This window comes from Aeromonas sp. 601039 (genome assembly GCF_049174415.1).
Lineage (GTDB): Bacteria > Pseudomonadota > Gammaproteobacteria > Enterobacterales > Aeromonadaceae > Aeromonas > Aeromonas veronii_A.
The window spans coordinates 1-57,671 of sequence record NZ_JAAKTL010000019.1 but is presented as its reverse complement, the minus strand read 5'-3'; the positions used below and the strand labels follow the sequence as shown (position 1 = coordinate 57,671).

At 58.3% G+C, this 57,671-nt stretch carries 52 protein-coding genes, 5 tRNA genes and 1 riboswitch (1 of these 58 running past the window's edge); of the genes, 40 read left to right on the top strand and 17 right to left on the bottom strand.

What is annotated here, in order from left to right; genetic code table 11:
• From ribBA to G5195_RS15455, 9 genes are all read left to right on the top strand, one after another.
• Positions 1-254, top strand: the 3' portion of a protein-coding gene (ribBA, locus tag G5195_RS15495) for a bifunctional 3,4-dihydroxy-2-butanone-4-phosphate synthase/GTP cyclohydrolase II (RefSeq protein WP_042054172.1). 856 nt of this gene lie to the left of the window's left edge; 254 of the gene's 1,110 nt are visible here — the last part of the coding sequence; the start codon falls outside the window, past its left edge; the stop codon is at positions 252-254.
• Positions 255-530: 276 nt separating this feature from the next.
• Positions 531-1,001, top strand: coding sequence for a 6,7-dimethyl-8-ribityllumazine synthase (gene ribE, locus G5195_RS15490; protein ID WP_005338866.1), 471 nt, complete (start codon positions 531-533; stop codon positions 999-1,001).
• 14 nt (positions 1,002-1,015) lie between these two features.
• A complete protein-coding gene (nusB, locus tag G5195_RS15485) occupies positions 1,016-1,429 on the top strand; it encodes a transcription antitermination factor NusB (protein ID WP_005343514.1) in 414 nt (137 codons plus the stop codon).
• 57 nt (positions 1,430-1,486) lie between these two features.
• On the top strand, positions 1,487-2,446 hold the full coding sequence (gene thiL / locus G5195_RS15480; protein ID WP_026034998.1) for a thiamine-phosphate kinase: 960 nt from the start codon (positions 1,487-1,489) through the stop codon (positions 2,444-2,446).
• Entirely contained in the window at positions 2,443-2,937 is a 495-nt protein-coding gene (locus G5195_RS15475; protein WP_005349509.1) for a phosphatidylglycerophosphatase A, read from the top strand. Before thiL ends, G5195_RS15475 begins: the two co-directional genes overlap by 4 nt.
• Before the next feature lie 487 nt (positions 2,938-3,424).
• Entirely contained in the window at positions 3,425-5,149 is a 1,725-nt protein-coding gene (locus G5195_RS15470) for a dipeptide ABC transporter ATP-binding protein (protein WP_100654430.1), read from the top strand.
• Positions 5,150-5,218: 69 nt separating this feature from the next.
• A complete protein-coding gene (locus G5195_RS15465; RefSeq protein WP_139472032.1) occupies positions 5,219-6,775 on the top strand; it encodes an ABC transporter substrate-binding protein in 1,557 nt (518 codons plus the stop codon).
• 99 nt (positions 6,776-6,874) lie between these two features.
• Positions 6,875-7,849, top strand: coding sequence for an ABC transporter permease (locus G5195_RS15460; protein ID WP_005349514.1), 975 nt, complete (start codon positions 6,875-6,877; stop codon positions 7,847-7,849).
• A gap of 4 nt (positions 7,850-7,853) precedes the next feature.
• The gene (locus G5195_RS15455; RefSeq protein ID WP_019445927.1) at positions 7,854-8,795 is read left to right on the top strand and encodes an ABC transporter permease; all 942 of its coding nucleotides are present in this window, start codon (positions 7,854-7,856) and stop codon (positions 8,793-8,795) included.
• Between the two features lie 209 nt (positions 8,796-9,004).
• Here G5195_RS15455 and dxs read toward each other — a convergent pair whose 3' ends face one another.
• The 3 genes from dxs to xseB are packed head-to-tail and all read right to left on the bottom strand — an operon-like array spanning position 9,005 to position 12,037.
• Complete coding sequence (dxs, locus tag G5195_RS15450; RefSeq protein ID WP_421222379.1) at positions 9,005-10,873, bottom strand: 1-deoxy-D-xylulose-5-phosphate synthase; 1,869 nt, start codon at positions 10,871-10,873, stop codon at positions 9,005-9,007.
• Between the two features lie 21 nt (positions 10,874-10,894).
• Positions 10,895-11,785, bottom strand: coding sequence for a (2E,6E)-farnesyl diphosphate synthase (ispA, locus tag G5195_RS15445; protein ID WP_005349523.1), 891 nt, complete (start codon positions 11,783-11,785; stop codon positions 10,895-10,897).
• A complete protein-coding gene (gene xseB, locus G5195_RS15440; protein WP_124241340.1) occupies positions 11,786-12,037 on the bottom strand; it encodes an exodeoxyribonuclease VII small subunit in 252 nt (83 codons plus the stop codon). It abuts the gene before it with no gap.
• 210 nt (positions 12,038-12,247) lie between these two features.
• On the opposite strand from xseB, the gene pomA reads away from it, so the two are divergent.
• The 3 genes from pomA to greA all read left to right on the top strand — a co-directional run bounded on the left by pomA (position 12,248) and on the right by greA (position 14,541).
• Positions 12,248-13,006, top strand: coding sequence for a flagellar motor protein PomA (gene pomA, locus G5195_RS15435; protein WP_216951954.1), 759 nt, complete (start codon positions 12,248-12,250; stop codon positions 13,004-13,006).
• Between the two features lie 8 nt (positions 13,007-13,014).
• Positions 13,015-13,908 carry a flagellar motor protein MotB gene (locus G5195_RS15430; RefSeq protein ID WP_421222376.1) on the top strand — a complete coding sequence of 298 codons (894 nt, stop codon included), beginning with the start codon at positions 13,015-13,017 and terminating at the stop codon, positions 13,906-13,908.
• A gap of 156 nt (positions 13,909-14,064) precedes the next feature.
• Entirely contained in the window at positions 14,065-14,541 is a 477-nt protein-coding gene (gene greA / locus G5195_RS15425; protein WP_216951952.1) for a transcription elongation factor GreA, read from the top strand.
• Between the two features lie 54 nt (positions 14,542-14,595).
• Here greA and G5195_RS15420 read toward each other — a convergent pair whose 3' ends face one another.
• Together G5195_RS15420 and yhbY are read right to left on the bottom strand one after the other, a co-directional pair.
• Positions 14,596-15,180, bottom strand: coding sequence for a PilZ domain-containing protein (locus tag G5195_RS15420; RefSeq protein ID WP_421222374.1), 585 nt, complete (start codon positions 15,178-15,180; stop codon positions 14,596-14,598).
• A 103-nt stretch (positions 15,181-15,283) separates the two neighbouring features.
• Positions 15,284-15,580, bottom strand: a complete 297-nt coding sequence (yhbY, locus tag G5195_RS15415; protein WP_033114153.1) for a ribosome assembly RNA-binding protein YhbY — start codon at positions 15,578-15,580, stop codon at positions 15,284-15,286.
• A 97-nt stretch (positions 15,581-15,677) separates the two neighbouring features.
• Between yhbY and rlmE the strand changes: the two genes are divergently transcribed.
• From rlmE to pnp, 15 genes are all read left to right on the top strand, one after another.
• Positions 15,678-16,307, top strand: coding sequence for a 23S rRNA (uridine(2552)-2'-O)-methyltransferase RlmE (gene rlmE / locus G5195_RS15410; protein WP_216951950.1), 630 nt, complete (start codon positions 15,678-15,680; stop codon positions 16,305-16,307).
• 45 nt (positions 16,308-16,352) lie between these two features.
• On the top strand, positions 16,353-18,299 hold the full coding sequence (ftsH, locus tag G5195_RS15405) for an ATP-dependent zinc metalloprotease FtsH (protein WP_216951949.1): 1,947 nt from the start codon (positions 16,353-16,355) through the stop codon (positions 18,297-18,299).
• Positions 18,300-18,358: 59 nt separating this feature from the next.
• On the top strand, positions 18,359-19,204 hold the full coding sequence (gene folP, locus G5195_RS15400) for a dihydropteroate synthase (RefSeq protein ID WP_216951948.1): 846 nt from the start codon (positions 18,359-18,361) through the stop codon (positions 19,202-19,204).
• Between the two features lie 15 nt (positions 19,205-19,219).
• Entirely contained in the window at positions 19,220-20,554 is a 1,335-nt protein-coding gene (gene glmM, locus G5195_RS15395; RefSeq protein ID WP_005338823.1) for a phosphoglucosamine mutase, read from the top strand.
• A 131-nt stretch (positions 20,555-20,685) separates the two neighbouring features.
• Positions 20,686-21,450: a triose-phosphate isomerase gene (gene tpiA / locus G5195_RS15390; RefSeq protein ID WP_421222371.1), complete on the top strand. Its 765-nt coding sequence runs from the start codon at positions 20,686-20,688 to the stop codon at positions 21,448-21,450.
• The gene (secG, locus tag G5195_RS15385) at positions 21,451-21,777 is read left to right on the top strand and encodes a preprotein translocase subunit SecG (protein WP_005338811.1); all 327 of its coding nucleotides are present in this window, start codon (positions 21,451-21,453) and stop codon (positions 21,775-21,777) included.
• 7 nt (positions 21,778-21,784) lie between these two features.
• Positions 21,785-21,869: transfer RNA gene (locus G5195_RS15380), tRNA-Leu, on the top strand.
• A 92-nt stretch (positions 21,870-21,961) separates the two neighbouring features.
• Positions 21,962-22,038: transfer RNA gene (locus tag G5195_RS15375), tRNA-Met, on the top strand.
• Between the two features lie 166 nt (positions 22,039-22,204).
• Positions 22,205-22,663, top strand: a complete 459-nt coding sequence (gene rimP / locus G5195_RS15370; RefSeq protein WP_005338809.1) for a ribosome maturation factor RimP — start codon at positions 22,205-22,207, stop codon at positions 22,661-22,663.
• Between the two features lie 14 nt (positions 22,664-22,677).
• Complete coding sequence (nusA, locus tag G5195_RS15365; protein WP_421205885.1) at positions 22,678-24,177, top strand: transcription termination factor NusA; 1,500 nt, start codon at positions 22,678-22,680, stop codon at positions 24,175-24,177.
• A 24-nt stretch (positions 24,178-24,201) separates the two neighbouring features.
• The gene (gene infB / locus G5195_RS15360) at positions 24,202-26,907 is read left to right on the top strand and encodes a translation initiation factor IF-2 (RefSeq protein ID WP_216951946.1); all 2,706 of its coding nucleotides are present in this window, start codon (positions 24,202-24,204) and stop codon (positions 26,905-26,907) included.
• Positions 26,908-26,962: 55 nt separating this feature from the next.
• The gene (gene rbfA / locus G5195_RS15355) at positions 26,963-27,400 is read left to right on the top strand and encodes a 30S ribosome-binding factor RbfA (RefSeq protein WP_421205886.1); all 438 of its coding nucleotides are present in this window, start codon (positions 26,963-26,965) and stop codon (positions 27,398-27,400) included.
• Position 27,401: 1 nt separating this feature from the next.
• The gene (gene truB / locus G5195_RS15350) at positions 27,402-28,352 is read left to right on the top strand and encodes a tRNA pseudouridine(55) synthase TruB (RefSeq protein ID WP_245094887.1); all 951 of its coding nucleotides are present in this window, start codon (positions 27,402-27,404) and stop codon (positions 28,350-28,352) included.
• A gap of 146 nt (positions 28,353-28,498) precedes the next feature.
• Entirely contained in the window at positions 28,499-28,768 is a 270-nt protein-coding gene (gene rpsO, locus G5195_RS15345; RefSeq protein WP_216979371.1) for a 30S ribosomal protein S15, read from the top strand.
• Between the two features lie 169 nt (positions 28,769-28,937).
• The gene (gene pnp, locus G5195_RS15340; RefSeq protein WP_216979370.1) at positions 28,938-31,079 is read left to right on the top strand and encodes a polyribonucleotide nucleotidyltransferase; all 2,142 of its coding nucleotides are present in this window, start codon (positions 28,938-28,940) and stop codon (positions 31,077-31,079) included.
• Positions 31,080-31,305: 226 nt separating this feature from the next.
• Here the strand turns inward: pnp and G5195_RS15335 are convergent, their stop codons facing one another.
• The gene (locus G5195_RS15335; RefSeq protein WP_184234440.1) at positions 31,306-32,394 is read right to left on the bottom strand and encodes a ketoacyl-ACP synthase III; all 1,089 of its coding nucleotides are present in this window, start codon (positions 32,392-32,394) and stop codon (positions 31,306-31,308) included.
• 225 nt (positions 32,395-32,619) lie between these two features.
• On the opposite strand from G5195_RS15335, the gene G5195_RS15330 reads away from it, so the two are divergent.
• From G5195_RS15330 to G5195_RS15320, 3 genes are all read left to right on the top strand, one after another.
• Entirely contained in the window at positions 32,620-33,561 is a 942-nt protein-coding gene (locus G5195_RS15330) for a LysR family transcriptional regulator (RefSeq protein ID WP_201932889.1), read from the top strand.
• 128 nt (positions 33,562-33,689) lie between these two features.
• A complete protein-coding gene (locus tag G5195_RS15325; RefSeq protein ID WP_042054198.1) occupies positions 33,690-34,298 on the top strand; it encodes a LysE family translocator in 609 nt (202 codons plus the stop codon).
• A 97-nt stretch (positions 34,299-34,395) separates the two neighbouring features.
• Complete coding sequence (locus G5195_RS15320) at positions 34,396-36,255, top strand: peptidase U32 family protein (protein ID WP_421222369.1); 1,860 nt, start codon at positions 34,396-34,398, stop codon at positions 36,253-36,255.
• A gap of 67 nt (positions 36,256-36,322) precedes the next feature.
• On the opposite strand, the gene G5195_RS15315 is transcribed toward G5195_RS15320, so the two are convergent.
• Positions 36,323-36,796: a methylated-DNA--[protein]-cysteine S-methyltransferase gene (locus G5195_RS15315; protein ID WP_227341259.1), complete on the bottom strand. Its 474-nt coding sequence runs from the start codon at positions 36,794-36,796 to the stop codon at positions 36,323-36,325.
• Positions 36,793-38,337 (bottom strand): AlkA N-terminal domain-containing protein, encoded by a 1,545-nt coding sequence (locus G5195_RS15310; RefSeq protein ID WP_421222425.1) that lies wholly within the window; start codon positions 38,335-38,337, stop codon positions 36,793-36,795. The genes G5195_RS15315 and G5195_RS15310 overlap by 4 nt, the downstream gene beginning before the upstream one ends.
• Before the next feature lie 408 nt (positions 38,338-38,745).
• Between G5195_RS15310 and G5195_RS15305 the strand changes: the two genes are divergently transcribed.
• The 6 genes from G5195_RS15305 (at position 38,746) to G5195_RS15280 (ending at position 42,611) form a co-directional block, all read left to right on the top strand.
• Positions 38,746-39,135, top strand: coding sequence for a type IV pilin protein (locus G5195_RS15305; RefSeq protein WP_204385146.1), 390 nt, complete (start codon positions 38,746-38,748; stop codon positions 39,133-39,135).
• A 1-nt stretch (position 39,136) separates the two neighbouring features.
• Positions 39,137-39,556, top strand: a complete 420-nt coding sequence (locus G5195_RS15300) for a GspH/FimT family pseudopilin (RefSeq protein WP_204385147.1) — start codon at positions 39,137-39,139, stop codon at positions 39,554-39,556.
• Positions 39,553-39,945: a type IV pilus modification PilV family protein gene (locus G5195_RS15295; RefSeq protein WP_159143122.1), complete on the top strand. Its 393-nt coding sequence runs from the start codon at positions 39,553-39,555 to the stop codon at positions 39,943-39,945. Before G5195_RS15300 ends, G5195_RS15295 begins: the two co-directional genes overlap by 4 nt.
• Positions 39,939-40,487: a PilW family protein gene (locus G5195_RS15290; protein WP_216979366.1), complete on the top strand. Its 549-nt coding sequence runs from the start codon at positions 39,939-39,941 to the stop codon at positions 40,485-40,487. The genes G5195_RS15295 and G5195_RS15290 overlap by 7 nt, the downstream gene beginning before the upstream one ends.
• On the top strand, positions 40,484-42,115 hold the full coding sequence (locus G5195_RS15285; RefSeq protein ID WP_216979365.1) for a DUF7305 domain-containing protein: 1,632 nt from the start codon (positions 40,484-40,486) through the stop codon (positions 42,113-42,115). Before G5195_RS15290 ends, G5195_RS15285 begins: the two co-directional genes overlap by 4 nt.
• A gap of 94 nt (positions 42,116-42,209) precedes the next feature.
• Positions 42,210-42,611, top strand: a complete 402-nt coding sequence (locus G5195_RS15280; RefSeq protein WP_159143128.1) for a VOC family protein — start codon at positions 42,210-42,212, stop codon at positions 42,609-42,611.
• 135 nt (positions 42,612-42,746) lie between these two features.
• Here the strand turns inward: G5195_RS15280 and G5195_RS15275 are convergent, their stop codons facing one another.
• From G5195_RS15275 to G5195_RS15260, 4 genes are all read right to left on the bottom strand, one after another.
• Complete coding sequence (locus tag G5195_RS15275) at positions 42,747-44,225, bottom strand: carboxypeptidase M32 (protein WP_421236279.1); 1,479 nt, start codon at positions 44,223-44,225, stop codon at positions 42,747-42,749.
• Between the two features lie 138 nt (positions 44,226-44,363).
• Complete coding sequence (smrA, locus tag G5195_RS15270; protein WP_201944366.1) at positions 44,364-44,945, bottom strand: DNA endonuclease SmrA; 582 nt, start codon at positions 44,943-44,945, stop codon at positions 44,364-44,366.
• 189 nt (positions 44,946-45,134) lie between these two features.
• Complete coding sequence (locus tag G5195_RS15265; RefSeq protein WP_005338733.1) at positions 45,135-45,314, bottom strand: DUF3149 domain-containing protein; 180 nt, start codon at positions 45,312-45,314, stop codon at positions 45,135-45,137.
• A gap of 121 nt (positions 45,315-45,435) precedes the next feature.
• Entirely contained in the window at positions 45,436-46,338 is a 903-nt protein-coding gene (locus tag G5195_RS15260; RefSeq protein WP_040068559.1) for a TraB/GumN family protein, read from the bottom strand.
• A gap of 88 nt (positions 46,339-46,426) precedes the next feature.
• Here G5195_RS15260 and G5195_RS15255 point away from each other — a divergent pair, with 88 nt between their 5' ends.
• Complete coding sequence (locus tag G5195_RS15255) at positions 46,427-46,759, top strand: DUF1904 family protein (protein ID WP_005338731.1); 333 nt, start codon at positions 46,427-46,429, stop codon at positions 46,757-46,759.
• Positions 46,760-46,850: 91 nt separating this feature from the next.
• Here the strand turns inward: G5195_RS15255 and G5195_RS15250 are convergent, their stop codons facing one another.
• The 5 genes from G5195_RS15250 to G5195_RS15230 form a co-directional block, all read right to left on the bottom strand.
• Positions 46,851-47,678, bottom strand: coding sequence for an SDR family oxidoreductase (locus G5195_RS15250; RefSeq protein ID WP_139461899.1), 828 nt, complete (start codon positions 47,676-47,678; stop codon positions 46,851-46,853).
• A 141-nt stretch (positions 47,679-47,819) separates the two neighbouring features.
• Entirely contained in the window at positions 47,820-49,268 is a 1,449-nt protein-coding gene (locus tag G5195_RS15245; protein WP_005338723.1) for an OprD family outer membrane porin, read from the bottom strand.
• Positions 49,269-49,768: 500 nt separating this feature from the next.
• Positions 49,769-51,706, bottom strand: coding sequence for a methyl-accepting chemotaxis protein (locus G5195_RS15240; RefSeq protein WP_421222356.1), 1,938 nt, complete (start codon positions 51,704-51,706; stop codon positions 49,769-49,771).
• Between the two features lie 105 nt (positions 51,707-51,811).
• Positions 51,812-52,696 carry a DMT family transporter gene (locus G5195_RS15235; protein ID WP_421222354.1) on the bottom strand — a complete coding sequence of 295 codons (885 nt, stop codon included), beginning with the start codon at positions 52,694-52,696 and terminating at the stop codon, positions 51,812-51,814.
• A gap of 208 nt (positions 52,697-52,904) precedes the next feature.
• Positions 52,905-52,981 (bottom strand) — tRNA-Arg (locus tag G5195_RS15230).
• A 456-nt stretch (positions 52,982-53,437) separates the two neighbouring features.
• Positions 53,438-53,525, top strand: a riboswitch (cyclic di-GMP riboswitch).
• A gap of 98 nt (positions 53,526-53,623) precedes the next feature.
• On the opposite strand from G5195_RS15230, the gene G5195_RS15225 reads away from it, so the two are divergent.
• The 3 genes from G5195_RS15225 (at position 53,624) to G5195_RS15215 (ending at position 57,670) form a co-directional block, all read left to right on the top strand.
• A complete protein-coding gene (locus G5195_RS15225; RefSeq protein WP_421236278.1) occupies positions 53,624-56,221 on the top strand; it encodes a glycosyl hydrolase family 18 protein in 2,598 nt (865 codons plus the stop codon).
• Positions 56,222-57,484: 1,263 nt separating this feature from the next.
• A tRNA-Ala gene (locus tag G5195_RS15220) sits at positions 57,485-57,560 on the top strand.
• 34 nt (positions 57,561-57,594) lie between these two features.
• Positions 57,595-57,670: transfer RNA gene (locus tag G5195_RS15215), tRNA-Ala, on the top strand.
• The last annotated feature ends 1 nt before the right edge of the window (position 57,671 follow it).

The following is a 57,671-nucleotide window of genomic DNA, read 5'->3' as shown; positions in this document are numbered from 1 at the left end:
GCGGGGTGCTGGTGATTTTGGGGGCGGAATCCCATGGCGCCGAGCTGCTGGCTAGGGTCAAGGGTTTTGAAGCCGCCGACAAGGGGTTGGCGCCGGAAGGAGCCAAGTGGCAAGGCACTTCTCGCCGCGTTGGTGTGGGTTCCCAGATCCTCAAGGCGCTCGGCGTGAGCAAGATGCGCCTGTTGAGCTCGCCGAAGAAGTACCATGCCCTCGGTGGTTTCGGTCTGGAAGTGGTTGAGTACGTCGGCGAGTAAAGCTCCACCAGAGAAGTACCATCCCCTTCCGGGTGGTTTCGGTTTGGAAGTGGTTGAGTACGTTGGCGAGTAACGTACTACCAGAGAAGTACCATCCCCTTCCGGGCGGTTTCGGTCTGGAAGTCGTGGAATTTACCGGCGAGTAAGCGCGCCGGACTGGTTAAATCGCGATCATGGCCGTCTATTGCGGCCATGGTTTTTGTCGTGGGTCTGTTGTGCTAGAATGTGCGCACTTTTGACTCCGGCCCTTTTGATTGCACAGATACAGGATTTCCAATGAAGGTTATCGAAGGAAATATCGCCGCTCCTGAGGCGCGCGTTGCTATTGTTGTTGCCCGTTTCAACAGCTTCATCAACGACAGTCTGGTGAACGGCGCGGTGGACGTACTGAAGCGTCAAGGTCAAGTGCAGGACAGCAACCTGACACTGGTAAAAGTGCCGGGCGCGGTTGAAATGCCATTGGTCATCAAGAAGCTGGCCAAGAGTGGTCAATACGATGCCATCGTGGCGGTCGGTACTGTCATCCGTGGCGGCACCTACCACTTCGACCTGGTGGCAAACGAGAACAGCAAGGGCATGGCCCAGGTAATGATGGAATATGAAATTCCCGTTGCCTTCGGTGTGCTGACCACTGAAAACATTGAACAAGCCATCGAGCGTGCAGGTACCAAGGCGGGTAACAAGGGTGCAGAGGCTGCACTGGCAGCGCTCGAAATGATCAACGTCCTGAAAGAACTGGACGTGTAACGAGGAGAAGTACATTGAAACCGTCTGAGCGCCGTAAAGCCCGCCATTGCGCCACCCAGGCCATCTACCAGTGGCAGATGACCAAGGCTAACGTGGGTGACATCGAAGAGCAGTTCAAGATCGATCAGGACACCAAGGGTGTAGACCTGAACTATTTCCGCGATCTGCTGTTCGGGGTAGCCCTCCACTGCAGCGAGCTGGACAAGGTGTTTGCACCTTTCCTCTCCCGTCCGCTGGAAGAAGTGGACATGGTGGACAAGGCGATCCTGCGTCTGGCGACCTACGAGCTGACCCGTCGTGATGATGTACCGCCGCGCGTGGTCATCAACGAAGCGATCGAGCTGGCCAAAGCTTTTGCTGCCGATGACAGCCACAAGTTTGTCAACGGTGTACTGGACAAGGTGATCAAATCGCTGAACAAGCGTTGATCCTGCTGTCCGTCAGCATCTAAGAGAGGAGCCAGCTTATTGCTGGCTTTTTACTGTATGGGTGAATTTGAGCTGATTGATAAGTACTTCAAGGTTCCCCACGCCCGCAAGGACGTGGTGATGGGCCCTGGAGATGACTGTGCCCTGCTGACCCTGCCCCCCGATACCCAGCTGGCGGTGAGCACCGACACTCTGGTGAGCGGCGTACACTTCTTTCCCGACATGGATCCGGTGGATCTCGGCTACAAGGCGCTGGCGGTCAATCTCTCCGATCTCGCCGCCATGGGGGCCGAGCCGCGCTGGGTGTCGCTGGCGCTGACCTTGCCTGCCATTAACGAAGGTTGGGTCGCCGGTTTTGCCGAAGGGTTCCTGGAGCTGGCCGAGTACTACAATGTGGCGCTGGTGGGCGGAGACATGACCCGCGGGCCGCTCTCCATCACCATCTCGGTGAAGGGATCGGTGCCTGCCGGTCGCGCCCTGATGCGCAGCGGTGCCAAAGCCGGTGACGGCATCTATGTGACCGGCACTCTGGGTGATGCCGCCCTGGCGCTTTCCCACCTGCTGGGCAAACGCACCCTCAACGAGAACCAGCTGGCCGCCGTGCTGCCACGGCTCGACCACCCCCACCCCCGCATTCTGGCCGGTCAGGCGCTGCGCGGGCTGGCGGGTAGTGCGCTGGATCTCTCCGACGGTCTGGCATCGGACCTCGGCCATATCCTCAAGGCCTCCGGCGTGCGGGCCCAGATCGATCTCGATCTGCTGCCGCTCTCGCCGGTGCTGCAGGATGCGGTGAGCGAGCAGGAGGCGTGGCAACTGGCGCTGGCCGGTGGCGATGACTACGAGCTCTGCTTCACCGTACCGGAGGAGCACCGCGGCGCGCTCGATACGGCGCTGGCCCACAGCGGGGTCAAGTTCAGCCGCATCGGCCGCATCGTGGCGGGCGAGCCGGGCATCGACTACCTGCGTGGCGACCAAGCGGTCGAGCTGCAACTGAAAGGGTGGGATCACTTCGCATGAGTTTGTTCAGGATAAAGCCCGAGCTGACACGACTGGATCTGAAAAATCCGCTTCATTTTTTGGCGGTGGGGTTTGGTTCCGGTCTCAGCCCCAAAGCGCCGGGCACCATGGGCACCCTGGCGGCCATTCCGCTCTACCTGCTGGTGAGCGGGCTGCCGACCCACTGGTTTATCGCCTTGCTGGCGGTGGGTTTTGTTGTGGGGATCCGTATCTGCCAGAGCGCCACCGATGCCATCGGTATGCCGGATCACGGCGCCATCGTCTGGGACGAGGTGATCGGTTTTGGCGTCACCATGATCGCCGCGCCTGCCGGCTGGGAGTGGGTGGTGGCGGGCTTCGCGCTGTTCCGGTTGTTTGATGTGCTCAAGCCCTGGCCCATCTCCTGGTTTGATCGCCGGATCCACGGTGGCCTGGGCATCATGCTGGACGATCTGATCGCCGGCCTGTTCGCCCTGTTTTGTATGCAATTACTGGCATTCTGGCTCGGTTGAGAGCCATCTTCCGGGGGATGACCGTTCTGGCATCCCCCGATTTATATCTGCTTAATTTTCATTCATCGGCATATGCTGCCGTTTATCATCCATTTCACATAAATATTCACTACTCATTCGGGGCTGGTGATTGTTTTGGAAATAGTGATAAATGCTGCTTGTTGCGTTGTTGTTGAAATTAAAGTAATGATACCAATAGATGTACGGACGCACCGGCCATTTGTGTGATGAAAATCATCATTTATCTCTGCCGAATTGGTGGTTATCTGCACAAAACATTGCGGAATTGTATAACTCAATCATTTACACCCGTGGTCAAACCGTCTAAGTTACTCGCGGGTTATTCCAAAAAAATGCAAAAAACCCGCCCGGATCGCTGGTTTCGCTGCCTCATGGATTGAGCAAATATTGCCCAAGGTAACAACCGGCATCTGCGGCTGATTTACGGACGAATTATTTGGGACGGATGTCCCCCGCAGAGGTAAACATGTCCTTGCTCGAAGTAAAGAACTTGCGGATCGAGTACCCCTCCCGCTACGGGGTGCTGGCCGCGGTAAAGGATCTCTCTTTCTCTATCGAAAAGGGTGAGATTGTCGGGGTGGTCGGTGAATCCGGCGCCGGCAAGTCCACAATCGGCAACGCCGTTATCGACCTCCTGAGCCCGCCGGGTCGCATCGCCCGTGGCGATATCTATCTCAATGGCGAGCTCATCTCCGGCAAGAGCCAGAACGAGATGCGGGCCATCCGTGGCTCCCGTATCGGGTTCATCTTCCAGGACCCCATGACCTCCCTCAACCCGCTGTTCACCGTTGAGCATCAGTTGGTGGAGACCATTCTGGCCAATACCGATCTCTCTCGCGAGGCCGCTTTTGCCAAGGCGCTGGAGCTGATGGGGGCGGTGGGTATTCCGCAGCCGGAGCTGCGCATCAAGCAGTATCCGCACCAGTTCTCCGGTGGCATGCGTCAGCGGGTGGTTATCGCCATTGCGCTCTCCTGCGATCCGGAGCTGATCATCGCCGATGAGCCGACTACGGCGCTGGACGTTTCCATTCAGGATCAGATCCTCCAGCTTATCCGCGCACTCTGCAAAGAGCGTCAGGTGGGCTGCATGCTGGTGACCCACGACATGGGGGTGGTCTCCAACGTTACCGACAAGGTGGCGGTGATGTATCGCGGCGATCTGGTGGAGTTCGGCCTGACCGAACAGGTGTTGGGCAGCCCCAATCACCCCTATACCCGCAGCCTCATCTCGGCGGTCCCCCGTTCCGATGTGAAGCTGGTGCGCTTCCCGCTGGTCTCCTATATCGAGGATGCCAGTGCGCCGGATACCAATATCGACCTCAAGACTCACTGGCTCGGCCAGAGTCAGGACGAGCGTGCCTATGAAGGGGCGCTGCTGCGGGTGGAGAACGTCGATCTGAAGTTCGTCACCAAGGACTCCATCTTCCCGAGCCGCCGCCAGTATGTGCGCGCCTGCAACAACATCAGCTTCGAGATCTTCGAGGGTGAAACCTTCGGTCTGGTGGGGGAGTCGGGCTCCGGCAAATCGACTATTGCCCGCGCCATCACAGGCCTCTATCCGCCTGATACCGGCAAGATCTTCTTCGAGGGGATCGATCTGACTGCCCTCAAGAGCGAGCGTGAGCGTCGCCCGCTGCGTCGCCAGATGCAGATGGTGTTCCAGAACCCCTATTCGTCGATGAACCCGCGCATGAAGGTGCGCGACATCATTGCCGAGCCGATCCGCTTCCATCAGCTGGCGAGCAGCGAGAGCCAGATCGAGGGGATTGTCGGCGATCTGCTGGATCATGTGGGTCTTGGCCGTGGTGCTGGCCTCAAGTATCCCCACGAGTTCTCCGGCGGTCAGCGCCAGCGTATCTCCATTGCCCGCGCACTGGCCACTCGCCCGCGCTTCCTTATCTGTGACGAGCCGACCTCGGCGCTGGATGTGTCGGTGCAGGCCCAGATCCTCAACCTGCTCAAGGATCTGCAGCAGGAGCTCAAGCTCACCATGCTGTTTATCAGCCACGATCTGCCGGTGATCCGCCAGATGTGCGACCGCATCGGGGTGATGCAGCACGGTCATCTGGTGGAGGTGGCCGAGACCGAGAAACTCTTTACCAATGCCGAGCATGAGTACAGCCGCAAGCTGATCTCCCTCATGCCGGAGTTCAAGGGAATGTCCCGCGAGGGGCTGGAAATCGCAAGCTAGGAGAGCGCCGGTGCGCCGGTCTGCTTGTCAAAAAAGTGTCATAAGAAAGCCAAAAGCATGGAGAACAAGATGAAGAAAGGATTGTCCAAGATTGCCCTGGCGCTGTTTGCCGCCGGTTTCGCCTTCAGTGTCTCAGCCGCTGATATCAAGGTGGGTGTCGCTTCTGACGCCACTTCGCTGGATCCGCAGGAGCAGCTCTCCGGTCAGACCCTGGAGATGTCGCACCTGGTATTCGATCCCCTGATGCGTTACACCCAGGACCTGCAGTTCGAGCCCCGTCTGGCCGAGAAGTTCGAGCGTGTCGATGACAAGACCGTCCGCTTCCACCTGCGCAAAGGGGTCAAGTTCCACTCCGGTAACGATTTTACCGCCGATGATGTGGTGTGGACCGTTAACCGCCTGAAATCCTCCGTCGACTTCAAGGCGATCTTCGATCCCATCAGCGAAGTGAAGAAGGTAGATGACTACACCGTCGATTTGATCACCGCCAAGCCCTTCCCGCTGGTGCTGCAGACCGTCACCTACATCTTCCCGATGGACTCCAAGTTCTACACCGGCAAGACCGAAGCGGGCAAAGACAAGGCCGAGATCGTCAAGAATGGCGACTCCTTTGCATCGACCAATGTCTCCGGTACTGGCCCGTTCACCGTCAAGTTCCGCGAGCAGGGTGTGAAGCTCGATTATGCCCGCAACGCCAACTACTGGGACAAAGCCTCCAAGGGTAACGTTGAGAACCTGACCGTGGTGCCCATCAAGGAAGATGCGACCCGTGTTGCAGCCCTGCTGGGTGGCGACGTGGACATGATCTATCCGGTTGCGCCCAACGATCTGGAGCGCGTGAAGAATGGCAAGGACTCCCAGCTGGTCACCCTGTCCGGTACCCGCGCCATCATCATCGAGCTGAACCAGAACACCAACCCGGCACTGAAAGACAAGCGCGTGCGTCAGGCGATCAACTACGCCATCAACCAGGTGGGCATTGTCGAGAAGATCAACAAGGGCTTCGGTACCCCTGCTGGCCAGCTGAGCCCGAAAGGCTATGCCGGTCACAACGAGGCACTGGTGCCCCAGTATGATCTGGCCAAGGCCAAGGAGCTGATGAAAGAGGCCGGTTACGAGAAAGGCTTCAAGATGACCTTCATCTCCCCGGCTGCCCGCTACGTCAACGACGTCAAGATTGCCCAGGCTGTCTCTGCCATGCTGGCCAAGATCAACATCAAGGTGGATCTGAAGACCATGCCGGTGGCCCAGTACTGGCCCGAGTTTGACAAGTGCGCCGCGGACATGCAGCTGATCGGCTGGCACTCCGACACCGAAGATACCGCGAACTTCTTCGAGTTCCTGACCTTCACCAAGGACGCCAAGACCGGTATGGGTCAGTACAACTGCGCCGGTTATGCCAACGCCGAAGCTGACAAGCTGGTGATGGATGCCAACGCCGAGACCGATCCGGCCAAGCGTGCCGAGATGCTGAAGAAGGTCGAAGCCATGCTGATCGAAGATGCTGCCTACGTGCCGTTGCACTGGGAAGATCTGGCCTATGGCGCCAAGAAGAACGTCGACATCAAGCCGGTGGTCAACGTGATGAACTTCCCTTACCTGGGTGACCTGGTGGTCAGCAAGTAAGAGAACGTCGCAAGGAAGGACGGGGCGGGGTGGTCAGCTGGTCACTCCGCCCACTAACAGAAGCCTGTGCCACGACACAGGCCACGTAGAAGGACAAGCATGTTTACATTCCTGCTGAAACGGTTCTATCAGGCCGTGATAGTGATGTTCGTCATCAGCCTGGTCGCCTTCTCCATCCAGGATAATCTGGGTGACCCGTTGCGCGAGCTGGTGGGACAATCCGTCTCCGAAGCCCAGCGTCACGAGTTGCGCGAGAAGATGGGCCTTAACGATCCCTTCCTCATCAAATACAGCCGCTTTTTGAAAAATGCGGTGCATGGGGATTTGGGCACCTCCTATTTCTTCAAGCGACCCGCTCTCGAGGTGATCCTCGACAAGCTGGTGGCTACCCTTGAGCTGGTGTTTGCTGCCGCGCTCATCATTGTGGTGGTCTCCATTCCACTCGGTGTCTATTCGGCGATCCGCCCGCGCAGCATACCCACCAAGATCATCATGGCGGGGAGCAGTATCGGTATCTCGATCCCGGTATTTTTGACCGCCATCATGCTGATGTATCTCTTCTCCATCCAGCTGGGCTGGCTGCCTGCCTATGGCCGCGGCGAGACCCGTAACCTGCTGGGCTGGGAGTCGGGCTTCTTCACCTGGGACGGCATCCTGCACCTGATCCTGCCGGCGGTGTCGCTCTCTTCCATCATGCTGCCGCTGTTTATCCGGCTGGTGCGCTCCGAGATGCTGGAGCAGCTCTCCTCCGAGTACGTCAAATTCGCCCGCGCCAAAGGGCTGGATAACAATAAGGTCTACTATCAGCACGCCCTCAAAAACACCATGCTGCCGGTCATTACCGTCGGCGGGGTGCAGATCGGCACTATGGTGGCCTACACCATTCTGACCGAGAGTGTGTTCCAGTGGCCGGGTACCGGCTTCCTGTTTCTTGAAGCGATCCACAGGGTCGATACCCCGCTGATCACCGCCTACGTCATCTTCGTGGGACTGATCTTCGTGGTGACCAATACCCTGGTCGACCTGCTCTACGGGTTGATCAACCCGACCGTTAACCTGACTGCCAAGGGGTAAGCGCATGACTAATGCTGTAACTGCAAGCCCAAGCCGTTGGGCACGATTCAAGAACTCTGACATCGTCTACTACTTCCTGCGGGACAAGGTAGCCATGTTCAGCTTTGCGGTGTTTGTGGTGTTCGTGCTGGCGGCGCTGCTGGCGCCCTGGCTCGCTCCGCACAACGTCTATGACCAGACCAGTTTTGATCTGATGGATGCCGAGTTGCCCCCCTCCTGGCTCGAAGGTGGCGAGGAGCGCTTCTGGCTCGGTACCGACAACCAGGGGCGGGATATCTGGAGCACCATCCTCTATGGCGCCCGTATCTCCCTCACTATCGGTCTGTTTGCGGTGGCGCTGCAGCTGGTGCTCGGTATCGTCATCGGTCTGATTGCTGGTTACTTCGGTGGCCGCATCGACAACCTGCTGATGCGCTTTGCCGATGTGCAGTTGTCGTTCTCCACCATGATGGTGGCGATCATCATCTCCGCCATCTTTCAGGCAACCTTTGGCTCCGAGTTCTACTCGAAGTTCGCCATCATGATGCTGGTGGTGATCATCGGTATCGCCGAGTGGCCGCAGTATGCCCGTACCGTGCGCGCCTCTGTGCTGGCGGAGAAGAAGAAGGAGTATGTGGAAGCAGCCAAGGTGATGGGGTTCCGCGCCCCGCGCATCATGTTCCGCCACATTCTGCCCAACTGTTTGTCGCCCATTCTGGTGATCTCCACCGTGCAGGTGGCCAACGCCATCATGAGCGAGGCGGCACTCTCCTTCCTCGGTCTGGGAATGCCGGTTGATCAGCCCTCGCTCGGTTCGCTTATCAGCGTCGGCTTCAACTACATCTTCTCCGGTTCCTGGTGGATCACCGCCTTCCCGGGAATCTGTCTGGTGGTGCTGGTGCTGGTCATCAACCTGCTGGGCGACTGGCTGCGGGATGTGTTTAACCCCAAGATCTACAAAGGTTGATAACCTGCGCAAGAACTTACTGCGAGGCCGTGATCAAGGCTCATGTGCTGCTCGGAATCCTCATGTATTCACATATACTCCGGTTCCTGCGCTGCTCTTTACCTTGTTGACGGACTTCTCGCAACAGTTCTTGAACAGGTTCTAGATTATGAAGAACAAGAAGGGCGCCAGTGAGGCGCCCTTCTTTTGCTTGATAGCTTTAAGCGTTATCAGGCTTGCAGCCAGCTTTCGATACTGCGCTGGATGCCTGCATCGTCCAGACCAAGCAGGGCATAGATCTCCTGCTGGGTACCCTGTTCCACGAAGCGATCCGGCAAGCCGAGGTTGAGTACCGGCTTGCACTGTTTATTGCGCATCAGCAGCTCGTTCACCGCCGAACCGGCGCCGCCCATGATAGCGTTGTCTTCGATGGTGACGAAGTGATCGTGGCTGGCCGCCAGCGACAGCACCAGCGCCTCATCCATCGGTTTGACAAAGCGCATGTCCACCAGGGTGGCATCCAGCGCTTCGGCGGCCGTTTTCGCGTGGTGCAGCAGGGTGCCAAAGGCCAGAATAGCGGTACCCTTGCCCTCTCGCAGGATACGTCCCTTGCCGAGCTCCAGTGCCTGCATCTCTGACGAGATGGGGGAATCGCTCAGACTGCTGCCGCGGGGGTAACGCACGGCGACAGGGCCTTGCTGAAGATAGCCGGTATAGAGCATCTGGCGGCACTCGTTCTCGTCAGATGGCGTCATCACCACCATGTTGGGCACGGTACGCAGGAAGCTGATGTCGAATGCCCCCTGATGGGTCGGACCATCGGCGCCCACTAGACCGGCTCGGTCGATGGCGAACAGCACCGGCAGATCTTGCAGCGCCACGTCATGGATCACCTGATCGTAGGCGCGCTGCAGGAAGCTCGAATAGATGGCCACCACCGGCTTCTTGTCGGCGATGGCAAGACCCGCGGCGAACGTGACCGCATGTTGTTCGGCAATAGCCACATCGAAGTAGCGATCCGGATACTGCTGGCTGAATTTCACCAGCCCGGAGCCTTCTCGCATGGCAGGGGTGATGCCGACCAGCTTTTCGTCTTTGGCCGCCATGTCACACAGCCACTGGCCGAAGATGGCGGAGAAAGTGGGTTTGGCGGCGCTCGCTTTCGGCAGGGAACACTCGTCCGGATTGAACCTGGGCACGGCGTGATAACCGATGGGGTCTTTTTCGGCTGGCTCGTAGCCCTTGCCCTTCTTGGTCTTGACGTGCAGCAGCTGCGGACCCTTGAGATTGCGCATGTTGCGCAGGGTCTCGACCAGCGCTTCTATATCGTGACCGTCGATGGGGCCGATGTAGTTGAAGCCGAACTCCTCGAACAGGGTGCCGGGCACCACCATCCCCTTGAGGTGCTCTTCGGCCCGCTTGGCCAGCTCCTTGACCGGCGGCAGACCGGCCAGCACCTTCTTGCCGCCTTCGCGGATGGTGGTGTAGAGCTTGCCAGACATGACTCGGGCCAGATGGTTGTTGAGCGCGCCGACATTCTCGGAGATGGACATCTCGTTGTCGTTGAGGATCACCAGCATGTCTTTATGGACATCGCCAGCGTGGTTGAGCGCTTCAAAGGCCATCCCCGCCGTGATGGCGCCATCTCCGATCACCGCAACGACCTTGCGACCCAGCCCTTCGCTCTCGGCGGCGACCGCCATACCGAGTGCGGCACCGATGGAGGTGCTGGAGTGGCCGACGGAGAGCACGTCGTACTCGCTCTCGCCACGCCAGGGGAAGGGGTGCAGACCATCCTTCTGACGGATGGTGTGGATCTGGTCGCGGCGTCCGGTCAGGATCTTGTGGGGATAGGCCTGATGGCCCACATCCCAGATCAGCCGATCGAACGGGGTGTTGTAGACGTAGTGCAGGGCCACGGTCAGTTCGACCGTGCCGAGACCGGAGGCAAAGTGTCCGCTGGAGCGGCTGACAGAGCGCAGCAGATATTCGCGCAGCTCGTTGCACAGCACCGGCAGCCGATCTTTGGGCAAGGAACGCAGCTCGACCGGAGTGTCCGCGAGGGCCAGGTTGGGGAAATTGCTAATATCAACGCTCATATTGTTACTGTTATCCAGCGTTTAGTGGGTTCGCTCGATGATGTAATCGGCAAACGCTTCCAGAATGTCGGTATTGTAGGGCAAGGATTGCAGGGCTGTTAAGGCTTTCCCATGCAGTTCGCGAGCCAGCTCACGGGCATTTTCGAGTCCGAGCAGGGCCGGATAGGTACTTTTCTCCAGCGCCAGGTCAGAACCTTGCGGCTTGCCCAAGGTGGCGGTATCACCTGTGATGTCGAGGATGTCATCCTGCACCTGGAAGGCCAGCCCGATGGCTGCTGCGTAGGTTTGCAGGGCCGCCAGCGTGGCGTCATCGACATCGGCTTTGCACAGGGCGCCGAGCGCCACGGCGCACTCAATCAGCGCACCGGTTTTGTGGCGGTGTACCTGCTCCAGCTCGGCGAGCGAGATCTGGCGCCCTTCGGCCTGCAGATCCAGCGCCTGACCGCCGCACATACCGAGATAGCCGGAGGCGCGGGCGAGGGTACTCAGCATCCGCACCCGGTTGGCCATCAAGGAGTCAGGCATGGGGTGATCGGCCAGAATGGAGAACGCCAGGGTCTGCAGCGCATCACCGGCCAGAATGGCGGTTCCTTCGTCAAACGCCTTGTGAACGGTTGGCTGACCACGACGCAAGTCGTCGTTATCCATGGCGGGCAGATCGTCGTGCAGCAGGGAGTAGGCGTGGATGCACTCCACGGCAGCCGCAGGGCCATCCAGCAGTTCGCTCTTGACGCCCAGCATCTCGCCGACCGCGTAGACCAGAAACGGGCGAACCCGCTTGCCGCCCAGCAGCAGGCCATAACTCATGGCATCGCGCAGGCGCGGCGCCATGGCGGGCAAGGATTCAAGTTGTGCTGACAGACAGTCGTCAATACGCTGACGATGCAGACGGGAAAAATGGTCCAGCGCCACTCACTCTTCTCCTTGTTCTGGCTGGAAGGGGGCAAGCTGGTCACTGCCATCGGCCTTGCTCAGCAGGATCTGGATCTTCTGCTCGGCTTGCTCCAGCTTTTGTTGGCCAGCCCGCACCAGATGGATTCCCTGCTCGAACTGTTTGAGGGCCTCCTCCAGCGGTAGGGAACCTTGCTCCAGCTGATGAACGATGGTTTCCAGCTCTTCGAGAGTGGCGTCAAAACTCAGACGGTCGATTTTTTTACTGGCCATGTCCATCCTCGGGAATTGAAAAAACGGCTTATATTAACATCGACCGCCCACCGGGGGGAGGCTGAAAAACGCTGCCTCCTCAAACTCTCGATAAACTGGCCGATAATGAACCATGATTCTCAGTGGATGCATGCTTGCCGCTTGGGTCGCAATAGCAGAAAATTCAACAAACTATAATTGGGCATAAGAACCGGTGACAGGAGTAGGGACGTGGATCTAGGCAGTCTGATAGGGATAGTGCTGGGTTTCGGGGTGGTGGTGTACGGCATGCTGCTGGGGGGCCCCATGAGCATGTACGTCGACATGCCATCGGTCTACATCACCGTATTGGGCTCCATCTTCATCGCCATGATGAAGTTCAACCTAGGCCAGTTTCTGATGGCGTTTAAGGTCGCTGGTAAAGCTTTTATGTACAAGGGCGACAAGCTGGAAGACCTCATAGTTAAAGCCGTTGAGCTTGCCGATGCCGCCCGTAAAGGCGGATTTCTGGCGCTTGAAGCGGCCGAGATTCCCAATCCCTTCATGAAAAAAGGGATCGATATGCTGGTGGATGGCCATGATGCCGATGTAGTGCGCGCAGTGATGGAAAAGGATATCGAGTTGACTGCCGAACGTCACGTCATTGCGATCAAGGTGTTCCGTACCCTTGGGGATCTTGGCCCGGCGATGGGGATGATCGGTACGCTGGTGGGTCTGGTGGCCATGTTGGCCAATATGAGTGATCCCAAATCTATCGGTCCTGCCATGGCTGTAGCCCTCTTGACCACTCTGTATGGTGCGATCGAAGCCAACATGCTGGCCATCCCGATAGCCGACAAGCTGGAACTGCGAAGCGGCGAAGAGCGCCTTAGCCGTTCGCTGATCCTCGATGCCATCATGGGGATCCAGGATGGCCAAAACCCGCGGGTGATCCAGTCCATGCTGCAGAACTATCTGAACCAGTCCAAACGCAACAACGGCAGTGAGTAGGGAGCCCTATGTCTGATTGCAAATGCCCGCCTCCCGGCCTGCCCGGTTATATGGGGACCTTCGCCGACCTCATGTCTCTGCTGATGTGCTTTTTCGTGTTGTTGCTCTCCTTTGCCGAGATGGATGTGCAGAAGTTCAAGCAGATTGCGGGGTCCATGGAGAAGGCATTCGGGGTCCAGAATATCCTTGAGGTGAAAGATATTCCGAAGGGAACTTCTGTCATTGCCCAGGAGTTCCGTCCTGGCCGCCCAGAGCCAACCCCGATTGATACCGTGATGCAGCAGACCATGGACATGACCCAGACCGAGCTGGATTTTTTGCCCGGTGAGGCCGAGCAGGCAGGTGGTCAGGACAAGAGTGATGGCAAGCAGACGGGGGGGGACACAGCTCAGGATGCTCAGAAGGCGCAGCAGCAGTCCAATACCTTGGCAAAGGCGCTGGCCGAGCAGATGAAAGATCAGATCCAGGATGGTGCCATCGAAATCGAGGCGTTGGGACAGCAGATTATTATCCGGATCAGGGAAAAAGCCTCCTTCCCGGCTGGCTCGGCGTTTCTGCAACCCCAGTTCTGGCCGGTTATTCGCAAGGTCGCGACCCTGCTCAAGGATGTACCGGGTGAAATCACCATCTCCGGTCACACCGACAACGTGGCGACCGAAGATGAGCTGTTCCAGTCCAACTGGGAGTTGTCGTCGCAACGGGCGGTGGCGGTGGCGCACCAGATGCTGAAGGTCCCCGGTTTTGATCAGGGGCGACTGGTGGTGCAGGGGATGGCGGACTCCCAACCATTGGTGCCCAATACCACCCCGGAAAATCGTCGGATGAACCGGCGGGTGGAGATCGCCATCATGCAGGGCAAACCGACTGTTTCGGCCCCCATTTCCGTACCGGAAGGGAAGTAAGTGAAGGGAATGTCGATGACGCAAGTGGGATCTGCATCAGGGGGCCGACATGGATTTTGTGTTGGCTTCATATTAAGATGCGCCATCCGAACCGAGTGCTGCGGCGTCCTGACAGATAGCCGCAGCTTCTATTTTCAAGCAACCCAGGTTTCGACTATGAATCATACTCCGATGACTGTTCGCGGCGCTGAGAAGCTGCGCGAAGAGCTCGAATATCTCAAGACCGAGCTTCGTCCCCAGATTATCGAAGCGATTGCTGAAGCCCGTGAGCACGGTGATCTGAAAGAGAATGCCGAATACCATGCCGCCCGTGAGCAGCAGGGGTTCTGTGAAGGCCGCATTCAGGAAATTGAAGCCAAGCTCTCCAATGCCCAGGTGATCGATGTCACCAAGATGACCAACAATGGTCGCATCATCTTTGGTGCCACCGTGACCCTGCTCAAGAGCGAAACAGAGGAAGAGGTTATCTACCGCATCGTGGGTGACGATGAGGCTGACATCAAGCAGAACCTTATCTCTGTCAACTCTCCGATTGCCCGCGCTCTGATTGGCAAGGAAGTGGACGATGTGGCGCTCGTCAAGACGCCCGCAGGTGATGTGGAGTACGAAATCCTGGACGTTGCCTACATCTGATGTAGTTAATGCGGGATGAGACGGGGGAGCACTTGCTCCCCTGTTTGTTGCGCTTCAGGCTGGTTGGTAAGCGTCGTTGAAGGTGTCCTGATGGCGCTGAAACAGCCAGTGACGAAGTCGCTCTATGTTTGCCTCGCTCATCTGGAAACTGAGTGCCCAGGTTGCACGGTCTGCATTAGATTTGACCCGTCTCACCAGCCTGGCCTGCAAGGGAAATGGCGCCTCTGTGGCGATCTGCAGAGTTCCCTGCAAGGTAGTATTCGCCATCATATCTGTGGGCAGATCTTCCACGATGAGGCCATTGAGCGAAAGGCTCAGCACTTGGAGTACTCCATGAGCTGTTTGCAGTGTCGCTTTCTGGGCAAGTCTCCAAGCTCTTGGCTGGGCAAACCCCAGCTCCCGGATCAGTGGCGCAGCGAGCCGAGGCTCGACAAAGCCATCTTCTCTCTGGATAAAGGTGAGGGGGAATCGCAACTGATGGCCTGCATAGCGGGCTTCCAATACCAGCTGTTCGGCTTTTTGCAGCAAGCCAAGCATGGGGTTGTCGAGATGTCCGCTCAGAAGGTGGGTCGCCTCCGTGCATCCCAGCTCCCGCAACATGGTCAGTTCATCGTCGGTCAGAATAGGATGGTGAGCCATGGCACGTGTCCGAAACTATTCATCGCAGGTTAAGGGCTTGGCGACTACTGTGGCAAGCGACTCGGGAAGAAGTGAAATAAGGAAAGAGCAATGCTCTTTCCTTTTACTTGCGAGGCAGCTGGATTTTGGGTTCGTTGGCCTGACGATAGATGGTCAGCACATGACCCATGCTCTGTACTTTTACAGAGCCTGTTTCACGGACGATGGCATCCATAACCAGTTGTTTCATCTCGCGATCTTCAGAGGCAACCTTAACCTTGATCAGCTCGTGATGGTTCAGCGCCAGATCGATCTCCGCCAGTACACCTTCGGTCAGACCGTGCTGACCCAGCAGGACGACAGGCTTGAGGCTGTGGGCAAGGCCCTTGAGGTACTGTTTCTGTTTATTGTTGAGAATCATCGCAATTTCTTCATAAGTCAGGGTTGAAAGGGGCGTATTCTACCCCCACTTAGCCCTTAATACTAATAACCCTTGTGGTTTTTTAAAGCCGATTATCATGACCCAGAAAAAACGTTCCGCCAGCTCCACCCGCTGGTTAAAAGAACATTTCGACGATCAATACGTCAAAAAAGCCCAGAAATTGGGGCTGCGTTCCCGTGCTGTTTTCAAGATCGACGAGATCCAGGGCAAAGACCGCCTGTTGAAAAATGGCATGACGGTAGTGGATTTGGGGGCTGCCCCCGGCGGCTGGTCCCAATTCGCGGTCGAGCAGGTTGGCGAATCGGGTCGGGTCATCGCCTGCGATATTCTGCCTATGGATCCCATTGCCGGTGTCGATTTCCTGCAGGGGGACTTTCGGGAGGAAACTGTACTCGGTGCCTTGCTGGAGCGAGTCGGACCCGACAAGGTCGATGTCGTGATGTCCGACATGGCCCCCAACATGAGCGGCACCCAGCAGGTGGATCAGGCTCGTGCCATGTATCTGGTCGAGTTGGCTCTGGACATGTGTCATCAGGTATTGCGCAGTGACGGCAGTTTTGTGGTGAAGGTGTTTCAGGGGGAGGGCTTTGATGCCTATCTGAATGAAATTCGGAAACTTTTCTCCGCCGTTAAAATTCGTAAACCAGACTCATCCCGCGCCAGATCACGGGAAGTCTACATTGTGGCTACCGGTTTTAAACTGTAGTACCCTAACCTTCATCGTTAACTGTCAGTCTGCGAGGTTACTGATTTGAGTGACATGGCGAAAAACTTAATCCTGTGGCTGGTCATCGCCGTCGTATTGATGTCGGTGTTCAATAGCTTCAGCCCCAGCGATACCACCAGTCGCCAGCTGGACTATTCCAGCTTCGTTAAAGAGGTGACCCAAGATCAGATCCGTGAAGTGCGGATGGACGGTAAGGTCATTAATGGCGTCAAGCGTACTGGTGAACGATTCACCACCATCATCCCGGCGCCGGATCCCCAGCTGCTCAACGATATGCTCAATCACAACGTCAAGGTGATGGGCGAGAAGCCGGAAGAGCCGTCTTTGCTGACCTCTATCTTCATCTCCTGGTTCCCGATGTTGCTGCTGATCGGTGTCTGGGTCTTCTTCATGCGTCAGATGCAGGGCGGCGGTGGCAAAGGCGCCATGTCGTTTGGCAAGAGCAAGGCTCGCCTGATGAGTGAAGATCAGATCAAGACTACCTTTGCCGATGTAGCTGGTTGCGATGAAGCCAAGGAAGAGGTGAAGGAGCTGGTCGACTATCTGCGCGACCCGAGCAAATTCCAGAAACTGGGTGGCAAGATCCCGACTGGCGTACTGCTGGTAGGTCCTCCCGGTACCGGTAAAACCCTGCTGGCCAAGGCCATTGCGGGTGAGGCCAAGGTGCCCTTCTTCACCATCTCGGGTTCTGATTTCGTGGAGATGTTCGTGGGTGTCGGTGCCTCCCGGGTACGTGACATGTTCGAGCAGGCCAAGAAATCCTCCCCCTGCATCATCTTCATCGATGAAATTGATGCGGTCGGTCGCCAGCGTGGCGCCGGTCTGGGCGGTGGTCACGATGAGCGTGAGCAGACCCTTAACCAGATGCTGGTCGAGATGGATGGCTTTGAAGGCAATGAAGGCATCATCGTCATCGCTGCCACCAACCGTCCTGACGTACTGGATCCGGCACTACTGCGTCCGGGCCGTTTCGACCGTCAGGTTGTGGTCGGTCTGCCGGATGTCCGTGGTCGCGAGCAGATCCTGAAAGTGCACATGCGCAAAGTTCCGTTGGCGGATGACGTCAATCCGGCGCTGATTGCCCGTGGTACACCCGGTTTCTCCGGTGCGGATTTGGCCAACCTGGTCAACGAAGCTGCCCTCTTCTCTGCTCGCGAAAGCCGCCGAGTGGTCTCCATGGCTGAGTTCGAAAAGGCCAAGGACAAGATCATGATGGGGGCGGAACGTCGCTCCATGGTGATGAAAGAGTCTGAAAAAGAGATGACTGCGTATCATGAAGCCGGTCACGCCATTATTGGTCGCGTGGTTCCGGATCATGATCCCGTTTACAAGGTCTCCATTATTCCGCGTGGCCGTGCGCTGGGTGTGACCATGTACCTGCCTGAGCAGGATCGCTGGAGCCACTCCAAGCAGCATCTGGAGTCGATGATCTCCAGCCTGTATGGCGGTCGTCTGGCGGAAGAGTTGATCTACGGTGCCGAGAAGGTCTCGACCGGCGCGTCCAACGACATCGAGCGGGCGACCGATATCGCACGCAAGATGGTGACCCAGTGGGGTATGTCCGAGCGTCTCGGCCCGATGCTTTATGCGGAAGAAGATGGTGAAGTGTTCCTCGGCCGCAGCATGGCCAAGGCCAAGCACATGTCCGACGACACTGCGCGCATCATCGATGCCGAGGTGAAGCAGGTCATTGATCGCAACTACGACCGCGCCAAGCAGATCCTGCTGGATAACATGGATGTACTGCACAGCATGAAAGATGCGTTGATGAAGTATGAAACCATCGACGCCAAACAGATCGATGATCTGATGGCGCGTCGCGAGGTTCGTGCTCCGAGCAACTGGCATGACGAGCACGGTGATACCCCGCAAGGCGGTTCCACCGTGGCTGCCGAGGCCAAGCCTGCCGATGAGGCTGCACCGGTGGCGGATGTCACTATCGACAAAGCCAACGACGCTCCGGCCAAATAATCGTGACTCTCCAAACCCCGGGCTTGCCCGGGGTTTTTCTTTATCAGATGGATGTGAAAATGCAGTTAACCAGCAAGGGGCTCAGCCTCTCCCTCGATCGTCCCCATGTGATGGGGATCCTCAATGTGACGCCCGACTCCTTCTCCGATGGCGGTAATTTCAACCAGTTTGAACGGGCAATGGCCCATGCGCGCCAGATGGTCTCTGACGGTGCGACCCTCATCGACATCGGTGGCGAGTCAACCCGCCCTGGTGCGCCCGATGTGAACGAGCAGGAGGAGCTGGACAGGGTCATTCCTGTTGTGGAGCAGATGGTTCGTGAGCTGGATGTGATGATCTCCCTCGATACCTCCAAAGCGGCTGTGATGCGGGAGGGTTGCAAGGTGGGTGCCCATCTGATCAACGATGTGCGGGCACTGCAAGAACCTGGATCACTGCAAGCCGCGGCCGAAGCGCGGGTTCCGGTCTGTCTGATGCATATGCAAGGGCAGCCGAGAACCATGCAAGTCCAGCCACACTATGACGACCTGGTCGGAGAGGTACGCGCCTTTTTTGATGAACGCATTGCGGCTTGTCTGGCGGTCGGGATCCGTCGTGAAGAGCTGTTGCTGGATCCGGGATATGGCTTTGGCAAGACCCTTGCACACAACTATCAGCTGTTAGCGGCTCAAAAGGAACTGCTTGATTATGGCTTGCCGCTATTGGTGGGGATGTCGCGAAAGTCTATGATAGGCAACCTGCTGGGCCGTCCGGTGGATGAGCGTCTGGCGGGCAGTCTGGCATGCGCCCTTATCGGCATGCAGCATGGGGCCCGCATCATCAGGGTACACGATGTACGGGAGACCATGGACGCATTGCGCGTCGGTTGGCTGGCAATGACGGGACAAGATTTTATTTCCAGATAATAAAGAGAACAGACAATGGCAAGAAAGTATTTCGGTACCGATGGTGTGCGCGGCAAGGTTGGCGAATACCCGATCACTCCTGATTTTGTAATGAAATTGGGTTGGGCTGCCGGCAAGGTGCTCTCCAAGAAGGGCACCAAAAAGGTGCTGATTGGCAAAGATACCCGCATTTCCGGTTACATGCTGGAATCCGCGCTGGAAGCGGGGCTCTCTGCGGCAGGCCTTAAAGCCATTCTGATGGGGCCCATGCCCACGCCGGCGGTTGCCTACCTGACTCGCACTTTCCGTGCCGAAGCTGGTATCGTCATCAGCGCTTCCCACAATCCCTTCTACGACAACGGCATCAAGTTCTTCTCCGCCGACGGCACCAAGCTGCCCGATGATGTCGAGCTGGCTATCGAAGCCGAGCTGGATCACGAGCTCAAGTGTGTCGAGTCGGCCGAACTTGGCAAAGCGGTGCGCATTGATGATGCTGCCGGTCGCTATATCGAATTTTGCAAGAGCACCTTCCCCTCCCACATGAATCTGGATGGGGTGAAAATGGTGGTCGACTGTGGCCACGGCGCCACTTACCACATTGCGCCGTCGGTTTTCCGCGAGCTGGGCGCTGAAGTGATCACCATGGGCTGTGCCCCGGATGGTCTCAATATCAACGATGGTGTCGGTTCGACTGCGCCTGACGCTCTGGTTGCCAAGGTACTGGAGTGCAAGGCCGATCTGGGGGTTGCCTTTGATGGTGATGGTGACCGTCTGATCATGGTCGACCATACCGGCTATCTCATCGACGGTGATGAAGTGCTCTATATCATCGCGCGCGATGCCCTGCGCAATGGTCGCCTCAAAGGCGGTGTCGTCGGCACCCTGATGGCCAACATGGGTCTGGAGCTGGCGCTGCAAACCCTGGGTATTCCGTTTGCCCGTGCCAAGGTGGGTGACCGCTATGTGCTGGAGATGATGGAAGAGAAGGGCTGGCGCATCGGTGGCGAGAACTCCGGCCACATCATCTGTCTGGATCAAACCACTACGGGTGATGGCATCGTAGCCGCCTTGCAGGTGCTTACCGCTATGCGCAGTGCCGAGATGCCGCTGGCCAAGCTGCGCTCCGGCATGAGCAAGTTCCCGCAGGTGCTGGTGAATGTTCGTTTTGCCGAAGGCAAGGATCCGCTGGCCGCTGATGCTGTCATGGCTGAGGTTGCCAAGGTGGAACAGGAGCTGGCTGGTCGTGGTCGCGTACTGTTGCGTAAATCAGGTACCGAACCGCTGATCCGGGTCATGGTCGAAGGGGAGCATGAACAGCAGGTGCGTGACATGGCTCAGCGCATCGCCAAGCAGGTTGAGTCGGCGTTTTAATGAACAACCAGGGCGGCTTTTTAGCCGTCCTGGTTGTATCTTGTTCAAACGATTCAAAAATTTAAAAATAGCACTTGTCAGCTGAGCATCCACTGGATATTATCAGCCCCGCTTTCGCAAGGGAGTTGCCGATGGGACATCGCAAGCCGTTTGTAGCAGCCAACTGGAAGCTGCACGGTAGTAGGTCGCAGTTAGAGCAGTTTACGAGTCAGTGCCTGAGTGGTGTTGGCGAAAAAGTAGATGTGGTTCTCTGTCCTTCCCATGTGCATCTCGATTTTAGCGCTTCACTGCTCAATGAGCAGAAGGTAATAAAGTTGGGGGCTCAGAATGTGAGTCAGCACGCTACTGGCGCTTACACCGGAGAAATCTCGTGTCAGATGCTGGTTGAGGCAGGGTGTCGTTACGTATTGGTAGGGCACTCCGAGCGCAGGCGTCTCTTTGGTGAGACCAGTTTTATCGTCGCAGAGAAGTTTGCGGCAGCCAGAGCGGCAGGCTTGATTCCCATCCTCTGTTTAGGTGAATCAGGTGCGGCTAGGCAGGCGAGAAGAGCCTTCGAGGTGATCGCTGAAGAGCTGGATATCGTCATAGAGAAAAATGGCGCGATGGCTTTCGATAATGCTATCATCGCCTACGAGCCGATTTGGGCTGTAGGTACAGGTAAATGCGCCACACCCGAGCAGGCACAAGAGGTTCATTCCTTTATACGTGGTCGCTTGGCGGAGGATACTCCGGTAATAGGTGAGAAAGTTAGAATCATCTATGGTGGGAGCGTAACGCCGAGCAACGCGAGAGATTTGTTTGCACAGCCCGACATTGATGGCGGACTGATTGGCGGAGCAAGCCTCGATAGCGATGCGTTTTTAGGAATTGTTGAAGCGGCAAAGGGTGCAAGTTAAATGTACGAGATTCTTTTAGTCGTTTATCTGCTGGTTTCACTGGCTCTGATTGGTCTGGTGATGATTCAGCAAGGTAAAGGGGCTGATATGGGCGCCTCCTTCGGCGCAGGGGCATCGAACACAGTATTCGGCTCCGGTGGTTCAGGCAGTTTCCTGACCCGAACAACAGCAATTTTGGCTACTCTGTTTTTCGTTATCAGCCTGGTGCTCGGATCTATGTCCAGCAACAAGGTAAAGCAGGGTAGTGAATGGGAAAATCTGCAACAAACCCAACAGGTTGAGCAGACCAAAGCGCCAGTGAAGAAAGATACTGACGTTCCCGAGTAAGAGTTTTGCCGTGGTGGTGGAATTGGTAGACACGCTATCTTGAGGGGGTAGTGCTCTAGGGTGTGCGGGTTCGAGTCCCGCCCACGGCACCAATTAAGCAGTGAGCTCGGGAAGCCGAGTGTATTATAGCCAGTCAGTCTTGTATCGAGAGAGTGAAGTGGCTATAATCTCGCACGATTTCGGACGCGGGGTGGAGCAGCATGGTAGCTCGTCGGGCTCATAACCCGAAGGTCGTCGGTTCAAATCCGGCCCCCGCAACCAAATTTCACGCATTTCCTACGCTCAGGAAGGCGGTCGCTGCGAGGCGACAATCAGGGTAAAGCGCCAAGCCCCGATTTGACATCGGGGCTTTTTGTTATGTGCAATTTACTCTGAATCGATATCTATCTGGGCTTTATGCCCTTTTTTTGTTTTTCGGAGGGTGACTTTGGCTACGTTGGAACAACGTTTGACCGATCTGCTCGAGGCTCCGGTCGTTGCCTTGGGTTTTGAACTTTGGGGTATTGAGTTTATCCGCGCGGGTAAACACTCCACCTTGCGTGTCTATATTGACGGCGAGCAGGGTGTGACTGTCGAGAACTGTGCTGAGGTCAGCCATCAGGTTGGCGCCATCATGGACGTCGAAGATCCCATCACCGAGGAGTATTACCTCGAGGTATCCTCCCCCGGCCTGGATCGTCCCCTGTTCAAGGTTGCCCATTTCGAAAAATACGTTGGCCAAGAGGCGGCGGTAACGCTTCGGATGGCAACAAACAACCGCCGCAAGTTCAAAGGCGTAATCAAAGCTGTGCAAGGCGACATGATCACCCTGACAGTAGATGGTAAGGACGACGTGTTGGCTTTCACCAATATCCAAAAAGCGAACATAGTGCCGAACTTTGGTTAACGAGGCTATCGGATATGAATAAAGAGATTTTGCTGGTCGTTGACGCAGTATCCAACGAGAAAGCGGTACCCCGCGAGAAGATCTTCCAGGCTCTGGAAACCGCGCTGGCGACTGCGACCAAGAAGAAATATGAAGGCGAGATTGAAGTTCGGGTCGAAATCGATCGCAAGACCGGTGACTACGACACTTATCGCCGCTGGGTAGTCATTGCGGATCAAGCCGCGATGGAGAACCCCTATGCTGAAATCACCCTGGAAGCGGCACAAATTGATCAGCCGGAAATCCAGATCGGTGAGTATGTTGAAGACCAGATCGACTCTGTGACCTTCGACCGTATCACTACCCAGACCGCCAAGCAGGTTATCGTGCAGAAAGTGCGCGAAGCCGAGCGTTCACAAGTAGTTGATCAGTTTAAAGATAAAGAAGGCACCATCATCAGTGGTGTGGTCAAGAAGAGTAACCGCGACAACGTCATTCTGGATCTGGGCAGCAATGCTGAAGCCGTGATCTTCCGTGATGACATGCTGCCGCGTGAAACCTTCCGCCCGGGCGACCGTGTCCGTGGCCTGCTCTACGCAGTACGTCCAGAAGCCCGTGGTTCCCAGCTGTTTGTCAGCCGTTCCAGCCCGGACTTCCTGAAAGAGCTGTTCCGTATCGAAGTACCGGAGATCGGCGAAGAGATGATCGAAATCATGGGCGCTGCCCGTGACCCGGGTTCCCGCGCCAAGATCGCGGTGAAGACCAACGATCGTCGTATCGACCCGATCGGTGCCTGTATCGGTATGCGTGGTGCCCGTGTGCAAGCTGTCTCCGCAGAGCTGAGCGGTGAGCGTGCAGACATCGTGCTGTACGATGACAACCCGGCCCAGTACGTGATCAATGCCATGGCACCTGCCGATGTGGCCTCCATCATCGTTGATGAAGACAACCACACCATGGATATCGCCGTGGAAGCTGCCAACCTGGCCCAGGCCATCGGTCGCAATGGTCAGAACGTGCGTCTGGCCTCCCAGCTGACCGGTTGGGAGCTGAACGTGATGACCGTTGAGGACATGCGTGCCAAGCACCAGGCCGAGAACGACCGCATCATGAACCTGTTCACCAGCACTCTGGATATCGATGACGATTTCGCCGGTCTGCTGATGGAAGAGGGCTTCTCGACCCTAGAAGAGATCGCCTTCGTACCGGTCAACGAGTTGCTGGCTATTGACGGTCTGGATGAAGACATGGTCGAAGAGCTGCGCAAGCGTGCCAAAGATGCCCTGACTACCCAGGCGCTGGCCAAAGAGGAGTCCTTTGATGGCGTCGAGCCGTCCGAAGAGCTGCTCAATCTGAACGGTCTGAGTCGTGAACTGGCATACGCTCTGGCGGGCCGCGGCGTGGGCACCCTGGAAGATTTGGCTGAGCAAGGTATTGATGACCTTGCTGGTATTGAAGGGCTGACTGCCGAGAAGGCGGGTGAGCTCATTATGGCTGCTCGCAATATCTGTTGGTTCGGAGAAGAGCAGTCTTAAGTAAGATCAAACGGAGGAAAATGAATGGCAGAAGTATCAGTCAAACAACTTGCCACTGACATCGACACACCGGTTGATCGTCTTCTCCAGCAGTTTGTCGATGCCGGTATCAGCAAGAGCAAGGCCGACGACATGGTCAGCGAGTCTGAAAAGCAGACTCTGCTGGCACACCTGAAGAAACAGCATGGAGGTGACGAGGTCGCCGCTCCTGCCCGCATGACTTTGCAGCGCAAGACCAAGAGCACCATCAGTGTTCAGGGAACCGGCGGCAAGAACAAAGAAGTGCAGGTGGAAGTTCGCAAATCTCGCACCTATGTAAGACGCTCGGCGCTGGAAGAAGAACAGCGTCAGGCGGAAGCCGAGGAAAAAGCGCGTTTGGAAGCAGAAGAAAAAGCTCGTCGTGAAGCCGAAGAGAAGGCTCGCCTCGACGCTGAAGAGAAGGCTCGCCGTGAGGCTGAGCAGGCTCGTCGTGAAGCTGAGGAAAAGGCGCGGATCGAGGCACAACAAAAGGCTCGACAGGCTCAACAGCCCGCCAAAGCAGCCAGTAGCACAGCTCAGCAAGAGGCAGAAAAGATGGCCAAGCGCGAAGCAGAAGAACTGAAGCGCCAACAGGAACAGACAGCTTTGAAAAAAGCTGAAGAACTCGCCGCGAAGAAAGCCGAAGAGGCTCGCATCATGGCGGAACAGAACGCAGCCCGCTGGGCTGAAGAAGAAGCCGCTCGTGCCAAAGAGAGCAGCGATTATCACCTGACAACCAACAAGCATGCGCAAGCTGCAGAAGACGAGCTGGATCGCAAAGAAGAGACCAGCCGTCGTACTGCCGCTGCCGCTGTCAAGGCCCCGAAAAAGGCGGGTCGTCGCGATGATGATCGCAATGATCGCAACTCCCGTGATCCGCGTGCCCGTAAAGGCAAACGTGGCAAGGTCGCTACCCCGAACGCCATGAAGCACGGCTTCAACAAGCCGGCTGCCGTGGTGAACCGCGACGTTGTCATCGGTGAGACCATCACGGTGGCCGAGCTGGCCAACAAGATGGCCGTCAAGGGCGTTGAAGTCATCAAGGCGATGATGAAGATGGGGGCCATGGCCACCATCAACCAGGTGATCGACCAAGAGACCGCTCAGCTGGTCGCTGAGGAGATGGGTCACAAGGTTGTGCTGCGCCGCGAGAACGAGCTGGAAGAGGCGGTACTGTCCGATCGTGACGAGACCTCCGAAGCCAAGCCGCGCGCACCTGTCGTTACCATCATGGGTCACGTTGACCACGGTAAGACCTCGCTGCTCGACTACATTCGTAAAGCCAAGGTTGCTGCTGGCGAAGCCGGTGGTATTACCCAGCATATCGGTGCTTACCACGTTCAGACCGATAGCGGCATGATCACCTTCCTGGATACTCCGGGTCACGCGGCGTTTACCTCCATGCGTGCTCGCGGTGCCAAGGCGACCGACATCGTTGTTCTGGTCGTTGCTGCTGACGACGGCGTGATGCCGCAAACCATCGAAGCTATCCAGCACGCCAAGGCTGCCGGTGTGCCGCTGGTTGTGGCAGTCAACAAGATCGACAAGCCGGAAGCGGATCCGGATCGCGTCAAGACCGAGTTGGCTCGTTACAACGTCATGTCCGAGGATTGGGGTGGAGACTGCCAGTTCGTGCACGTATCTGCCAAGTCCGGTCAGGGTATCGACGATCTGCTGGAAGCCATCCTGATCCAGGCTGAAGTACTGGAGCTGAAAGCGGTGGTTGACGGTATGGCCAACGGCGTCGTGATCGAATCCTTCCTGGATAAAGGTCGTGGTCCGGTTGCTACCGTACTGGTACAAGAAGGTACTCTGCGTCAGGGCGACATCGTTCTGTGTGGTCTCGAGTACGGCCGTGTTCGCGCCATGCGTGACGAACTGGGTCGCGAGATCAAGGAAGCGGGTCCGTCCCTGCCGGTGGAAATCCTGGGTCTCTCCGGCGTTCCCTCTGCCGGTGACGAAGCCACCGTTGTCCGTGACGAGAAGAAAGCCCGTGAAGTGGCGCTCTACCGTCAAGGCAAGTTCCGCGAAGTCAAGCTGGCTCGCCAGCAGAAGGCCAAGCTGGAAAACATGTTCGCCAACATGACCGAGGGCGAAGTGTCCGAAGTGAACGTGGTGATCAAGGCCGACGTACAAGGTTCTGTGGAAGCGATCTGCGATGCGCTGGTCAAACTCTCCACCGACGAAGTGAAGGTGAAGATCGTGGGTTCCGGCGTAGGTGGTATCACCGAAACCGACGCGACCCTGGCTGCCGCTTCCAGCGCCATCCTGGTTGGTTTCAACGTCCGTGCCGACGCGTCTGCGCGCAAGGTTATCGAATCCGAGAGCCTGGATCTGCGTTACTACTCCGTCATCTATGACCTGATCGACGAAGTGAAGCAGGCCATGAGCGGCAAGCTGGCCCCAGAGTATCGTCAGGAGATCATCGGTCTTGCTGAAGTGCGTAGCGTCTTCAAGTCGCCGAAGTTCGGCGCCGTTGCTGGCTGTATGGTTACCGAGGGTGTGGTCAAGCGTTCCAACCGTATCCGCGTTCTGCGTGACAACGTGGTTATCTATGAAGGCGAGCTGGAATCCCTGCGCCGCTTCAAGGATGACGTCAACGAAGTTCGCAACGGTTACGAGTGTGGTATCGCGGTCAAGAACTACAACGACGTGCGCGAAGGCGACCAGATCGAAGTTTACGAGACTGTTGAAATCCAACGGACTCTGTAAGCCGAGCGTTAGACAAAATAGGGGGCCGCGGCCCCCTTTTATCGCAGGATAGAATATGGCCAGAGAATTCAGCCGGACCCGTCGGGTCGGACAGCAGATCCAGCGTGAAATCGCGCTGATCCTGCAGCGCGAGGTGAAAGACCCGCGTATCGGCATGGTGACCGTTTCCGATGTGGAAGTGTCCCGTGACCTCAACTATGCCAAGATTTACGTCACCTTCTTGCAGCTGGAAAATGATGCCGAGCGCATTCAGGAAGGGCTCAAGGCGTTGACGGAAGCCGCCGGTTACATTCGCAGTCTGCTGGGCAGCGCCATGCGTCTGCGCGTGGTACCGGAGTTGCGCTTCTTCTATGATCAGACCCTGGTGGAGGGGATGCGTCTCTCCAACCTGGTGACCAAGACTGTGCGTGAAGACAAGCGCCGCATGGCCGAATCCGGCCGTGACGAAGAAGCTGAATCCGCACCGGATGACACGACTGAGGATAAAGCCTGAGATGACCCGAAGACGTCGTTTCAAGGGCCGTGATGTGCACGGCATTCTGCTGCTGGACAAGCCGACCGGCCTGACCTCCAACGATGTGTTGCAGAAGGTCAAGCGGATTTACAACGCTGCCAAGGCCGGTCATACCGGGGCGCTGGATCCGCTGGCGACCGGCATGCTGCCGATTTGCCTCGGTGAGGCCACCAAGTTCTCCCAGTATCTGCTGGAAGCGGACAAGCGCTATGAGGTGACCGCCAAACTGGGCGAGCGCACCAACACCAGCGACTCCGATGGTGAGGTGGTCTCCACCCGTCCGGTGAACGTGGCTGTCGGTACCCTGATCGAGGCGCTGGACCAGTTCCGCGGCCCCATCATGCAGGTGCCGTCCATGTACTCCGCGCTCAAGCACAACGGCCGTCCGCTCTACGAATATGCCCGCGAAGGTATCGAGATTGAGCGTGAAGCCCGTCCCATCACCGTATTCGAGCTCAAACTGCTGAGTTTCGAAGGTGATGAAGTGCGCCTTGAAGTGCACTGCAGCAAGGGCACCTATATCCGCTCTCTGGTGGATGATCTGGGTGAAGTGCTGGGTTGTGGCGCCCACGTGACCCAGTTGCGCCGTACCCAGGTGGCCAGCTATCCGTACGAGCGGATGCTGACTCTGGAGCAGCTCGAGTGTATTTTCGAGCAGGCCAAGGCCGAGAGCATCCCGCCGCGCGAGCAGCTGGATCCCCTGTTGCTGCCGATGGATACTGCCGTGGCAAGCTTGCCCGAGGTGAACATGCTGGCTGTTGTGGCTGCCTATGTGAATCAGGGCCAGGCCGTGCAGGTGGCGGGTGCGCCGCACAGCGGTCAGGTTCGTATGACGGTCGGCCCGGAGCGCGAGTTCATCGGGGTTGGCGAGATTGATGATGATGGCCGCGTCGCCCCCAAGCGACTGGTACGTTATCACGACGAGGAGTGATCCTCAGGCGGTATCGGCGTGCTCTTTCCCTCTCTCGCTTCTTTCTCGTTGCGAAAATGGGCAGGGACGATTATCATACCGCCCTCATTTCACGGCTGAATTAGAGATTGGCTGTGAACCTTTAAACACTCTACTGGAGTAATACCATGTCTCTAAATGCTGAGATCAAAGCTCAAATCGTTGCCGAGCACGCTCGTGGCGCCAACGACACCGGTTCCCCCGAAGTGCAAGTTGCCCTGCTGACTGCCCAGATCAACCATCTGCAAGGTCACTTCAAAGAGCACTCCAAGGACCACCACGGTCGTCGCGGTCTGCTGCGCATGGTTTCCCAGCGTCGTAAGCTGCTGGACTACCTGAAGCGTAAAGATTCCGAGCGTTATGCTGCTCTGATCGCCAAGCTGGGTCTGCGTCGTTAATCGACCATCAGATTTCGCGAAAAGGGGAACCTCCGGGTTCCCCTTTTTTATTGCTCTTTAGCGGCTTGTTGCCATCCTCACAGAATTTGTGTCGCCGCTTACCTTTTGCATCGAATCAAGTATACTTGTGCGCGAATTTAAAGAGCCAAATTGTAAAAAGGAAATTCACGTGAATCCTATTGTTAAGTCATTCCAGTACGGTCAACACACCGTCACACTGGAAACCGGTGTGATGGCCCGTCAAGCCACTGCGGCCGTTATGGTCAGCATGGACGATACCTGTGTATTTGTGACCGTCGTAGGCAAGAAAGAGGCCGATCACGGCCGTGATTTCTTCCCGCTGACCGTCAACTACCAGGAGCGTACCTATGCTGCTGGTCGTATCCCGGGTGGTTTCTTCCGTCGTGAAGGCCGTCCGAGCGAAGGCGAGACCCTCATCTCCCGTCTGATCGACCGTCCAATTCGTCCGTTGTTCCCGGAAGGCTTCTTCAATGAGGTTCAGGTGGTTGCCACCGTCATGTCCGTGAATCCGGCAGTCTCCCCCGATATCGTTGCCATGATCGGCGCCTCTGCTGCGCTGGCCATCTCCGGCATTCCGTTTGGCGGCCCGATCGGTGCTGCTCGCGTGGGTTACATGAACGGTCAGTATGTGCTGAACCCGACCACCACCGAACTGCCACAGAGCGATCTGGATCTGGTTGTTGCCGGTACTGCCAACGCCGTACTGATGGTTGAGTCCGAAGCGGCCATCCTCTCCGAAGAGGTGATGCTGGGCGCCGTGGTATACGGTCACGAGCAGATGCAGACCGTTATCAACGCCATCAACGAATTTGCCGCTGCCGTCGGCACCAAGCCGTGGGACTGGACTCCGCCTGTCGTCAACGAAGCGCTGAAAGCCAAGGTTGCCGAGCTGGCGAGCGCCGAGCTGGGTGAAGCCTACCGCATCACCGAGAAGGCTGTTCGTTACGAAACCATCGCGGCCATCAAGGGTCGTGTGGTTGAGCAAGTTATCGCTTCCGGCGTGGAAGAAGATGCCAAGAAGATCGGCGAAGAGTTCCACAGCCTGGAAAGCCGCATCGTTCGTGGCCGCGTAGTGCGTGGTGAGCCGCGTATCGATGGTCGCGATCCGGAAATGATCCGTGCCCTGTCTGTCGCTACCGGCGTATTGCCCCGTGCTCACGGTTCTGCCCTGTTCACCCGTGGTGAAACCCAGGCTATGGTCGTTGCGACCCTGGGTACCGAGCGTGACGCCCAGAACATCGACGAGCTGACCGGCAACCGTGCCGATCGCTTCATGCTACACTACAACTTCCCGCCATACTGTGTCGGTGAGACCGGCATGATGGGTAGCCCGAAGCGTCGTGAAATCGGTCACGGCCGTCTGGCCAAGCGCGGCGTTGCTGCCGTGATGCCGAGCGCCGCCGAGTTCCCGTACGTGGTGCGCGTGGTCTCCGAAATTACCGAATCCAACGGTTCCTCCTCCATGGCGTCTGTCTGTGGTTCCTCTCTGGCGCTGATGGATGCCGGTGTGCCGATCAAGGCTTCCGTCGCCGGTATCGCCATGGGTCTGGTGAAGGAAGAAGAAGGTTTCGTCGTGCTGTCCGACATTCTGGGTGACGAAGATCACCTGGGCGACATGGACTTCAAAGTAGCCGGTACCACCGAAGGTGTGACCGCGCTGCAAATGGACATCAAGATCGAAGGCATCACCAAAGAGATCATGGAGATTGCGCTGAAGCAAGCTCGTGGTGCTCGTCTGCACATCCTGAAAGTGATGGATGAAGCAATCCAGGCTCCCCGTGCCCAGATCTCCGATTTCGCACCGCGTATCCACACCATCAAGATCAATCCTGAGAAGATCAAGGACGTGATCGGTAAGGGTGGTTCCGTGATCCGTGCGCTGACCGAAGAGACCGGCACCAACATCGAGTTGGATGATGACGGTACTGTACGTATCTCCGCTGTGGCCAACGAAGCTGCCATGGAAGCGATCCGTCGCATTGAGGCCATCACCGCCGAGATCGAAGTGAACCGCATCTATGAAGGTAAAGTTGTCCGTCTGGCCGATTTCGGTGCATTCGTCAACATCCTGCCGGGCAAAGATGGTCTGGTACACATCTCCCAGATCACCGATGCTCGCGTTCAGAACGTGGCTGACCACCTGACTATCGGTGACGTGGTCAAGGTGAAGGTACTGGAAGTGGACCGTCAGGGCCGCGTACGTCTCTCCATCAAGGAAGCGAACGCTCCGACTGATGCAGCCCCGGCTGCTGATGCTCCGGTTGCTGCCGAAGCGCCTGCCGCAGAGTAATCTGTCCTCCTGAACCGGATTCTCCGGTTGCAGTAAAAAGTCCGGCGCCCTTTGGGGCGCCGGACTTTTTTATGCGCTCAGGCTCATCACGCCGAAGTTGGCTCTCTGCTCAGGATGTGGTGGGCATTGCCGGAGCCTCAAGAGGTCAGGTTAGAAAAGTGTTGCGAAGGGGGAGGGAGAACGGTGTGGGAGAAAGGAGCCTGAGGATTCAGGCTCCTGATAAGGATCAGGCCTCGTTGGCGTGGGCCTTCTGACACCCTTCGACGGCGTGAGCAATCAGTTCCAGTGCGCTCTGGTCGCACGGTGGCAACTCGGCCTCGCACTTGTTGATAGGGGTAACACGATCGCCCCACTTGATGATGGCTGCGCCCCAGGTCAGGCCGGCACCGAAGGCGGCAGTCAGCAGATAGGAATTCGGCTTGACGCGCCCCTGCTCCAGCGCTTCGCACAGGGCGATAGGTACGGTAGCGGCGGAGGTGTTGCCGTAGTTTTCGATGTTGACCATCACCTTCTCCATCGGCGCATTCATCCGTTTGGCGAGGGTCTCGATGATGCGGATATTGGCCTGGTGCGGCACGATCAGGTCGACCTGCTCCGGCGCAATACCGGCCTGCGCCAGCACAGTGCTGGTGGCCTCACCCATGCCGCGCACAGCACGTTTGAAGATCTCCGGCCCTTCGAAGTTGAAGGTGAACAGGCCATCGATATCGGCAAAACGCACCCGATCGGTACCGAAGTTTGGTACGTGCAGGATCTCCCGGGCTTCGCTGTCACAGCCCAGCTTGTTGGCGATCAGGCCACACTCCTGCTCGCTTGCCTCTATCACCACGGCACCGGCACCATCGCCAAACAGTACGGCGGTATCGCGGCGTGCCCAGTCCAGCAGGTAGGTGAGGCGCTCGGCGCCAATCACCAGCACCTTCTTCATCATGCCAGTCTGCACCAGCGAGGTAGCGACGGAGAGGGAGTAGACGAAACCGGTGCAGGCCGCGTTGAGGTCAAACACGGCGGCGTTGACGGCGCCCAGCTTCTTTTGCACCGCAGAGGCGGCGCTTGGCAGCAGGTTGTCCGGGGTGGCGGTGGCCAGGATGATGCCATCGAGATCGCTCGCTTCCAGACCGGCGCAGGCCAGTGCGCGGCGACCGGCCAGGGTGGCGAGATCCGAGGTGCTGACATGGGAGATCCGGCGGGCCTTGATGCCGGTGCGCGGATAGATCCACTCGTCTGATGTATCCATGATGGTGCTGAGGTCGTCGTTGGTCAGCACGGAGGGAGGCAGGCATTTGCCCCAGCCGGTGATATTGGCGTATTTCATCTTGTTACCGCTTCTCAAGTGGATCGCCCGCGGGCGGAAAATCGTGCAATTATGCCGTACGAGACAACCACTGTCATCTTGTGGTCATGGTTATGTGCAGGGGGCTCAGCTGTGCCATCTGGTCGCAAAGGGCTGCAACGCGCGGAACATGGCTGGAAATTTTGCTTAAAACGCGGGACTCCTCTGCCCTAAGATAGGCGTTTCACCACCGATGAGGGTATCTCCTTGCTCAGAGCCAATCTCAACTTGTTGCCGACCCTCAAGGTGCTGCTGGAGACCCGCAATATCAGCCGCGCCGCCGAGCTGTTGCACCTGAGTCAGCCCTCCATCAGCAAGCAGCTTGCCCAGTTGCGCAGCGAGTTTGATGACGAGTTGCTGGTGCGGGAGGGGCAACGCTGGCTGCTGACGCCACGGGCCGAACTGTTGGCCGCCCAGCTGGCGGATTCTCTCGGTGCGCTGGAGCGGCTCTACGAGGCGCCCGGATTTGACCCGAGCCGCTGCGAGCGGGTATTTCGGCTCGCCTCCTCCGATTATGTGGCCCAGCATATCCTGCCCGATATCTGTGCCGCGCTCGCCAAAGAGGCGCCGTTGGCGGCGCTGGAGTACAGCCTGTGGGACAAGCGTCAGCTGCCGCAACTGTGGCAGTCGGAGCTGGATCTGGTCTCCACCATCACCGAGCAGGTACCGGAGCAGATCCGTGGTCTGCATCAGGGGGAAGATCGGCTGGCGGTGCTGATGGGATGTCACCACCCGCTGGCAGGCAAGACGCTTAATCTCGATGACTATCTCGCCTGGCCTCACCTGCAGGTGAGCGGGGGAGGTGACAAGGACAGCCCGGTGGAGCAGGTGTTGGCGCCGCAGGGACTGAGTCGGCGCTGGTTTGCCAGAGTTCCCTTCTTTCAGGCGGCAGTGGAGGTGTTGCTGCGCACCGATTGCCTGATGACCACCCCGGCTCATATCGCCTGGCAGCTCTCCTGCGGCCATGAGCTCACCTTTGTCGACCTGCCCTTTGCTACCCGCGACCAGCAGTATCATCTGCTGTGGCATCAGCGCCACCATCAGGATCCGGCCCACCGCTGGTTTCGCGAGCTGGCCTACCCATTCCTGCGGGATCACCTGCAACGTACCGTCGGCGAGAGTCGCAAGCTGCTCGATCTCGGCGGTTAGCCCCGGTCAGTTGTGTGGTGCCATAGCCATTGGTTATGGAATCTATTCATAACTTTCACTACTGGCATAATGGCTCAGCCCGTACCCTGAATACAGGTCATCGTATCGAGCATATAAAGAGGAAATGCATGGAACTGACGAGTTGGCTGGCACTGGCCGCAATCTGCGTGATGGGGGCCATCAGCCCGGGGCCGAGTCTGGCTCTGATCATCCGCAACACGGTGCAGGGCGGGCAGGGGCACGGCGTTGCCACCGCACTCGGTCATGGCCTTGGGGTTGGTATCTATGCGCTGGTTACCGCGCTTGGCCTCTCGATCCTGATCACCCAGACCCCGATCCTGTTTGATCTGATCCGCTACGGCGGTGCTGCGTTTCTCGCCTGGCTCGGGGTGAAAGCCCTGCTGGCAAAACCAGCCAGTGGTGAAGCGAGTGAAGAGGTGCACCAGTTGCGCGGTCGGCAAGGGGCCTTTGAAGGTTTTATGGTGGCCTTCCTCAATCCCCAGCTGGCGGTCTTCTTCATCGCCCTGTTCAGCCAGTTTGTGCGGGCCGATACCGGCTGGAGCGAAGGGGGCATCATGATGCTCACCGCTGGCGGGATCGATGCCGTCTGGTACGTGCTGGTGGCGCTGGTGCTCTCGCGCGGGCCGGTGCTGGCGTGGCTTAAAGCCAAATCCTTTGTCATCGACAAGGTGAGCGGGCTGGTGCTGCTCGGGCTGGCACTCAAGGTGGTTATGTAATCCTGTATTTCGCAGATACCTTAAGCGGGATCAAGGCATGTGGGTGGTGAATGGGCTAGAGTAGCGCCCATTTGCTGTCCGCCCTGATCCCGAGACCATGCACCAGAACAAGCACCCGTTAAGCCACAACAACCGGTTGGAGCTGCTGGCTCCGGCCAAGAACCTAGCCTACGGCATCGAAGCCATCAACCATGGCGCCGATGCCGTCTACATGGGCGGCCCTGCCTTTGGCGCCCGCAGCGCTGCGGGCAACACCATCGAAGATATCGAAGCGCTGGCGTGCCACGCCCATCGCTTCGGTGCCCAAGTCTTTGTCGCCTTCAACACCCTGCTGCACGATCACGAGCTGGAGCAGGCCCGGCGGCTGACCCACCAGATCTATGAAGCCGGTGCCGATGCGCTCATCGTCCAGGATATGGGGCTGCTGGCGCTGGATTTGCCTCCCATCGCGCTCCATGCCAGTACCCAGACCGACAACCGCACGCCGGAGAAGGTGAAGTTTCTGCAGGATGTGGGTTTCTCTCAGGTGGTGCTGGCGCGCGAACTGTCTCTTGCTCAGATCCGCGAGATCAGCGCGGCGACCAATGTGCAGCTGGAGTTCTTTATCCACGGCGCGCTCTGTGTCTCCTACAGTGGCCAGTGCAATATCAGCCATGCCCGTACCGGCCGCAGCGCCAACCGTGGCGAGTGTGCCCAGCTCTGCCGTCTGCCCTGCTCGCTGCAAAAGCCGGACGGTGAAGTGCTGGTGGCCGACAGCCACCTGCTGTCCCTCAAGGATATGGATCAGACAGACAACCTGGAGGCCTTGATCGAGGCGGGGATCCGCTCCTTCAAGATTGAAGGGCGACTCAAGGGGCTCGACTACGTCAAAAACGTTACCGCCTGGTATCGCCAGAAGCTGGACGCCATTCTGGATAGTCGCTCCGATCTGGTGGCTGCCTCTGCGGGTCGTTGCAGCTACAGCTTCACGCCTGACCCCAAAAAGAGCTTCAACCGCGGCAGCACCGATTACTTCCTCCATGGTCGCCAGCAGGGGATCGACTCCACCAAAAGCCCGAAATATGTGGGCGAGCCGCTGGGGCGGGTCACCAAGGTGACCCGTGACGGTATCGAGATTGATGGCAAACAGGTCACCCTCAACAACGGCGACGGTTTGGGCTTCTTCAAGCCGAATAACGAGCTGGTGGGGATGCGTCTCAACAAAGTCGAAGGTAAGCAGTTACTCCTGTCAGAACGCATGCCGGGGCTGAAGGTGGGGACAGAAATCTATCGCAACCACGATCAGGCGTTCAGCAAGATGCTGGAGAAGGCGAGCGCGGATCGCCGCATCCGGGTCGATATGGTGCTGGCAGAGTGCGATGAGGGCGTGAACCTCACGCTCACCGACGAGCAAGGCATCAGCGCCGCGGTGACCCTGCCTTGCGACAAACAGCCTGCCGACAACCCGGAGCGGGCGTTGCAGCAGGCGCGTGATCAGCTTGGTAAACTCGGCAATACCCTGTTTGTGGCGCGCAAGATTGAGTTGGCATTCACTCACCCGCTGTTTATCGCTGCATCACAGCTCAACGGTTTGCGCCGGGATGGCATCGCCGCGCTAGAGGCGGCGCGGGTGGCCAGCTACCAGCGCCCCGAGCGACGGATCGCCCTGCGGGATATCAACTATCCCCAGCACCGTCTCTCCTACCTTGGCAACGTGCTGAACAGCGCCGCCGAGCAGTTCTTCCGCGAACACGGGGTGGAGCGCATCGCTCCCGCCTATGAGGCGAACAAGGAGGAGCGGGAAGTGGTGCTGATGATCACCAAGCATTGCATCCGCTACAGCCAGAACCTCTGCCCGAACGAGGTGCCCGGTCTCAAGGCCGAGCCGCTGGAACTCAAGATGGGTAAAGACACCTTCCGCCTGCGTTTTGACTGCAACCGCTGCGAAATGCATGTGATGGGCAGCCTGAAACGCTGAGCAATGAGCCCCTTTCTCCGTCCGGAAAGGGGCAGTTTTTTATCGCAGGTTCTCTGCCTACCCTCCTTTAATTGCCCCTCTCCAGCGCCAGCAGTGCTTTTTTGATCTCCAATCCCCCCGCATAGCCGGTCAGGCTGCCGTTTTGGCCGATCACCCGATGGCAGGGGACGATGATCGAGAGCGGATTGCGGCCATTCGCCGCGCCCACAGCCCGCACCGCCTCTGGCTTGCCGATGGCGCGGGCAATATCGCTGTAGCTGCGGGTCTCGCCATAGGGGATGTCGCACAGCGCTTGCCACACCGCCTGCTGAAAGGCGGTGCCACGGGCGGCAAGGGACAGGGAGAAGCGCTGCAAGCGACCGGCAAAATAGGCGTCAAATTCGGCGAGGAAGGGAGCCAGCTCTTCGTGATCTTGCTGCCAGCCACTCATATCGGGCAGTGCCCGCAGGCCCGCCACAAAGTCCACGTGCACCAGACCAGATTCATTGATGGCGACCAGCAGATCGCTGCAGCGGGTCGGCAGGATATCGTAGCGGATCATGGGGTTATCTCCTGTTGTTGGCTATCCTGCTGGTTTTTGTTGCCAGTGGCACGGAGTAGCAAATCGGGCGCTTCACTCATGGCATGCCACAGCCAGCTGGCCGCATAGCTGCGCCACGGCTGCCATGCTGCGCTTTGCGCCAACACCTCTTTTACCGGCAGCTTGGTGCCGCCGCCGAGTGCCTTTTGCAGCACCAGATCGGAAGCGGGGAAGGCATCGGTATCCAGCCCGCAGCGCAGCCGCCAGTAAGAGACCGTCCACGGGCCTATGCCCGGCAGCGCCAGCAACTGCTCGTCACTGGCTGTCGTGAGGGTCAGCTCGCCGCTGGCCAGCGCCTGTGCCACGCCGCGCAGGGTACGAATGCGGCTGCCGGGCATGCCGATACCGTCGAGATCGAGTTCGCACAACTGGGCGGGGGGCGGCAGTTGCGCCATCCCGAATTGCGCCTCGGTGCGAGCCACCAGCCGCCCGAGTATGGTGATGGCCCCCTTGACCGAGACCTGCTGGCCGACGATGGCGCGCAGCATCACCTCGTACTCGTCCCAGCCACCCGGCAGCCGTACGCCGGGCCAGCGCGCTTGCAAGCGGGCGAGCAGCGGATCCTGACCGAGCAGATCACCGATCCGCTGCATATCGGCATCGAGATCCCACATCCGGCGCACTCGATAGAGCAGATCGGGCAGCGCCGCGAGCGGCAGATCATGGACGGTAAGCTGCAGGCTATGCCCCTTGCCCTGCGCGATGCGCACCAGCGCGACCTGATTACCGACCTGGTAGCGCCGCTCATACACCTCGCCATCTACCCGCTCCAGCCCGGGGATCGCACGCAGCCGGTAGAACGCCAGCATGGCCGCCACATCATATGGGGGGCGGTAGGGCAACTGCAGCGTCAGCGTTGCGCCGCGCGGCTCCGAGCCTATGTGCTCTGGCGCGTCACCGTGCTGCTCCTGCTGGCGCAGGGAGCGCGGGGCCAGTCCGTAGGCGTTGAGCCAAGCATCATTGAAGCGGCGGATGCTGGCAAAGCCGACGGCAAACGCGATGTCGGTAATGGGCAGCCCTGTTTCGGTCAGCAGCCGTTTCGCGAGCAGCAGGCGGCGCGTCTGCTCCACCTGTTTTGGTGAGGCGCCGAGATGTTGCTCGAACTGGCGGCGCAGGGTGCGTTCGCTGATCCCTGCCTCAGTGGCCAGTTTGGCGAGCGTGCCCTCCGCCAGCTCTCCGCGATCGATGCGTGCCAGCAGACGTGCCAGTTCAACCGGCAGATCGCCACGGGCGGCGGGGGCCAGCTCAGGGCGGCAGCGCAGGCAGGGTCGCAGCCCATACTGCTCGGCGGCCGCGGCGCTTTGGAAGTAGCGCACATTGTGCTCGTGCGGTGGCCGTGCCGGGCAGACAGGCCGGCAGTAGATGCCGGTCGAGAGCACGCCGGTAAAGAAGCGGCCATCGAAGCGAGCATCGCGGGCGAGCCGTGCGGCGTGACACTGTTCGCGGCTGAGGGTGTTGATCACCTCATCCGGTGACGACTCAGGGCTTGGCTTTGCATTCATGGTGTTGGCGGCGTTGCTGGAATAGATGGCAAGAGAGTAAGGGGGCTCGGGGGCCATGACTAGCCAGAAACGGACAGGGATAGCAAAAATTGGCCGAAGTTTTTTTACTCTTTCGTTGCACGGTTGGGTTTCACTCTTCGCTCCGTTGTTGTCCATTTGGCAAGGCTCGGCAGAAGAGCTCATAACGGATGGGGTCGGAGGCTCGATTGGCCTAGCTTTATTTGCTTAGCGAGATTAGTGGCGGCGAAAACTGCTTATAAATTAATAACAGATCACATAATTATCTTTTTTACATTGAATGTGGTGATTTTGTGTTGTTCAATTGAGTCAGTTAATTTTTTGTGATTATTAAGTCATCACATCTGCGGCCCAAGGCCGACCAATAACAACACTTGCCAAGGATGATAAGTGAACGACTGTAAGGCATGGCCCCATTGCCGGGGGTTTAGTCTGATCGAGTTGTTGATTGCCATGACGGTTGTCAGCATTCTCGCGGCCATCGCGTTGCCTGCGTATCAGGGTTATCTGCAACAGGGACGTCGTTACGAAGCACAGCAGCAATTGCTGGCGCAGGCGCTCGCCCTCGAACGTATCTATACCCAACAGGGCCGTTATCCCGACACGTTTGCCACCCCTTCCAACACGGATTTTTACCAGTTCAGCTACAGCCAGCAAGATGCTGGCGACTATCTGCTCAAAGCCATTCCAACGACGCGACAACAGGATGAATGCGGCACTCTGACCCTCGATCAGACCGGTTATCGCGCGGCCAATCGCCATGACTGCTGGGGATCATAAGATGAACGTGCGCGGATTTACTCTGATTGAGTTGATGATCACGGTCGGCATCGCCGCTATTTTGCTGCTAGTCGGGTTGCCCTCCATGAGTCAGCGCCTCGCGGCCGAACGACTCGATCGCAGTGCGACCGAGCTCGCGTCAGCCTACCGCTTTGCCCGCAGCGAAGCGGTCAAGCTGACCCTGCCGGTGGTACTGCAGGGCACCGAGAACGGTGGCTGGGAGGTGATGGCTGACAGCAAGTTGCTGCGTCAGGCGGCAGCACCTGCTGGCGGCGTGGTGATCAAGCCGTTTGACCCCATCAAGATCGCGCCAACCGGCAGTAGCAGCCACGCCGAGATCACTCTGGCCAATCGCCTCGGAGATCAGCGCGTGCTCTGTGTGGCGCCGAGCGGCCAGCTGCTGCACGGGAGCTGCTCATGAGACACACCGCGCCTGCTCGCCAGCAGGGTTTCAATCTGGTGGAGATCATGGTCTCCATGGTGTTGGCGGTGATGGTATTTCTCGGTCTCGCCAAGGGGCAGGTGGTCTCGTTGCAGCAGGCGCACTATAGCCTGCAGAGTACGTTGGCCACGATTGAGGCGAGCAACAGTGTGGAGCAGATCTGGGGTTCGCTGTGCGAAGTGCAGCGAAAGCCGGAGCGGTTCACCCAGGGCGATTTTCTTGCCCGCTTCACCCTGCACGAGGGCCACCAGCTGGTGCTGCCTAGTCGCTACAGCGACCACTTTGTGGTCGCCATCGAGTGGCGTGATGCGCGGATCTCCGGTGCCAGGCGGGTTGAGCTGAACGCAGGGTTTCCGCCACTATGCTGAACGTTCCCTTCCGACAGCGAGGTGTCAGTCTCGTCGAGCTGATGATCTCCATGGTGCTCGGTCTGATGCTGATGCTGGCTATTTTTGCCGGTTACGTGCCTATCAAGAGCACGGTTGAGCAGAGCAAGGCGCTGGAGCAGGCGAACGAAGTGCTGCGCTTTGCCACTCTCACCTTTACCAACAGCGTCAAGCAGGCGGATCAGCTGATAGCGGTCACCCCTGATCGCCTGACGCTGGCTTTCAAGGTAGAGGGGGGCAGTCCGGTGCTCTCCTGCCTTGGCAACCAGAAAACCGCCGATTTTACCGAGCAGTACCGCTTCACGCCGCCGGTACTCAGTTGCGATGACGGGGATGGCCCGCGCCTGTTGCTGGCCCATCTTCAGGATCTTGAATTCGGCCAGCAGGGGGCGCTGGTCAATATCCGCATCTTGCCCGAAGGGCTGCCGAGCTATCTGGCGCCGGGGGTAGAGGTGCAGGTGGCACGCCGCAAGGCGGTCTGGGCGGCAGCGCTGGCCACATCCGGTGCAGGGGGAGCAGGATGAACAAGGGATTGCAGGGGCAGCGAGGAGCCGTATTGCTGGTGGTGCTGGTGGTGAGCCTGCTGTCGAGCCTGCTGGTGTTTACCAGCATTCAGGAGAACCAGCTGCAAACCCGCCTGAGCGGCAATTTTCACAAGAAGATCAATGCACAGCTCAGTGCCGAGCAGGGGATGAACGACAGTTATCGCGCCCTGCATCAGGCGCTCGGCGCCGAACCACGGATAGAGTGGGATCAACTGGTGCAGAAGGTGCCAGGCAAGGGGGAAGGGGCTATGGCGGGCAGCCGCTTTCGCATCGATCAGCTGGATGCTTCTACAGGCAGCAAACTGGCGTTGCAGAGCCATGGCCGTTATCTGGAGGGCAATGCCAGTCTCAACGCGCTGTTTGCCCTCAAGCGCGAGCCCGGCAATCTGATCTTTCAGGATTCGGTGGTGGCATGCGAAGGGCTAAGCCTTTCCGGTAGCGGTTTTATCGACAGCTATGATTCGCGCAAGGGAGCGTACAAGGAGTCTGTTTCCGGGACCCTTAATCAGGGACAGAACGCCAAGGTGGCGACCGTCAGCGACAAGGCCAATGTGGTGCTCGCCGGGCACTCCCCCATCTGGGGTGATGTGCGGGCGACCGGCTCGGTGACCTTGAAAGGTTCTTCACCTGTTGCGGGTAATGTACTTGCTGGCGGCGATATCACCATTTCTCCCTCTGATGGGGTCGTCAGGGTTGAGGGCAGCGTGAACGGGAGTGGAAATTTTGCCTTGCAAGGGGGGCATATTGCCGGAGCTGTTGCGATCAATGGGGATGTTTCTATGGGTCATGGCACCAGCATTGCTGGCGACAAGTTGAACTATGGTGGGAACGGGGCATTCCTTGATGCCAAGCATCAGAAGTATCTGGAGCCCCAATACCGAACTCATCCCAAGCTACCGCCTGTTGCCGGGCAGGTGTGTGACCCGCTCAATGTGGCCGCGCTGCCCAAATCGTTCCCCCCTGCAACATTGCCCATCAATGGCCCGCTGACGCTCGGGGCCACCCAGCAGATGGTGCTGACCACGGATCCTGCCACCGGCTCGGTCACCAGCAGCAACCAGCAAAAGCCCGGGCTGCCGTTCCCCGGCAAGGGGGAGCTGTTTGGCAAGGAACAGACCATTTACAAGCTCGACAGCCTCAATATGGGGGCCGATGCCAGTCTCACCATCAAGGGGGATGTGGTGCTGCTGATCGACAAGGATTTCACCATGACAGGCAGCAACAAGTTGACGGTGAGCGAGGGGAGCAGCCTGACCCTGATCGTCAGCGGTAAGGTCGATCTTGGGGCCGGTGCCGAGGTGACGGCAGCCAAACAGGGGCTGACCGCTGGCGGTACGCCCGCTATCTCTATCTATTCCGCGTATAGCGGCAAGGATGGGGTCAAGCTGTCGGGCAATACGCCGCTCTATGCCGCTCTCTATGCCCCGCTCACCGAGATGAAGATCAGCGGAAGTGGCGGTCTGTACGGGGCGGTGCGGGCAAAACACTTGACCGAGAGTGGCGCGGGCGGTGTGCACTATGACGAGGCGCTGGGCATGGCAGATCTGGGGGACGATCAGGGGCCGCCTCCGACGTTGGCACTGCGGCAGTGGCACTTTGTGCAGTGAGGCTGGCGAGCCGCTAAAAAGGATCGAATGGGGCGCGCAACTGTGAGAAGGTGGAGATCTGTCCACCCAGTCGTTCACTGTTGAGGAGTGCTCCATGCCAGGCCCAGCTCGTGCCGGTGCCCTGATCTATGCCAAGGATCCGGGCCTGCTGACCCACTTTTACCGTACATTGCTGCAGATGGTGGTCTGCAGTCAGGATGAGCAGTTGGTGGTGCTGGAAAACAGCGATATCCAGCTGCTGATCCACGCCATTCCCGAGCCTTATACCGGGCAAGTTGTTATCAAGCGGCCGCCGGAATTGCGGGAAGAGGGGGCCATCAAGCTGTTCTTCACCGTCTCCAGCCTCGCCTGGGCAGAAGCGAAGGCGGCGGATCTCGGTGGCGGTTTGCTGCCACAGCAGTGGACAGGGCCCGGCTTTGTGGTGCGCAACGCCTTCGACCCGGAGGGCAATATCCTGCAACTGCGCGAGTTGCTGGGTTCACCGGACCCCCTCTGAACCCTCTCTTTTTACAGCATTGCCGTGACGGCGTGCTGTGCCATGCACCGCCATAAAAATGAACCGCCATAAAAACGGGGCCCTGTAGTGGTCAACTAAAAAGGGCCCCGCTCTGCTGTTAGCTTACTGCGCTCATTACTTCAGATAACGCTGTTCCAGATGCTGGCGCAGCCAGTGCGGGTTGAGCGCTTCACCGGTGGCGCGGCGCACCAGCTCGTCGGTGCTGTGCAGGCTCCCCTGTGACCAGATGTTGCGCCCGAGCCAGCCGAAGATCTCCGGCAAGCGGCCCGCTGCGATCACTTCCCCCATGCTGCCCAGCTCTTTTTCGAGGGCAAAACGCAGCTGGGCGGCATACATGGCGCCCAGGGTGTAGCTCGGGAAGTAGCCGAACGAGCCGTCGGTCCAGTGAATATCCTGCATGCAGCCATTGCGGTAGTTGCCCTTGGTGGAGAGCCCCAGCCACTGCTGCATCTTGGCGTCCCACAGCTCGGGGATGTCAGCCACCTCGATCTTCCCTTCCACCAGATCGCGCTCCAGCTCGTAGCGCAGGATAACGTGGGCCGGATAGGTCACCTCGTCCGCATCGACCCGGATAAAGCCCGGCTCGACCCGGCTGTAGAGCTTTGCCAGATTGTCCGGCGCAAACGCCGCCTGCTCGCCGAAGTGGTGACGAATGCGTGGTGCCAGCAGCGCGAGGAAGGCCGGATGATGCCCCAGCTGCATCTCGCAAAACAGGCTCTGGCTCTCGTGGATCGCCATGGAGCGCGCTTCGGCCACCGGCTGACCCAGCAGATGGCGCGGCAGCCCCTGCTCGTAACGGGCGTGACCGGTCTCGTGCACTATGCCCATCAGGCTGGAGACAAACTCCTGCTCGTTATAGCGGGTGGTGATCCGCACGTCGGTCGGCACGCCGCCACAGAAGGGGTGACTGCTCACATCGAGCCGGCCGTGGGCGAAATCAAAGCCGAGCAGTCCCATCACCTCCTGACCGAGCGCTTGCTGGGTCGGGATGGGGAAGGGGCCTTGCGGCAGCAACAAGGCATCGCCCTTTTGTTGTTCACTCACGGTCAGGATAAGATCCGGCAACCAGCTGGCGAGATCGCCGAAGATTTGATCAAGTCGTGTGCTGGTCATGCCCGGCTCATAGAGGGCCAGCATGGCGTCGTAGGGGCGCACGCCAAGCGCATCGGCCCGCAGCTGCGCTACTTCACGGGAGAGTTTCACCACCTCCTCGAGATTGGGAGCAAAACCGGCCCAGTCGTTGTTCTTGCGCTGGCTGCGCCAGGCGTGCTCGCACTTGCTGCCGGCGAGCGACAGCGCTTCGACCAGCTCACCGGGCAGCAGGCTGGCATCTTGCCACTGGCGCTTGATCTCGCCGAGGTTGGCACGTTGCACTTCATCGAGCGGCTCACTCTCGGCCTTGGCAATCCAGTCGCCCAGCTCGGGAGCGGTGCGCTTCTGGTGGATCAGCAGACCGAGTTCGGCCATCGCTTCGGCGCGGGCATCGTTGCCCCCTTCCGGCATCATGGCCGCCTGATCCCAGCCGCAGATGGCGGCGAGGTGGCTAAAGCGGTGGATCTGCTGCTGATGTTGTTCAAGCTTTTGATATGACATGGGATTGTCCTTGTTATCGTCCCTGATGGTATGCCGCCCCGTACCTGGCATGATCGGGGCCGTTCGATGCTAACACCGCCGCTGCATCGTTGACCACCTTAGCGCAGGTGGGCCAAAGTCGTGGTGGCGAGCGGCGGATTAGCCGAGCCGCTTCTGGTGCCGTTCGCGGTTTTCTGCTTTTTTGCGTTCGCTTTTACGCAGCAGCACGTATAGAGCACCGCTGCCGCCGTGGCGACGCTCGGCGCTGTGGATCGCCATGACGGCGGGCAGTTGCGGCAACCAGGCGCTGACATAGCTTTTCAGCAGGGCGCGCGGGGTGCTGCGCTCCCCCTTGCCATGCAGGATAAGCAGGCAGCGGATATCCCGGACTTCACAATCCGCAATGAACTGCACCAGCGTCTGGCGCGCTTCGTTGAGGGTTTTCTGGTGCAAGTCCAGGCTCGCCTGCAGCTCGTATTTGCCGAGCCGCAGCTTCTTGTAGACCCCCTCCTGCACCCCATCACGCTTGAAGCCGACGATTTCGTGCGGATCGCGCATCTCGATGGCCTCCATGGTGAGGTGGTCGAAGGCGAGCTGTTCGGCGGTGGCAGCCTGACGGCGAGCGAGCTGCGCCTCGGTCGGGGCGGATTTGGCCGCATGGGGATGGATGTTGTCGCTGCGAATGGGCCGCACGTCGGCCACTTCATTCATAAATAGCGAGAGTTCGTCGTTATGAGACACGGCAGGCTCCCCATAAGAAAAAGTGGGGGCCATTATAACGGCCGCAACCGGCACAGAAAACGGGGAAAGGGGCAGGGGAGATAAGGGAGGGCCGGCATGGACACTGGTGCATCCTGTCCCGGGAATCACAGTCGCGAACCATAAAACAGCACAGGCGGTCAGTGTGAACTGCCGCCTGTGGTCAGAGGATTATTTTCCCTCTTTGGGCTGTTGAGAATGGGGTTGCTGTGAATGAGGCGGTTGCGAGTGCATCACCTTGTAGATGAAGTAGGCCGCGTAAGAGCTGATGAGCAAGAAGGTGCCGATTATCACCAGCATCGACATCAATCCCACGCTGTTGCCAAACATCAGGTCCAGCCAAAAGTCCATTTTATTGCTCCTGTCACCCGGTTGATGACAGGCATGATAAATACCTCTTTGCCCCGTCCGGGATGATCCCGATCAACTCCCTTTCAGGTTGTTTAATAACCAGTTCGTTCTGTGATCGTTCTCACTGGACTCTTTGTTCTTGAGCTTGTGCCGGGCTAGGGGTGGTGAGTGGAGTAATGTGCCACCCCTGCTGCTCCAGCAGCGCCAGCAAACCCTGTTCGCCGTAAAGGTGCAGGGCGCCTACCACGATAAAGCTCTCGTTGGGCAGGGTGGACCATTTCTTCAGCCAGTTGTGGTTGCGCTCGGCCAGCAGGGTCTGCTCCATCCAGCTCTGTAGCGCGGGGGGAGCCATCTCCTCCTTGAGCAGATTGATCAGCGTCGCCTCATCCCCTTGCTGCCACGCCTTCATCACGGCGGCGAAACCTGTCTCCAGCATTGGCAGCTCATCCAGGGTACTGGCAAGCATCAGGGTCTGGTTGTCACCCACGCTGGCCAGATAACCGAGCTGCTCCAGCAGGGTTTCAAAACCCACTACCGGTTTGCCCTCTTTGGCAGCCCGGGTGGCAAAGTGCTGGTCTATCCCGAGCTCACTCTTGAAGTCGGAGCGGGCCATGGCGGCCTGGGTCAGGGTAATGGCGGCAAACCAGGGGCGCAGGGTGGCGAGGGTAGCCTCGTCGATGCCATAGCGGGCGCCCGCCATCAGGGTGCGTTGATAGAGTTCGGCAGGCAGATGATCCTTGAGCGGCTTGCCATCCACCAGTCGGGTGAGGGAGCCGGTCTGTTGCCACTGATCCGGCGTGATGCTGTTCATGTCCACCTCCATCACCAGAGCGCGACTCTGCAGCCAGGCACGCTCCACCGGCTCGGGCAGAGGATAGAGTGAAGGCTTGCCCGCATGGATGGAGCCCAGCAGCCAGTGTTGCTGGTTGCCCTTGCTCACCCGATAGAAGGCGGGATCGGCAAAGGCGTGCAGCGGTAGCAGCAGGCAGAGCAGGAAGGCAAAGAGGGTGCGATGAAATCTCATGGTGATCCTTAATATGCGCCGGGTGACTTCTCTTGCTGACAATAACTCCTATGATAAGTCCTCATTTCAGATAACCAAGAGGTTTGCCATGCCCCATCTTCGTTTTCGCGCCGTGACGCTCGATACCCTGCAACAGGTGAGCGGCCCGCTGCTGGCCGAGCTTTGCGAGCTGACAGGCGGCAAGCCGGAGTTTGTCACCATGGAGCGGGTGGAGAGCTGCTGGATCCGCAACGGCGAGCCAGAGGCGGGATTTCCGTTTGTCGAGTTGCACTGGTTCGAGCGGCCACAAGAGATGCAGGACGCCGCCGCGCGCCTTATCACGCGCCATTTGAAACGGGTGCTGGGGGAGCAGACCTATGTGGTGGTGCAGGTGATCCCTCTGGTCAAGAGCGCCTACTACAGCAATGGCGAGCACTATTGAAGAGAGGGACAAACCAGGTTGGCGGGACGGGTGACGCTGCTACCCGGCTAACGCCACTTGGGCGGCAGGATGCTTATTGTCAATTACGGGATCAGGCCGATTTTGCCAGCAGTTTATCGAGCCAGCGAGTTGGCAATACCCGTCGCAAGAAGGCAAACAGCCGGGTTGGAGTGGTCACCGGATAGCGCGCCTTGGGATGGGCGTGGGTCAGTGCATGGAGCAGCGGCGGGATGCAGGCTTCGCTGGAGAGGGTAAAGCCGCTGGTGGCTCCCTCTTTTTCCAGCCGCGTCAGGGTTTGGCGGTAGGCCGACTGATGACGGCTCTGGGCCGGATCGATGTGCCGCAAGAAGGCGCTGCGGGCATTGGCACGAAAACGGGTATCGATGGGGCCCGGTTCAATCAGGCTGATATGTACCCCGCTGCCTGCCAGTTCGAGGCGCAGGGTGTCGCTATAACCTTCCAGCGCAAATTTGCTGGCGTTGTAGGCGCCGCGATACTTCATGGCAACCAGTCCCAGCACCGAGCTGTTCTGCACTATCCGTCCCTCTTTGGCCTCCAGCATCGGCGGCAGCACCTGACGGATCAGATGGTGCCAGCCAAACAGGTTGGTATTGAATTGTTCCTTGAGCGCCTCGGTGGGCAGATCTTCCAGCGCCCCGGGTTGGCCATAAGCGCCGTTGTTGAACAGGCCATAGAGGCGCCCGCCTGCCAGATGGAGCGCCGCACTGGCACCCAGCTCGATGGAGGCGGGGTCCGCCAGATCCAGCTGAACTGCCAGCAATCCCTGTTGCTGCAAACGGGCCACATCTTCCGCCTTGCGTGCCGAGGCGATCACGGTAAAACCGTGCTGGCCCAGCGCCTGCGCGGCGGCGAGGCCAATACCGCTGGAACAACCGGTGATCAAAACAAAACGGGGCATGATGGCGTCCTTGTGACTGCTGATTGAAGCGTGCGGGCGGGTGAGCGGATAAAACCCTTATCCGGTTCGCATGTTAGCCTGCCAACCGGCAAAAAGAAAACCGGGCCAAGTGGCCCGGTTTGCTGACATCGTATTGCCTGATTACATGAAGGTAAGCGGCATGATGATGTGGAACTTGACGTCGTGCTCGGAGGCGAAGATGTTGGGGTAATCGGTCCAACCGCCGCCCTGGCTGATGTCGTTGTTGTAGTCGGTGTAGTGCAGTTTGAACAGGGTGCCTTTCAGCTTGCCATCCTGCACGGTATAGGTGACATCGAAGTTGGCTGCCCATTCGGTATCTTCACCGTTAGCTGCTTTCTTGCCTTGACCGGTTTCGATATCCCAACCGTAAGCACCGGATACACCGACGGACCAGCCAGGCGCACCAACCAGGTCATCCAGAGAACGGGTCACGCCGAAGAACAGTGCTTTCTCGTTGTTGGCGTTCCAGTCAGAGCGGGAGTCCCACCAAATTTCGTTGGCACCCTGGGAGTTGGCGTAGCCACGGGTCAGACGGGGCAGGTAGTTGCCTTCCGCACCTTCAGCCTTGGTCCACAGACCTTCCAGACGGAAGCCGTACGGGCCCATGCCCCAGGCAGCTGTCAGAGCTTGTTGCCATGCCAGACCGTCATAAGTCTCGATCTGGGAAGCGCCCTTGGTGTAGGTCTCGGTCTCGGAACCGTAGAACTGGTAGCTGGTGGAGAGGCCGCCCAGTACGTCAAACTTGTGAGCCAGTTTGAAGTGGTAGCTGTCCATGTAGCCTTCGGACTGACCGAAAGAACCGGTCACAGCAGTGCCATTTTCGAAGGTGTAACGGGCTGCAATACCGTGGATGTAGTCGATGACGTTTTCATCAGCGAACGGATCCATCCACGCTTTGGCACGGGAGAAGACCTGAGTCTCTTTGTACCAGGGGGCCTTGTACTCGTCAGCGATGGCGTAGGTCAGGTAGAGGCCACCGAAGTTACCTTCAACTTGACCACCACGATAGGTACCCGGCTGATAAGACCAGTTAACACCGATTTGGCCAGGGACATACAGCTGGGTATAACCACCCTTGGCAGTGATGCCGCCGTCCAGGAATTTCAGCTTCATCGCTGCGTTGGAGAGGCTGAAACCACCTTCAGGGGAGCCATCTTTGGCGTTGTTGCCCCAAGAACGGCCAGCGAAGGAGAATTCGTTTTCCTGGTTGACCGGGTGATTTTCGGTAACGGCCAGGTCATATGCACCGAAGCCGCCCAGATCCAGACCTACGGTGTCCCAGGCATAACCGGAGTTGAAGTTAAGAGCGGCTTGAACGGTGGAATGGCTCAGGTTGGACTGGTATTTGCCTTCTTTCTTGGCTGCAGTCGGGTCACCATCGATGCGCTGACGATCACGCTGGAAGTAGAACAGACCGCCGGTCAGTTTGGAGTCTTTAACGAAGGTTTCATAGGACTGGCCGTATTCCGGGCTCATCATATCCTGAGCTGCCAACGCCATACCGGGGGCGACCAGAGCGGCTACCACAGCGGCACTCAAAGCGGCGCGCTTGAAGATCACTTTTTCCATTTTTATTGCTCCTGATTTTATGGACTTAGCTTTTTTCCGGCAGTTGGCATCGGGCCTACCGCTCGGTATTGGCATTGCAATCAAAACCCCGAAGGGCAAAAAATCTTGTCTTGGCTACCTGCAAACCCGGATGTCTTGGCACATCTGTAGTTGGCAGTCCTGATCATCACATGTTGTTTTTTTATGTTCCGATTCTTGGCTATCGGACAACCCCAAGAGTACGTTCGCGGTGCGAAATATCAATGAAAAGTTCCCTCAACGTTTCAAAAGTATGACCGAGTGCAAATAATCATGGGCAAGGTCGTAAACAGCCTCATGGCAGGTATCACGGTGATGAGAGCGTTTTCTTGAGGCTGCGGCCAGCGCCAGTGAGGGTTTTCATCCGGTACGGGGGAAGAGGTGTCAGTTAACCTGCCGATAACAGATAATTTTGTGCTACAAAAAAACTTTCCCTCTGGTTGAGGGAAAGTGATCTGGTGAGGATGCGGGGCGAATAGGGTTCAGCCTTGCTGGCCGAGGATGCGGGGGATCTGCTGCGCCTGATGGTGGATATGGGACGAGACCTGCACCGAGAGCTGACTCACCTGACGGGCATGCTGATGGATACGGGCGATCAGGTCGGCAAAACTGGCCAGCTTGTGTTCCTGACTTTTGGCGTTGTCGGCGCCCTGCAGGGCGATCACTGCGGTGTTGCGGGCGATCTCCCGCACTGCTTGGGTGGTCTGGCGCAGTTGTTCCGCCTGCGCCCGCTGGCGGCTTGATTCGCTGGTGATTCGGTTCAGTACAGTGCCAAGTTGTTCGCCGGATTGGGTCAGACGCCCCAGAATATCGGTGATCTGGTTGAGGGATTGCTGGGTGTTAGCTGAGAGGTGGCGCACTTCATCGGCAACCACGGCAAAACCGCGTCCCTGTTCCCCTGCGCGGGCCGCTTCGATGGCGGCGTTGAGGGCCAGCAAGTTGGTCTGCTGAGCGATATGACCGATCACATCGACAATGGCCGTCACATCGGCAACCGAGCGGGTGAGGGCTTGCAGCGCCTCATCGCTCTCGTCAATCGCCAGTCCGGTCTGATGAGTGGCGTGCAGCATGCTCCCCACCAGATCTTCGCTCTGGCTCATCGCCTGTTCGTTATGGTGGGCATGCTGGGCGATGTCGGCGGCAACCTGATGGACCTCTCCGGCCAGCTGGTTCAGCTCATCCATCATCTGGCCGCTCTCGTCGACCACCTGTTCGGTGGTGCGGGTGCTGTGGTGGATCTCGTCAACCTGACTGACCATCCCTTGCAGACTGAGGGATACCGCTGACAGCTGCCCCTCTTTTTGTTGTTGGTCCAGTTGCAGACGACCGATCAGCCGATTGTAGCTGGCAACAATATCGGCCAGCTCGTTGCGATCGCGCCCGGTAGGCAACGGCTCGGCCTGCCCCGTCTGATCGAGTTGCATAAAAGCTCCACGCAGTCGCAACAAGGGGGCGAGCAGCCAACGTCGTTGCACCAGCGCAAACAGCAGGGCGACTATCACCAGACAGAGCGCCAGCGTGCCGAGGATGGTGGCCAGCTCCTGATTGACGGCTTGCCGTTCGCGGGCAAGTTGTTCCCCCATCTGTCTGGTCGCTTGCAACATCGCCATGATGTCTTGCTGCACGGTCTGGCGGCCAGCCTGTTGCTGTTGCAGCGCCGCACGGCTGTTGGCCAGCTCCTGCGGATAGCGGCTCAGCAGCGAGCGTAATTCGCTGCGCGGTTGATCTCCCAGCTCCTTGCGTACCGGCTCCCCCAGCGTGAACTCATCGGCGGGCGCCTCTTCATACATGCCGAGCAGCGGCAAGGCTTGCAGCGCTTGGGCCTGTTTTTGCAGTGCCTCCAGCTCGAAGCGGATCCCTTCGAGCAGCTTTTCATTGCCCTGCTCCATATAGCTTTGGCGCAAATGGGCGAGGCGCGGCAGGCCCGCCAGGATCTCGGCCGCACCGCGGCGATATTGCTGTGCCGCGGCAGATTGTTCCGTGCTGGCACCTTGCTCCCCATAGCGGATCAGCTCCATGGCCTGGCTGCCCAGTTCACTCTCGGCATTTTGCAGCAGCAGCTGGCTGTTGCCCGAGAGCTTGCCTGCGGCCTGATAGTCGTGCGCGATGCGCTGCGCCATCTGTTCGAGTTGCTGTCTGAGCGGGGCTGCCACGGCATCATCCTGAGCGGCCAGCGAGGAGAGCGCTTGCTGGCGGACCTTCTCCGCGGCTGTCAGTTGTTGCGGATCGCCGCTGTTGAGGTAGTCACGCAGGCTGTTTTGCAGGGTCACGGTCACCAGTTGTTGCAGCGTCTCGTGCTGATGCTGGGCCTGATTGGTACGGGCAAGCTGCTGCCAGCCGTGGTAGAGGGCCAGCGCCTGTCCTCCCGCGACCAGTAACAAAACAAGGGAGGAGAGGGTGGCGTAATGGGCGATTTTCACGGGGTAATTCCTGTCAGCACAGACCATGGGGGAGCGTGGCCCGAGCCTAAACAGGGATGATGGCGTTTTTATGACAGCATGGTCAGGTGGCCCTATTTTACCGACTTAACTGGCTGGGGATGCCAGTGCTCTGTTGCGTTGGCCCAGCATACCGAGCAGGGCGCCGCCCATGATAAGTGCACCGGCCAGCAGATGGCGCGAGGTTAGCTCCTCTCCGTTCAATGTTACTAACAGCAAAGTACTCAGCAGAGGGGTCAGGTAGGCAAGGGCTCCGATCCGGCGTGGATCGCCGTCTCGCAGTGCCAGATACCAGGTAACGAAGGCCGCCCCCATCGGGCCCAGCGCCAGCCCGATGATCAGCCACCAGTCACTGGTGGGGAGCTGCGCGAGCGGCAGAGGCCCTTCGAGCAGACGGGCAAGCAGCAGCGCCAACAAACCTGCGGGCAGACAGGCTGCCGCAGTGACCACGGCGGGGGCTGGCGGCAGACGGCGTGATAATACCGAGTAGGCTCCCCAGACGACTGCCGCGCCCAGTGCCAGCAGGTATCCCGGCAGATAGGCCTGCTGCAGTTGCAGCTCGCCGTTGACCATCACCAGCATGGAACCCGCCAGACCAAAGGCGCCAGCCAGCAGGTGACGGGCATGGAGTGGATGGCCGGGCAACAACAGTGGGGTGAACAGAATGATGCAGAGCGGCCAGAGGTAGTTGATGAGGTTTGCTTCCAGCACCGGGGCATGGCGAAAGCTCATAAAGAGCAGCAGATGGTAGAGCAGCAATGCCGCAACCGTCACCAGCCAGGTAATCGGACGAGCATGCCACTGGCGCCAGAACGGCAAGGCCCCGACCCCGCAGAAAAACAGCACCAGCCCGACCAGTACCAGCGGTGACACGCTGGTAACCCGTGACGTCAGCGCCGCCAGCGAGGCCCACAGCACAATGGTCAGCAAGGCAAAACCGGTGGATCTATCCCACCAGGAACATCCGGACATCCAACACTCCTTTGCAAGATGAAGCTGCTGGCTTTGCCGCAGGGCTCAGCCAAAAAGAAGCAGTCTATCAGAGAGAGGATAGATGCCGAATGCTGCGTGAATACAATTGCTTGTGACTTGGTGAGGATTTTGATGGTGCAAGCTGAGTGCTGCTGGACGTCGAACTAATCGCCAAAGAGATGAGTGAATGCGAAAAGGGGATGATGGGTGGCGTCCCAGGCAGGATTCGAACCTGCGACCTCGCCCTTAGGAGGGGCGCGCGCTATCCAGCTGTGCCACTGGGACGTGCGGGCATTATATAAAAATGCCAATAAAAATAAACAACTGCGTATGTCTGTTTATCCAGTTGCTTACATTCTGGCCGGATTGTACGTTTGTGCTCTGGGGGTCAGATAAACAAGTTTGTGGTGTCTGAATAAGAAGGGGTGGGGGGAGGAAGATACTGGTATGCAATAAATTGACTTTTAATTCACTTGTTGCCGTGAGGTATGGCTACCTCTTGTTGTGTTGTGCCACAGGTATTGAGCTTTTGTCGTTTTATTTTGTTTTAGTGAAATATTTAGCTTAATCAGTTTGGTAGCTATTAATCATGGCCAATGCTCCCTTGTATTTTAAAGATGAATCATGAAGCTATGGCTCAGCGTCAGGTACGGCCAGTAGCGGGTTTGGAATGGTCTTGTTTGCTTAGTTATATAAATTGCCATAGAGTTAATTCGCGATTAGTTATCGCCGAAAATAAAGTTGTGACAAGGGCAAACCGATTGAAAAGTCGGGACGCAAAGCCTCCGGTCTAAAGGCGTTGTTGAGCTGGGATAGCGGGGCCACCACAGTGTTATGCTGGCTGCCTTTGCCAAGGGGTAGTCGTGTTTGTGTTGCCTGTCGTGTTGTGTTGCCCTTTCGTTTGTCCATAACGTAAAGGAAAACAATATGCTAAGTCCAAAACCCGCATTGCTGGCCATGATGGTCGGCTCCCTGCTTGCCTCATCTGCCGTTTATGCGGCTGCGCCGGGCAAGCCCACCATCGGCTGGGGTCCCATCAAGTTCGCCATTGTTGAAGTGGATCAGGCGGCAACCTCCTACAACAATCTGGTCAAGGTCAAGGATGCCGCCGATGTGGAGGTGAGCTGGAACCTCTGGAGCGGTGACGTCGGCCAGAGTGCCAAGGTACTGCTTGATGGCAAGGAGGTGTGGTCTGGCCCCTCTGCTGCTGCAGGCACGGCCAAATTCAAGGTGAACAAAGGTGGGCGCTACCAGATGCAGGTGGCCCTCTGCAATGCCGATGGCTGTACTCTCTCTGATGCCAAGGAGATCGTGGTCGCCGATACCGATGGCAGCCACCTAGCGCCGCTAAAGGCCGCGTTGCAGGAGAACAACAAGCCCTACGCCAACAAGTCCGGCAAGGTGGTCGGTACCTACTACGTGGAGTGGGGGGTCTATGGCCGCAAGTTCACAGTGGACAAGATCCCGGCCCAGAACCTGACCCATATCCTCTATGGTTTCACCCCCATCTGTGGCGGGGATGGCCTCAACGATAGCCTCAAGGAGATCGAAGGGAGCTTCCAGGCGTTGCAACGTGCGTGTGCCGGTCGTGCCGACTTCAAGGTTGCGATCCACGATCCTTGGGCCGCCGTTCAGATGCCGCAAAGTGGCCTGACTGCCTATGACGAGCCTTACAAGGGTAACTTCGGTGCCCTGATGGCGCTCAAACAGGCTTACCCTGACCTCAAGATCCTCCCCTCCGTCGGCGGCTGGACCCTTTCCGACCCCTTCTACTTCCTCGGTGACAAAACCAAGCGCGATACCTTCGTCGCCTCGGTCAAAGAGTTCCTGCAGACCTGGAAATTCTTCGATGGCGTGGACATTGACTGGGAGTATCCGGGCGGACAGGGTGCCAACCCGAAGCTGGGTAGCCCGAGTGATGGTGCCACCTACGTGGCCCTGATGAAGGAGCTGCGCGCCATGCTCGACGAGCTGGAGTCGCAGACTGGTCGCCAGTATGAGCTGACGTCGGCTATCGGGGCCGGGGGGGACAAGATCCAGGATGTGGACTACAGGGCGGCCCAACCCTACATGGACCACATCTTCATGATGACCTACGACTACAACGGCGCCTGGAGCAACACCGAGTTGGGTCACCAGACTAACCTCTACGCGGCGAGCTGGGATCCCGATACCAAGTACACCACCGACAAGGCAGTCAACCTGATGCTGGCGCAAGGGGTTGACCCCGGCAAGCTGGTGGTCGGTGCCGCCATGTATGGCCGTGGCTGGACTGGCGTGAGCGGCTATCAGGGCAACAACCCCTTCACCGGCAAGGCGACCGGCAAGGTGAAAGGCACCTGGGAAGATGGCGTGGTCGATTACCGCGACATCGTCAACAACCGGATGGGAGCTGGCTGGGAGAAGAGCTACGACGAGGTGGCCGAGGCTCCCTATCTGTTCAAGGCTTCGACCGGCGATCTCATCACCTATGACAACGACCGCTCGGTCAAGGCCAAGGGGCAGTATGTGCTAGCCAACAAGCTGGGCGGCCTCTTCTCCTGGGAGATCGACGCTGACAACGGCGACATCCTCAATGCCATGCACGAGGGGTTGGGTCACGGCGAGGGAACCACTCCGCCAGCCAACAAGCCGCCGGTGGCCAACGCGGGCAGCGATCTGAGTGTCACTGGCCCGACCGAGGTGACGCTGAATGGTTCCGCGTCCCACGACCCGGAAAATGGCGCCCTCACCTATAGCTGGAAGCAGGTATCCGGCCCGCAGGTCACCCTGTTTGATGCCACTCAGGCCAATGCCCGCGTTGTACTCGATGCCGTGTCCACCAACATCAATCTGGTGTTCGAGCTGACAGTGACCGATGACCAGCAGTTGAGTGCCAAGGATCAGGTGGTGGTCACCAACAAGGCGCCGCAGGCCAATCTGGCGCCGGTGGTGAGTGTACCTGCCACGGCCTCTGTGGAGGCGGGCAAGCAGGTGACCATCAAGGCGACCGCCTCTGATCCGAACGGTGATCCGTTGACCTATCAGTGGAGCGTGCCGGCAGGCATCACCGCAACGGGTCAGAACAGCGCCACCCTGGTGGTGACTGGCCCGAACGTCACCATCGACACCGGCTATGACCTGAGCGTCACCGTCTCCGACGGTGGGTTGGATGCCAGTGCGGCAACCCGTCTGACGGTCAAACCGGCCAGCAGCGGTGGCGGTTGCACGGCAACCGATCCGGATGCGGCCAACTGGCCAGTCTGGAAAGCGGCCAGCACCTATAACAGCGGCGACAAGGTGAGCCACAACCAGCTGGTGTGGCAGGCCAAGTACTGGACCCAGGGCAACGAGCCGAGCCGCACCGCGGATCAGTGGCTGTTGGTGAGCAAGGTGCAACTGGGTTGGGATGCCAATGTGGCCTACAACGGTGGCGAGCTCACCACCCATAATGGCCATCAATGGAAAGCGCAGTACTGGACCAAGGGCAATGAGCCCGGCAAACACGACGTCTGGCAGGATGTGGGGGCCGCCAGCTGTAAATAAGGTTTGAGTTGTGGCGGGGCATGCTGGTCATGCCCCGCTTTTGCAACCCGCGGCGCTGAACATTGGCTGCTCTGCCAATCCCTCTTTTTCTGCTCTGTCTTGTATCCGGTCAGGCCGACTTGTTATGCCGGCATGAAGGCTCTCCCCAAGTGATGGCTGCACTGCTCTCTGATAAGGTGTGAACCTGATTCGTGGCAACCTTTCCGCCGTTGTAATTACACTGCTGGAAAGTCTGCGGCCGAATATTTTCAGGTTGCCCAAGAGGCGAGCATCCCGCTGTTGGCGAGACAGGCCAGCGGGTCGGTATCGCCAGGATGAGGGCTTGCTCAACTTCGATTGCTCGCTCTTTTTAAATCTCTGTCCGTCGTCATGCTGTCCCTTCATGCAGTACTTAATCGACGGCATTTGGCTGTTGAACAAGGATGGCAAGCATCATAGCCAGCTTCCCGGATGCTGTTGTTATCCAAGCCAGCGCTCCCGGCAAGGGTATTTCATGGTGTCATACCTGGATCAGGCCGAGATCCTGCAATGAGCCGATGCAATAAAAGATGGGGCCTGCGGGCCCCATTCTTGTTTGGTGGAGTTCAGGTTTGGCCGTGGAACATCTGGCCCGGACAGGACAGCGCCTCGAAAGGGCTGTGTGATGATGTGTGTTGTTTTTTTATTACATTTTCCGTGAAAGGCTTTCAGCAATTACTTGCCGTAGCGGAAGTAGTATTCACGGGTGGAGGGGGCATAGGCATCTTTCTCTACAACGCCGTTCTTGGTAGTTGCACCGCGCAGGTGGAACAGGACTGCCAGATTCTCAAACATGGTTTACCTCATCGCTCTGTCATTTATGGTTATGGTGTGTGACCTGGGGCACGGTTTGATCCTATGGTCATTTGTGAGCCAGATCAACTTTCTGTGTTGTAAATTTACAAAAATCATGGAAAGGGTTTTCAAATGCAATGCCCTTTATGGAAAGGCTTTCCCGAGGTGACGGGGGAGAAGCTGATTACCAGCCAGCATAGAGAGGTCTGAGAGCGGGGGGCGTTGCACGGGGAAAGGGGCTTGCTGCACGGCCTCTCCTTTATAGGTGCTTGAGCTGATTTGTGACATAAAACAGAGAGATAGCACGCGCCTTGCTGGTAAAAACAGCGAACTGCTGCAATTTTGACTAAACGAATCAGTCGCGGTTATTTTAGGGTTGACAGCAAAGCGGGTGATGCCTATCATGCGCCTCCGTTGCCGGAGATAACTTCGGTGGCGCCGAGGTGAGTTGGGGTTATAGCTCAGCTGGGAGAGCGCTTGCATGGCATGCAAGAGGTCCGCGGTTCGATCCCGCGTAGCTCCACCAAATTCAGAATGACTACCGGTCATTCACAAAAATCGGGGTTATAGCTCAGCTGGGAGAGCGCTTGCATGGCATGCAAGAGGTCCGCGGTTCGATCCCGCGTAGCTCCACCAA

Bases quoted from the DNA above. Each gene is read 5' to 3' on its own strand.
- ribE (WP_005338866.1), top strand. From the start codon at position 531: ATGAAGGTTATCGAAGGAAATATCGCCGCTCCTGAGGCGCGCGTTGCT.
- thiL (WP_026034998.1), top strand. From the start codon at position 1,487: ATGGGTGAATTTGAGCTGATTGATAAGTACTTCAAGGTTCCCCACGCC.
- G5195_RS15475 (WP_005349509.1), top strand. From the start codon at position 2,443: ATGAGTTTGTTCAGGATAAAGCCCGAGCTGACACGACTGGATCTGAAA.
- G5195_RS15470 (WP_100654430.1), top strand. From the start codon at position 3,425: ATGTCCTTGCTCGAAGTAAAGAACTTGCGGATCGAGTACCCCTCCCGC.
- G5195_RS15465 (WP_139472032.1), top strand. From the start codon at position 5,219: ATGAAGAAAGGATTGTCCAAGATTGCCCTGGCGCTGTTTGCCGCCGGT.
- G5195_RS15460 (WP_005349514.1), top strand. From the start codon at position 6,875: ATGTTTACATTCCTGCTGAAACGGTTCTATCAGGCCGTGATAGTGATG.
- G5195_RS15455 (WP_019445927.1), top strand. From the start codon at position 7,854: ATGACTAATGCTGTAACTGCAAGCCCAAGCCGTTGGGCACGATTCAAG.
- dxs (WP_421222379.1), bottom strand. From the start codon at position 10,873: ATGAGCGTTGATATTAGCAATTTCCCCAACCTGGCCCTCGCGGACACT.
- xseB (WP_124241340.1), bottom strand. From the start codon at position 12,037: ATGGCCAGTAAAAAAATCGACCGTCTGAGTTTTGACGCCACTCTCGAA.
- G5195_RS15430 (WP_421222376.1), top strand. From the start codon at position 13,015: ATGTCTGATTGCAAATGCCCGCCTCCCGGCCTGCCCGGTTATATGGGG.
- greA (WP_216951952.1), top strand. From the start codon at position 14,065: ATGAATCATACTCCGATGACTGTTCGCGGCGCTGAGAAGCTGCGCGAA.
- G5195_RS15420 (WP_421222374.1), bottom strand. From the start codon at position 15,180: ATGGCTCACCATCCTATTCTGACCGACGATGAACTGACCATGTTGCGG.
- yhbY (WP_033114153.1), bottom strand. From the start codon at position 15,580: ATGATTCTCAACAATAAACAGAAACAGTACCTCAAGGGCCTTGCCCAC.
- rlmE (WP_216951950.1), top strand. From the start codon at position 15,678: ATGACCCAGAAAAAACGTTCCGCCAGCTCCACCCGCTGGTTAAAAGAA.
- folP (WP_216951948.1), top strand. From the start codon at position 18,359: ATGCAGTTAACCAGCAAGGGGCTCAGCCTCTCCCTCGATCGTCCCCAT.
- glmM (WP_005338823.1), top strand. From the start codon at position 19,220: ATGGCAAGAAAGTATTTCGGTACCGATGGTGTGCGCGGCAAGGTTGGC.
- tpiA (WP_421222371.1), top strand. From the start codon at position 20,686: ATGGGACATCGCAAGCCGTTTGTAGCAGCCAACTGGAAGCTGCACGGT.
- secG (WP_005338811.1), top strand. From the start codon at position 21,451: ATGTACGAGATTCTTTTAGTCGTTTATCTGCTGGTTTCACTGGCTCTG.
- nusA (WP_421205885.1), top strand. From the start codon at position 22,678: ATGAATAAAGAGATTTTGCTGGTCGTTGACGCAGTATCCAACGAGAAA.
- infB (WP_216951946.1), top strand. From the start codon at position 24,202: ATGGCAGAAGTATCAGTCAAACAACTTGCCACTGACATCGACACACCG.
- rbfA (WP_421205886.1), top strand. From the start codon at position 26,963: ATGGCCAGAGAATTCAGCCGGACCCGTCGGGTCGGACAGCAGATCCAG.
- truB (WP_245094887.1), top strand. From the start codon at position 27,402: ATGACCCGAAGACGTCGTTTCAAGGGCCGTGATGTGCACGGCATTCTG.
- rpsO (WP_216979371.1), top strand. From the start codon at position 28,499: ATGTCTCTAAATGCTGAGATCAAAGCTCAAATCGTTGCCGAGCACGCT.
- G5195_RS15335 (WP_184234440.1), bottom strand. From the start codon at position 32,394: ATGAAATACGCCAATATCACCGGCTGGGGCAAATGCCTGCCTCCCTCC.
- G5195_RS15325 (WP_042054198.1), top strand. From the start codon at position 33,690: ATGGAACTGACGAGTTGGCTGGCACTGGCCGCAATCTGCGTGATGGGG.
- G5195_RS15320 (WP_421222369.1), top strand. From the start codon at position 34,396: ATGCACCAGAACAAGCACCCGTTAAGCCACAACAACCGGTTGGAGCTG.
- G5195_RS15315 (WP_227341259.1), bottom strand. From the start codon at position 36,796: ATGATCCGCTACGATATCCTGCCGACCCGCTGCAGCGATCTGCTGGTC.
- G5195_RS15310 (WP_421222425.1), bottom strand. From the start codon at position 38,337: ATGAATGCAAAGCCAAGCCCTGAGTCGTCACCGGATGAGGTGATCAAC.
- G5195_RS15300 (WP_204385147.1), top strand. From the start codon at position 39,137: ATGAACGTGCGCGGATTTACTCTGATTGAGTTGATGATCACGGTCGGC.
- G5195_RS15295 (WP_159143122.1), top strand. From the start codon at position 39,553: ATGAGACACACCGCGCCTGCTCGCCAGCAGGGTTTCAATCTGGTGGAG.
- G5195_RS15290 (WP_216979366.1), top strand. From the start codon at position 39,939: ATGCTGAACGTTCCCTTCCGACAGCGAGGTGTCAGTCTCGTCGAGCTG.
- G5195_RS15285 (WP_216979365.1), top strand. From the start codon at position 40,484: ATGAACAAGGGATTGCAGGGGCAGCGAGGAGCCGTATTGCTGGTGGTG.
- G5195_RS15280 (WP_159143128.1), top strand. From the start codon at position 42,210: ATGCCAGGCCCAGCTCGTGCCGGTGCCCTGATCTATGCCAAGGATCCG.
- G5195_RS15275 (WP_421236279.1), bottom strand. From the start codon at position 44,225: ATGTCATATCAAAAGCTTGAACAACATCAGCAGCAGATCCACCGCTTT.
- G5195_RS15265 (WP_005338733.1), bottom strand. From the start codon at position 45,314: ATGGACTTTTGGCTGGACCTGATGTTTGGCAACAGCGTGGGATTGATG.
- G5195_RS15260 (WP_040068559.1), bottom strand. From the start codon at position 46,338: ATGAGATTTCATCGCACCCTCTTTGCCTTCCTGCTCTGCCTGCTGCTA.
- G5195_RS15255 (WP_005338731.1), top strand. From the start codon at position 46,427: ATGCCCCATCTTCGTTTTCGCGCCGTGACGCTCGATACCCTGCAACAG.
- G5195_RS15250 (WP_139461899.1), bottom strand. From the start codon at position 47,678: ATGCCCCGTTTTGTTTTGATCACCGGTTGTTCCAGCGGTATTGGCCTC.
- G5195_RS15245 (WP_005338723.1), bottom strand. From the start codon at position 49,268: ATGGAAAAAGTGATCTTCAAGCGCGCCGCTTTGAGTGCCGCTGTGGTA.
- G5195_RS15235 (WP_421222354.1), bottom strand. From the start codon at position 52,696: ATGTCCGGATGTTCCTGGTGGGATAGATCCACCGGTTTTGCCTTGCTG.
- G5195_RS15225 (WP_421236278.1), top strand. From the start codon at position 53,624: ATGCTAAGTCCAAAACCCGCATTGCTGGCCATGATGGTCGGCTCCCTG.